The following is a 40,378-nucleotide window of genomic DNA, read 5'->3' as shown; positions in this document are numbered from 1 at the left end:
CAACCCGCGGATTACAAGTTCGCTAGTTCGGCACCCTTTCGGGCACACGGTGACTCTGTGCGACCGCTGCTCCCCCGCCGCCTTCCGCCGGGGACCATCGTCGATCCGCGGCCCGCAACGGCCGCCGCTCGGGCGTCCCTCCAGACGGCTGCGTGATGAGCCAGCAGTGGCGGCACACTGAGCCCGACCCCAAGACCGGTCTGCACCCGCTCGCTCCGTGGCCGGTGCACCCTGCCGCGCCGCTCGACGTCGACCTGGTCGCCGAACTGCTCTCCGAGCTTCGGGGCGAGGTCACCACCTGGACCGAGCTCGAGAGGGGGCACGTCGAGCGCGGGAACCGGGAGATGGCCGACTGGTGCGGTGCGCACGTCGAGGCCGCGCGCCACGGCCTGAGCGCCGCTGAGCGCCTCATCGCCCGTGCCAACCATCGCGCCACACTGCGAGCCCGGGCCGGTCGTCCACCACGTGCGGCGTGGACCGCGTGAGCGCCGGCGATGAGCTAGACGAGATCATGCGCGACCTGGATCGAACGACCGCCGAGTGGTCGGCCGCCGGCTACGGCTACGGCACCCCCGAGGACGACGCCCGCGAAGGTGTGTTCGCTCGCCTCAAGGAGTGGAACACCGCGCACGACGCCAAGGCCGGCCCGGGGCGAGCTCACCCCGACGCGAAGACGGGCGGGGACGGTCGATCATGACTCTGCGTGCCGTCGACGTCCCGCCTTCACCCGGATGGCTGTGACCATCCCTCCGATGTCACCTGACCGTGCCGTTCCGAGATTGCTCGGTCTTGCTGATGCGCATGGCCAGCGGATGGGGGACCTGACGGCGGAGCTGCTCGATGAATGGACGCTGTGGATGCGCGCCGCGGGCATGAGCGAGCGCACAGTGGACAACCGGCTCAGCTTGGTGCGCTTCTTCGGCCGGTACGCCGACGTCGACGCATGCACCGCAGAGTGGAAGTCGCTGGCCACCTTCCTCAGCCGTGAACTCGCCTCCGGGCAGCGAGTCTCCCCCGGCACCCGGCAGGTTAACTACGCCGACCTCGACGCGTGGTTCTCCTGGCTGCAGGCCATGAGCTACCGCAGCGACAACCCGCTCGACCGGCTGCACAAGCCGAAGGCCGTCAAGAGGTACCCGCGGCCGGTCACGACCAGCCAGCTTGAGCGGGTGCTCGCGACCGCCAACCGGCGTCGCACGCTGGCCATGGTGCTCCTGGGCGCCTATCAGGGGCTGCGGGTGCATGAGATCGCAAAGTTCCGCGGCGAGGACATCGAGGGCCAGTTCCTCCACGTCCTCGGGAAGGGCTCGAAGCCGGCCCGGCTCCCCCTGCATCCCGACGTCGCGGCCATCGCGCTGGACTTCCCGCGCTACGGCTATTGGTTCCCGTCGTACACGCTGGCCGGCCAACCGCTGACGGCGAAGAGCGTGTGCACGGTGATCAGCAAGCTGATGGACCGAGCCGAGGTTCGCGCGACTGCCCACCAGCTACGGCACTGGTACGGGACGGAGGTCCTGCGCGCGGCCGGCGGGAACCTGCGGATCGCACAGGAGCTGCTGCGCCACGACTCGCCGTCGACGACGGCCCTCTACACCTTCGTCGACGACGCGGAGGCACGGGCGGCGATCCTGGGTCTCCCCCGCGTCGCTGGTCAGGCTGCCATCCCCGACGTCGTCGACGTCGTCCGGCAGCTACGGATCGTCGCCTGATCTTCCGGATCCGGTCCGGTACGGTCTCGCACCATGCGCGCTCCCCTGCTCCTGGTCCTTATCGCCGCGACTCTCACGGCCTGCAGCGCCGGCGGAGGAGGAGGAGGAGGCGACGAGTCGGTCGTCTACACGCTGGAGTCCGACGCGCCCATGGTCTCGGCCACCTACGCGACCGCGGACAGCAACGGCATCGGGCAGCAACAGGAGCTCGGCGTCGCCCCGCCGTGGACGAAGACTGTGCAGGTGGAGGAGAGCCTGCTGTCCGGGAACGCCTTCGTGCTGACCGGCTCTATGGACCCGGTGCTGGACGCGAGCGGCCCGGACGGAACGACGATCACCTGCCGCATCGAGGTCGGCGGGGAGGTCGTCGCGGAGCAGACGTCGACCGGGCAGTACGCCACGGCGACCTGCACCGCCAGATGACCGCTCGCTGGGCGGTCAGCTGCCCGAGGCGGCGAGGACGGCGCCGGCCTCGGTCAGGAAGTGCGGCCGCTGCCCCGCCCGGCGGTCCTCCGTGCGCGCAACGAGGTTGCGGTCGTAGAGGTAGGTGAGCGCGCCGGAAGCTTTGCCTTCGGTCCAGCCGGCCCGCCCCGCGAGCTCGACGAGGGTCAACCCGTCGTCGGCGCGCCGGATCCACTCCGCGGCCTGCTCGTACACGTACCCGGCGGGTGCCGGCAGCTTGGCGTCCGCGCGCGGACGGAAGGCGATGACCCGGCCGGCCTCGCGCCGGTAGTTCTGCGCGGTGCCGACGGAGACGCCGAGGGTCTCGGCGATCGCGCGTACCGGCATGCCCGTGGGGCGCTCGGCCGTGGGCGCGCTCATGGAGGCGGCCAGCGCCACCTTCTCCTGCCGGGGCAGGTTGAGCCTGGCAAGCAGGTCGCCGAATCGGTGCACGACGTAGGTGTGCCACGTGTCGAAGCCGCGGAGCAGGTGGGCATCGAGGTCGCGCAGTCGACCGAGGTTGTCGATCGCGGACGAGAGGTCGTCGCGGGTGGCCACCTCGAGCTGGTCGACCAGCTCAAGGGACGGCAGGGGGCGGAGGGTCTCAGCGGGCACGGTGGGATTCCTATCGAGGGGTGGAGAGGCAGCGGTGGCAGTTGCGGGTGGCCCACCGCGCGAAGTGCCCGTGCGGGCATCGAGGCGCATGGACGGGGACCCGGGGCAAGCGCTCGGGGTCGACCGCGGCCGCGGCGTCCGTGACCGGCACCGGGGTCGGGATCGGGGGCACCGGCCGGGCCGCCGGCGCCGCGGCGTAGCGGACGAAACGGCTGCCCACCCGCACGTACAGATCGACGTCCGCGGTCGTCATGGCAGCAGGAGCTCGGCGAGCGTCGCGCCGCCCACGGCGACAAAGAGCGCCAGGGCGCCGATGACGCGATCGGAGGCGCGCTCGATGAGGGACGGCGGGCGGTTCACAGGATGATCCCGGCGGCGCGCATGGCGGCGGTGGCCGACTCGGCCTGCTCGGAGAGCAAGGCGACGGCCTCGCCGCGGGTGATCAGGACGACGACGTTGGGGTCGTCGGCGGCGACGCGGTCGAGGTAGTCGACGGAATGGATGGTGCCGGTGGCGTCCTGGACGACGCAGGCCGTAGATCGGCCGAGGACGAGTGCGGCGAGCTGCTCGGCGGTGATCGAAGGGGTACAGGTAGCGGTCGCGGTCATGTCCTATTTATCGGACAGACCACCCCACATCTGTCCTACTTATCGGACATCGTGACCGGACCGTGACCTAGAACTCAGACACTCCGGTGTCAGCGTTCGGCGAGACCGACCAGCTCTGATGCCGTCATCTCGAAGGCGGCCGCGACGGCTGCCACGTCGTCGACGTCGAACGGCCTCTCCCCGCCGAGCTTGTAGGCCATCACCGAGGGCACGAGCCCCGTGCGCCGGGCGAGCTCCCGTCCGGACCAGCCTCGCTCCTCGCACAGTCGCTTGATCTCAACGGCGAGCGCAGCGGCCAACTTCTCGGACACGGGAGGAGCGTAGCCGTGGCTGTCCAGCGTTCAGATCTGTACACCTGCCCCGGAACGACGAAGACGCCCCCCGCCAGCCCGGAGGCTGGTGGGGGGCGTCTCGTGGGCTGACCAGGCCTCGTGCTCCGCAACCGCACCGGCAAGCTATGCCTGGGGTGCGACAGCTTCCGCTCGTCCACACCGGACGCAGGGTGCGTCGGCTGCTAGGTCAGCAGCTGGAGGACGGCGTCGACGCCTTCGTGCACTGCCCAGGCGGTGGCCAGGGTCGCGGCGAGGCCGGCGACGGACAGTGAGACGACGAGAGGCGCATCCCGCCACCAGCCGGCGCGGCGGGCCGGGTTCGCCAGGGCACCCCAGCGGACACCGACCCACATCACCCAGCGGATGAGGAACGGCACCCCCGCCTCCCGCATGACGCGGCGGAACAGACCGTCGGTGTCCCGGGCGTTCACCGGCGGGGTGAGACCGTCGATCGCCCCTCGGCGCGCCGCCTGGTGCGCCTTGGCGAGCTCTACGCACAGCCAGTCGTGGAGGACCGCGGCGGCCTCGTATGCGCCCTGCGGCGGGATCAGCGCCCAGAACACCCGCGGCACCGAGGCCAGGTCGGTCGGGAAGTCCGCCGGCACGTGGATGACGTCGGAGTCCCCGACGTAGTCGGTGGGGCCGACGGTGGCGTACTGCCCAGCTCCGACGTAGCGCAGGACAGGGCCGGCGGCGAACGGCATCAGTCGGCGTCCTGAACGACAGCGTGCCGTGGCTCGTACTCCTCGGTGTTGCCCGTCTCGTAGACGCCGAGCCCGGCCAGGGCGCCCACGAGGAGGCTGGCCAGCATCACCCGCCACGTGATCGGCTGATCGGACAGCAGCAGCGCCGTGGGTGGGCTCAGGAAGGCCGCGAGGGCGGACAGTGTGGCCTTCCGGGCCGTCGTCAGCAGCGCGATCACGGGGCCTCCTCCGGGACGAACAGGGGCGCCAGGTCGAGGTACAGCGGCGGCGGCTCCGGGATGTCCAGCCCGGCTCTCTGCGCCTTCGGCACCCACTCGTTGTCCCAGGTGGTGTGCTTGCGGGCTTGGTTGTCCCGCAGCTGCTCGCGGCGGCGCATGTCGGACAGCTCGCGGCGCAGCCATTCGACGTCGTCCCGCAGCTGCTCCAGCTCGGCGGCGTCCCGCTCGAGCTCGGCGCCGTACCGTGCGCGCCACAGCGCCTGGTCGCGCTCGATTCGCCGCTCCTGCCGGCGGGTCCACCAGCGGGCGAGGGCACCCACCCAGGCGAAGCCGCCCTTGAGTTCGGCGAGTCGCTTGGACAGGAACAGGTAGAAGGCCATGGCGACGACGAGCCCGAAGACGATCGGGTTGTCCATCCGCTCGGCGATGAGCGGCCACAGGTCGGCGTCGCTCATGCGCGCTCGGGCGGCGTCTTGGTCTCGATGAGCTCCCGGCGGCGGAGGACGGCGAAGATGCTGACGCCGAGGGAGCCGTGGACGAGAGCGGCCCAGGCGAGGCCCACGGGGGTGCGGACGCCCGGGCCGATGCCGGTGACGAGGAACAGTCCGAAGGCGACGGAGGCGTAGCTCAGCGCCGCCATCAGGTGCCCGATGGCGATGACGGGCCCCCAGCGGCCGATGAACCCGATGGCGCCGGTGATGGCCGCTGCGATGAACAGCGCACCCCAGGCCGTGAGGGGGGCGGAGTCCTGGACGCGTGAGAGCAGCGACGACGCGTCGTCGTCGGGGCGGAGGTAGTCCAGGCCGCGGATGAGGCAGACCAGCAGGGCACCGATCTGCACGATGAGGAGCACCCCGAACGCTTGGCCGGGCTGCCAGGTGCCGCGGCGCAGCCGGATGGAACGCATGGGTCAGACGGGCGGGTCGCCGGCGGCGGTGCCGAGCTTGTCGCTCGCCTCCGACACGGCTGCGGCGAGCTTGGACACGGCTTCTGCCTTGGCGCGGTTGGAGTCGGCGAGCCCGGCCAGCTTTTCGACGAGCGGTGCGTTCGTCTTCGCCAGCGACTGCTCGACGATCCCTGCCAGCTCGCCGACGCTGGCTCCGCCGACCACGGCTGCGCCGGCATCGAGGGTGGCTTGCACGCGGGCGACCTGGTTCCGCAGGCCCTCCGCAGGATCGGTGACCGCCCACATGAGCAGGTCGGTCTGCGCGTCCTCGTCCTGGATGATGGTCAGCAGGGTGTCCGTGACCGGCTTGACCAGGGCGACGATGGCGTAGCGGGCCAGGGCGGCGTCCTGGGTGAGCGTCTCCTGCTGCTGCTGGCTGAGTGCCATGAAGGGGTCCTCCTCGGACGGTGGGGTGTAACCGGGGGCGGCCAGCAACTTGGCCTGGATTCGGGCGCAGAACGCCTCGTCGCGGTTGATCTCGAAGTGCATGGGGTCCTTGCGGCCGGTGTAGTCGCCGCCCCAGCGGATCGCGCCCTCATACAGCGTCAGGTGGTCCTTGAGCTTCGCGATCTCATCCTTCGTCAGGTACTTCGTCGGTTCGACACCGAGCGGCCACTTCGTGGCGTCGACGTCGAGCGCGGTGCCGGAGGCGTGGTTGGACAGCTCCGTGCCGCCACGGATCGGCCGCTCGGCGTAGCCCCAGTCGTCGAGGATGCCGGGGTCGATGTCGCGGATGTTCGCGTCGAACCAGTTGCCGAGGTGCTGCAACAGCCAGCCCGGGGCGCCCTTCCGCAGAGCGACCTTCGTCTTGCCGCCAATCAGGTACGTCTCGACCTGGCTGCGGTCGTTGGCCGAGAAGCCGTTCTGCGAGCTGACCATCAGCCGCCGCCCAGCTTCGAGGTGAGCCGGCGGACGGTGACCTCGGACATGCGGTCCAGCGCGTCCGGGTCGCCGTCGTCGTAGGTGATCGTCACCGTGCCCGGTCCGATCGGCGGGCCGAGCGAGTCGGCGGGACGGTCGGGGTCGTTGATGCCGGTGACGATGCGACCGTCGACCTCGTCGGTCGGGATGGCCTCGTAGGCGTTGGCGGGGAACTCTGCTCGAGCGTCGGTCATGCCGTGGCCGTCCAATCGAGAGACAGAAGGCTGTTCGTCAGGTAGGCGGAGGTGTCGGTGCGGATGAGGCCGACGACGATGTTCGCCGCGTCGTAATTGAGGACTTTCACCACGCCGATGCGCTGCAGCAGGTCCGACGCCTGCTGCGTGGTTGTCACCTGGATGGACGACGGGGTGACGCCGAGCCCGTGGGGGAACGTGTAGGCGCCGCCTGCGTCGGTGGTGGGCGCACCGACGGTGTAGAGGACGCGGCCGGTGGTCTCGTACTTCCACTTCGAGCCGCTGTAGTACTGCTCGTTGTCGCCGACGAGCGCCTTAGCACCGGCGTGCAGGTTGCCGGTGTAGTAGGTGTCGCGGGCGGCGTTGGACGCGAAGACGGGGACGTCGGAGCCCTCAGCCCACACTGTGCCGGTCCACCGCTGGACTAGGCCGCCGAGGTCGAGGCGTTTCACCGATAGGCCGAGGTACTTGTCGAGTGCGTCCCGCTCGGCCTTGGAGCTGACGGGGACGGGGGCGCCGGGGGCGACGGCGTATTTGAGCTCCGGCGTCACGTCCTGTGCCCGGATGTTGCCGCTGCTCTCAGCAGCGACGCGCACCGCGGTGGCAGCGATGGACATCCAGTGCGCGTTGGCCAGCGCGTTGGTCGGCCGGCCAGCGCCGGGCGTTCCCTTCAGGATCCGTACCTTGCCGGTCGCGGCCGCCGTGCCGGTGTCGATGACCTCGACGATGACCAGGTCGGTACGGGCCTGCGCGGAGGACGCGTCGATGTCGAGGTCGACCTGGTCCCAGCTGACCCGGTAGAAGCCGCCGGACACCGAGGTGGACGGGATGTCGGCGATTCCAGCGTTGACGCGCACCTTCATCACCGGGGTCGCCAGCGCCGCCACCAGCCCGGGGTTGCCTCCGGACGGCCGGACGCCGCCCCGCGAGGCGAGCGGCGTCGCCCCCCCGCCGCTGGAGAGGACGTGCAGCCGCAGCTCCTGAGCATTCTGGCTCTTCCCGTCGACGAACGACGGGGACCGGGTGGCCATCTCTGAGGCCATGGGGCTCCCTCCGACACGCGCCTTCGGCGCTTCCAAGTTGCGGTTCGGTCACGTACCGTTAGTGATCCACCGCGCGGAGGAGTCACCGAGATGAGCCGGATCAGTCAGGTCGTGCGTGCGCACACCGGGATCGCCATAGCCAGTGCTGTGCTGGTCCTAGGCGGCGCGGGCGCAGCGACGGCCGCCGTGGCGACGACGTCGACCGAGCGCCCGGCCGAGGAGGCGCCAGTCGCGCCCGCGGGCGACGTCGAGGACAGCCCCCAGGTGGAGGCTCCGGCCGCTACCGTCGAGGACGTGACGACGACGCCCGACGACGCGACTGCCCCGGCACCGGCTCCGGCACCGGCTCCTGCGCCGGTACCCGCGCAGGAGACCGTCCCGGCGCCTCAGGTGAACCCCGACGGTTCTCTGCCGGAGGGGTGGCTACCGCCGCAGAACCCCGGCGAGCCGCCATGGGCGCCCAACCCGGGTCTGCCCCCCTCGGAGAAGCTGCCCGGCGAGACGGGGTACGTCGCCCCGGCCGGTTAGGACTGCCGGCCCCACCAGCCCAGCGGCTCAACACGCAGCCCACCACCCGCGCTGGTGCGCCGTCCCTGGACCTTCACGTTCAGAGTGCTTGTGTGGACACCCGCCACAGGGCCGGGACCGACGAAGCGGGTCGCGATGGTGAAGCCCTCAGCAGTTACGGGGCCGAGGGGCACATCGTTGACGAGCACCTGCGTCTCTCCGGACGTGCCAGCCGTGTCCATGGTGGCCCGGTAGCCCACGATGAGCTTGGGCTGCTGCTTGTCCAGACTCGCGTCCCACAGCGTTTCCCACGCCGGTGACGTGGTGGACACGGACATGTCGACGTACCTGGCGCGCGCGAAGCCGCCGGCCAGCCAGGGCCGAGCCAGGCCCTGTCCGGAGTCGGTGTCGTCGGAGATCGTCACGTTTCCTGCGCGGTCGAACATCGCAAGGAACTGCTGGAACCCGCCCGACCCAGGCAGGGGGTCGTACATCGCCAGGGCGAGCGTCCCATCGGCCCGGTACAGCAGGTGCATCGGCTGGTAGGAGCCGTCGGGCAGGTCGAAGCCGTGGTTGTAGTCGTACAACCCGGAGTGGACCATCGTCGAGCCGTTCGGGTGCTCGACCCGCATCTTGCTGCCGGCGGTGACCACGAGGCCCTTGCCGCCGCTGATCGTGGTGAAGGCGGCCCGAAGAGACGTCTCCAGGTTCTCGATGCGTCGCTGCAGGTCCGCGATGCGGTTGTCCTCGCTGGGCGGTGGCAGCACGCGTGGCCTCCCTTCAGGGGTTGGTGACGACCAGGTCGACGGTGTCGACGCTGCTGGTGCTGGGATGGATGTCCCAGCCGATGACACGGAGCAGCACCTCGCGGAGCGGCCAGCGGGTGTCGCTCACGCGGGCGACGATGTGGTCGCCGAGCACGTAGGAGCCGAACGCGGGTTCGGCGTCCGCGCGGACTCGCAGTGTCCAGCCCTCGTTCACCCCGAGCCTGTCGGCCAGCTGAGCGGACGCCTTCGCGAACGCGTTCTCCAGCTGGGTCTCGTCGCCGGTGTGCGTGTACTCGAGCAGCGGCCCGCCGGTGTCGGTCTCCCGGGTGTCCAGCGCGGTGGCGATGATCTTCGACTCGCCTTCGCCGGCGCCGAGCACGTCGACGAGGTTGGCGGAGGTGTAGGCGTCCTCGTCGAGGACGAGGTCCTCGACGACCCCGGGATGTTCGAAGACCAGCTGCGTGTCGGCCGCGGACACGCCCAGGGTCGGGTAGCCGAACCTCCAGGTGGCGAACGGGGCGTTGGTCACCGGGTCGATCGCGTAGTCGAGGCGTTGCTCGAAGCCGCCCTGCACCGCGGCGAGCTCGGCGAGCAGCTCGCTGATCTTCTTGCGCGACAACGCTTGGTAGCCGTCGAGCTCGAGGCGGTCCCGCAGCACTCCGGACACGGCCGGGTCCAGCCGCAGCCACGGCACGTCGGCGGCCGGCCCCTTCGACAGCGGCTGCTCCAGGGCGTGGAGCAGTGGCCGGCCCAGGGCGTAGCGGATCAGGTCGCGGGCGATGCCGAGCTGGTCGACCTGGGAGAACTGCAGCGTGGCCCGCACGGTGCGGGCCGCCAGCAGGGAGTCGATGCGGTCGGCCTGCACCGTCATCACCGGGTTACCGGCGCGGTAGCCGGGGCGCGCCCACACGAGGAAGCAGCCCACCGGGCGGTTGTCGCGCATCGGCCAGATCACCGTCCGCCGCGGTGTGGTCACGAACTCGGCGTCGACCCCGCCGTCCTCGATGCCCCGGGAGAACATGGGGTCGGCCAGGTCGACGACGCCAGTCAGGCGGGGCACCGACAGAATGGAGTCGGGCACCGAGGTGACCTGTAGGGGCAAGGCCTGGCAGAGCTGGGTGCCCGTTCGCAGGTCGGTCACCAGGTATCGGAACGTCGAGTCGCTCACTGCCGCGGTCACCACCAAGCGGGGAAGAAGAGGACGCCCATGGTGGGGGTGCCGCTGCCGGTGGCCTCGCCGACCGCCTGCAGGTCGCTACTGATCCCCGGCGGCAGCTCGAACAGTTGCGTCACGGTCGACCCGGGCTCCGGACCCCTGTAGGCGGTGCCGTTCAGGATCGCAACCCCGCGGTCGGTGTCGATGACGAGCTCGTCGTCGTCGTCGAGCGTGAGGCCGTACCGGAGCACCTGGTTGGTGGTGGCGTTCAGCACGCCGGGCCGGACCTGGGGTCCCTTGAGCATGATCAGCACAGGGGCCGGCGCGGTTCCCGGGTTGGTGACCGTCTGGGCCCCGCCGGCCGCCCGCGCCGGCAGGAAGAGGGGCGGTGTCCACGGGGGAGCGACGCCCCCGCCGGGCTGCTGCAGCGGGGTCGGGGACGGCGACACCGGCTCCAGGGCGTACCGGCGTGGATCGGGTGCGGCCAGGGTCAGCTGCCACTCGAAGACCACCGGCGTCAGGTCGGTGACCCGGGGGTCGGAGTTCAGCTCGACCGCGGCCTGCCGGGACATGTGCCGTTCGTGGACGACGAGCTGCTCGAGGTCGGGTCCGGACAGCAGCGCGGTGAAGCGGTCCTTCGCCTCCTCCCGGGCGACCGGCGTGGGCGCCTCGGCCACGCCGGTGAGCGTGATCAGCCGCTCCTCCCCGTAGGGGCGGGAGCGGGTCGTCCCATGCCCCGAGGGGCGAGGCGATCGCCGTGACCGCGGGTTCAGCCCGGCCGACCAGCCCGTCTCCTTGTTCACCTTCCACAGCACGCCGGCCTCGTCGACGGCGTTCCCGGTCCAGCCGGGCAGCTCGTACACGACCTCGCCGACCAGAGGGGTGGCCATCACCGCTCCTTCGTCGCCCAGGTGCCCAGGTTCACGACCTCGGTGGCCAAGGACCGCACGGACTGCCCCTCGTAGGCGTGCACCTGGAGGACGGGGCCGTCGCCGCCGGCCGCGCCCTGGGAGGAGCCCGCGGCAGCGGCCGCCGCAGCTGCCCGCCCAGCCGTGGCGAAAGCGCCCGTGGCACCGATGTCGCCGGCAGCGACACCGGGGGTCGCCAGCATGAGAGGGACCGCGACCGCGGCCGCGGCCAGCGACATCGTCGCCCGCTTCACCAGGCTCGTCTGACCGAGCATGCCCTTGACCAGGCCCTGGCCGATGTTGCCGCCGTAGCCGGCGAACACCTTGCTGGGCGAGGAGATGCCCAGGGCCGCCTCGAACGGGCCGCGGATCCAGCCCGGCACGAGGTCCAGGAAGAAGCGGCCGATGTTGCGCAGCAGCGACCCGGCGCCGTCGAGGAGGCCCTGGATCATGTTCTTGCCGGCGTTCCACAGCAGGGAGCCGAGGTCGCCGAGCGCGCCGAGGACCTTGCCCGGCAGCTCCTTCACGAACGACACCGCCGAGTTGACCCCGTTGGAGAAGGCGCTCTTGATGGCGTCCCAGTGCTTGATGATCAGGCCGACGAGGGTCCAGTTGAGGAACAGGTTCCAGATCCATTCGGCCCCGGCCTTGACGGCGCCGACGATCCACTCCCAGGCCTTCTTCGTCCAGGCGACAACGGTGTCCCAGTTGGCGACGATCAGCGCGACCAGGGCGACGACCGCGGCGATCACCCAGCCGACCGGACCCATAGCCACCACCCAAGCGGCGGCCATCTGAGCGCCGGACACCAGCGCCCTGACACCCATCATCACCCAGCTGGCCACGACCCCGGCTGCAGTGGCCGCTGCGGATGCGACCATGACCGCGCCCCTGGCAACGAACCCCGCTGCCATCGCCACCAGCGATGCGACCGTGCGCACCTGCGCGGCTACCCAGGCCGCCGCAGTCGAGGCGGCCGCCGCGATCGAACCCAGCATGGTGGTGCGCTGCACTCCGGTGAGGACGCCCATCTGGAATGCGAGCGCACGCTGGGCAGAGGCGAGGGCGAAGTTCGACGCGACTTGCGCAGCCTGGATCGGCAGGGACGCCAGTGCAGCGATGTTGGCGGCGGTCTGGCCGGCCTTCCAGAGCAGGAACCCGGCGGCCAGCACGGGCAGCACCCAGGACAGCTGGTCGGCGTTGTCAGCCAGAAAGCCGACGACGTCGCCAGCCGCGCTGACCAGTGTGGCGACGTCGGGCAGCACCCCGCCCACGGACTTCAGCATCGACAGCACGCCACCGCCTGCGGAGGCGGCAGACCCGAACTCGCCGCCCAGGTCACTGAAGTCACCCGAGCGCACCGCCTCGAACACGGCGAGGGCGGCCTCCCGGATCCGGAACAGCACGTCGACGGCTCGGCTGTCCTCCGACAGCCCCGCCACGAGCCCGCCCTTGTAGTCGCCTTGGAACAGGATGCCGTAGGCGACCTGGCCCCAGCTGGCCACTGTCGCGATGCCGCTGGCCAGCCGCGGCATCATGTCGGCGACCCAGGATGTCGCCCCACCCAGACCGTTCTTGATCATCGGGATCAAGGGTTCGATGGCCTTGGCGAGGCCCATGTTGACCGTGTCCTTGAGCGTCGAGAACATGCCGTTCAGCGACTGGGACTGGGCGTCCATCAGGCCGGTGAACCGCTCAAGGCCCGCGCCCGACTCCAAGGCGCCCATCAGCTGGTCGAGCTCCTCGCGGCCGAGCTTGCCCTGCTGGGCGAGCTCGGCGACCTGCTCCACGCTCTTTCCGGTGGCGGCGGCCAGCAGGTCGAACACGGGCACGCCGGCGTCGCGGAGCTGGTTGAGGTCCTCTCCGGTGATCCGGCCGGCCGCGGACATCTGCTGCAGGGCGACGGTGGCCCTCTTCACGCCCTCAGCGCCGGTGCCCATCCCCGACGTCGCATTGCCCAGCGACGTCATGATCGGGATGACCTTGTCGGCGCTGATGCCCGCGGACACCAGGGAGGAGGCGGCGGTCTGCAGCTCGGGGAACTCGAACGGCGTCTTGGCCGCGAAGGCGGCCAGGTCCTGCAGGAAGGCGTCGGCTTTTTCCCCGGAGCCGAGCATCGTCGTGAAGGCGATATTGGCCTGCTCCATGCTGGCCGCGGTCTGCAGCCCGGCCTTCGCGCCCGCGACGCCCAGGCCTCCCAGGGCGACCGCGCCCGCGGCGACTCCGACGGCGAGGGTCTTGCCGATCGAGGCCAGCGCGCCGCCGAGACCGGAGGCGAGACGCGCGCCGAGGGAGCGGCCGCCGGCGTCGCCAGCGTCCCCGGCCGACTTCTCGGTCATGGACCGGAGCTCGTCGAGCTGCTTGCGGGCGGGCGCGAGGAGGACGTCGACGTCGATCGTGGTTCTGCCGAGGTTCTCCTCCACGCCCACACCCCCCTTACTAGGACCTCAGGCGCTCGGGGATCTCCGGCGCGCCTTCGCTGGCCCGGATCTGTGCGGCCCAATCGCGGTCGACCTGGGTGATCCGGCGGGCCCGGACCGGGAGCAGCCGGGACAGCGGCGGGACCTTCCGGGCCTTGTGCAGGGACGCGGTCAGCCACGCCTGGTGCACCGAGATGCGCTGCGCGGCCTCCGTGATGTCGCGGTGGGCCAGGAGCCGCTGGTTGACCTCGTGCGGGGTCAGGCGCCAGAACTCGGCGTGGCCGATCCCGGCTCGGAGCGCGGCGTGGAGGGCGTCGTCCCAGTTCCAGCGCCGCGCTTCGTAGGGTCCTCGCCGGCCTGCGCACGAACGACTGCGTCGGCGAGCTCGGCGCTGTCCACGCCGAGGGCGCTGCTGATCGCCGCGATGCCAGCCATCATGGCGTCCTTCCACGACGCCGAGCCGGACTTGCCGTCGCCCAGGAGTGCACCCACCTCCTCGAGTTCCAACGGGTCGCCCTCGTGCAGCAGCCCGGCCCACACCACCGCACGGATCACCCGCGGGTTGAGCCGTGACGCCGCCTCCATGACGGCCTCAATGTCCTCCAGGCCGGTCAGCGCGCAGGCCTCGATCATCGCGTTGCCGTCGAAGCGCAGCACCCGGCTCCTGCCGCCGATCCTGAGACGCTGCGCGGCGTGCGGATCCCGCTTGGCCTGGTGGTCCTGTGTCGGCGGGCGCTGGCCCGCCGAAGCGTTGGCCTTCTTCACCTTCGGAGGGGTCACGCCGCGGCCGTCCAGCCGCCGGTGACCTTGAAGGTGCCGCTGAACGTCGACTCACCCTGGTCCGGGTACTCCTGGTCCATCTGGGTGACGATGGCCGTGGCCTCCTCGTGGGCCACCCCCGCGCGGGACGTCTGCAGCATCACGAGGGTTCCGTTGCGGTTCGCGAGCTTCAGCGCATCGAAGCCGGCCTCCGCGGCGACGGGGATCAGCCCGTCGAGGGACACCTCCGACTCGTAGCGGCCGGCGCGCCCCTCCCACTCCCGGCCGTCCTTGGAGGAGAAGTCGATGGTGTCGCTGGACTCCGACAGCGACGCGTCACGCTGCGCGGCGACGGTGGTCCACACCGGCACGGTGGGTGTGCCGGTGTTGACCTTGACGAGGAAGTCGGTGCCGTTCATGCCGGTCATGGGTCGTCCTTTCGGGGAGTGACGATAGAAGGCGGTTGGCCCAGGGTCGGGCCGGTCAGCTCAGGCTGGGTCGAGCACAACCCGGACGGTCAGCAGCCGTCCGTAGGAGTCGTCGCCACCGGCGTTGCGCGGCCCGGTGACCGAGGTGAGCAGCGATGGCTGGCCGTCGACGACGATCGGCCGCCGGTGGAAGAGGACGCGCACCCGGTCAGCGATGTCACCGACCGCCTTGGACGACCCGGTGCGCGCGGTGTAGCAGCGGATGTCCTGATACAGCTCGCGGCCGCGCAGGTCCTTGGTGTCGAACGGGTTGGTCGCCAGCTCGCCCGGGGTGATCACGTACGGCAGCTCGGCATCGTCCGGGGGCGGGTCGACCGTGAACACCGCCGGCTGACCCGCGTAGATGGCCAGCAGCTCGCCGAGCTGCCCGTCGGCGACCATGCGGGCGTGCAGGGCAGTGGACAGGCTCACCGCTGCTTCTTCTCGGCCCGCTGACGGGCGGCGATCGCCGCGGCCGAGCGGCGCGCCGCATCACGCGTCGCGAACTCGTCCTGGAGCCGCCGGCCGTTCTCCCACCAGGTGACCGTGTACATCGTGACGCCAGAGCGTCGGCTGCTTCCGACGATGGGTGCACCGGCCACGTCAGCCCACCGCCATGCCGCGCACGATGTCCGCCTTCGACTCCAGCACGGCCGGGCGCACCGACGGCTGGGCTGCGATGCGGCTGGTGCCGTCCTCGATCAGTCCCATGTACCAGGCCTCCGGGGGGAAGCCGACGGTCAGCCGGACGATGTCGGGCAAGGAGGTCACCTTGCGGGTGGCGGTGTCCGCCGCATGGCCACCGCCGGGCAGATTCCCGCCGCCGCTCGAGCGGGGGGCCCGGGAGCGGATGCGGCCGGCGAGCATCTCCCCGACGTCGTCGGCGTTTCGACGGACCCGGGCCTCGATGGCGGCCATGACCTCGCCGGTGCGCCAGGTCGACCGGACGCGGGCCATGACGTCTCAGCCCCGGTCGTACTCGACGAGCCAGCGGTCGGCGCCGGCGGCCCACACACCGCCGCGGCGCACGACACGGCCGTCGACGACGTCGTAGCCGCTGGCCGGGACCTCCTCGTAGGTGGTCATGTCCGTGACGGTCACGTTCTCCGTGGCGGTCGCCGGCAGCGACAGGTGCTCCTTGCCGCCGTCGCGGCGCACGTGCCCGCGGGAGGGCGGATCGGCGGCCGCGGCCGCGGCTGCCTCGTCCTCCGCCGCGGCGGAGGAGATGCTGGCGCTGGTCTCGGTCGGGGTGTCGCCGGCCGGCGGCTCGGGGCTGTCCGCGGCGTCTTCGGCGAGGACCTCGTCGGTCGAGGCCTCCTCGGCCGGGGTCTCGGGGCTGGCCGAGACCTCCTCGGTCTCCTCGACCGCGGACTCCGTGCTGACCGGGACCTCCTCGGCCTCGGGCTGGGCGGACTCAGGGGTCTCCTCGGCCGCGGTGCCGTCGGTCGTGGCCGGTGCGGTGCTCTTGACCATGTCAGGTTCCTTTCTGGATCTCCGAGCAGGCGGCGGACAGGTAGCCCGGCGCCGAGGGGTGGGTGACGGCCTCGACCAGCAGCAGGTAGCCGTCGACGGCCACCTGGTCGCCGCGGCGGACGTCCTGGTCGGGGGCGAAGTAGACGACATGGGCGACGATCGCCTGCAGCTGCTCGGCGATCTCCGCATCCCGGTCGCCGACAGGGCGCCGGCGGCACGCGACGTCGGTGGCCGTCGGCGAGTACTGATCGGTCCAGCCGCCCTGCCCGTCCGAGACACGGGCCTTGCGGCTGAGGACGGCGCGGGAGCGGAAGCGCCGCTGAGCTGCGTCGCCCCTCACCATCGCGGGCGGAGGTCGCGGTAGGCAGGGTCGGGGTATTCGACCGGCGGTGGGAAGCATCCGAGAGGTCCGCCGACGCCGCGCCCGGCAGATGCGGAGGCGGCAGAGGTCAGGATCCGGTCCCGCCGGCCGCGGTCGTAGGTCGACGCCTCGTCCCCGAGCGATCCCGCAGCCAGCGACAGCGGGTTCTCGTACGCGATGCCGCTGAGCTCGAGCGCCCACGAGTACAGCGGGGTGCCCTTGGGGGCGGCCGGAAGCTCGAGCACGCCCATGGCGTCCTTGAGCCAACCGACCGCAACCTGCTCGGCGAGGACGGCGGAGGCTTCCTTCACCGGGTACTGCAGCCAGTTCGCCAGGTCGGCCGGGGCGATCACGGGGTCGGGCATGGAAGGCCTCCTTGCTCGCGCGGGACCGTGATGGTGGTCGGAGCGACCGGCTGGCCGCCCCGACCACCGACGGTCAGGAGGTGCTGTCCGGCGTCGACGTCGGCGACAGCGTCGACGCCGCGGCGTCGACGGTGGCCTCTGCCTGGGCCCGCGCCTCGGCCTCCGCCTGCGCCAGAGCTGCGGCGTCGGCCTCCGCCCGCTGCCCGAGGAAGGAGGCCATGTACTCGTCGTCCTTCAGCTGAGCAGCCGTGACCTCCTCGGCCAGGTCCTCGGTGATGAGGTTCTGGCGGACCCGGTAGGCCAGCCAGATCGGCTTGGTCGCCAGGTTCTTCGGCCGCTCGAGGGTGACGCCCTCGCCGGCGCTTCCGGTGGCCGGGTCGTCGGGGACGACGACCACGTCCGGGACGACGACGTCCTCCACCTCGAGGAGGTAGCCCTCGTCGGCCAGCCGGATGGCGTCCTCGGGCAGGATGCCCGCGGGCGCCGGCTGACCGGCGTAGACGTACTCGGACTTCCCCTCGCGGGTGCGGACCATGGTCAGGGGAGCGACGCCCAGGTACATGGGTCAGACCCCCGTGATCTTCACGGCCGCGCCGGGCTCCTGAACCATCGGGACGGCGATCTTGCGGGCCTGGATGCGCCAGCCGTCCCGCTTGTCGTCCCGGATGGTCTTGGACTCGACGTCGCCCGGCGTGCCGTCGTAGCCGCCGCCGATGTTCTCGTAGGCGATCGAACCCAGCTGAGTGGAGTCGGCCGCCAGCACGTCGACGCCGACCGGCATGTTCGTCGTCTTCCAGATCTCCAGGCCCGCGATGCGCACCATGTTGCCGGTGAGAAGGATGCCGTTCTCGCCCTCGCGCGGCGCGCGCTCGATCACCTTGGTGGCAGCGAGGAGGCGGGCCCACGGGACCGGCCTGGCGGCCAGCACGTTGACCGAGTAGCCCTGGTTGAGACCGTCCGGCTGCGCGCCGGCCAGCAGGATGTCCAGCAGCGGGTCGGCGCCGGCCACGTTCCAGGCTGCGCCCGCGGTCTGCGTCTGGGTGACCGCCGACCCGATGGCCGACAGCGCGAGCTGGTCGAACTGGAACGCGATGCGGTTCGCCAGCTTGATCAGCTTGCGCATCACCAGGTCCATGCGACTGCGGGCGACGAGCTCGTCGGAGATCTCGTCCGCCAGGCCCCACTTGTCGGTGGTGGCCACCGCCACGGTGCCGGGGGTGCTCGTGGTGAGCGGGTACTCCATCAGTGCGGCGACCCGCTCGGCCGGGAGATCGGAGAAGATCGACTCAGCGATCTCGAAGACGGCTGACCCGGAGCCGGTCAGGTCGACGCGGCCGGACAGCAGCTTGTCGCCGATCAGCCGCTGCTGCACCAGGGTGCGGAGCAGGCGGTAGATCAGGATCGGGTTGTTCATCAGCCGGTGGACGGTGATGACCTGGCCGTTGATCGTGGGCCCTGCAGGGGGGTATGTCATCGGGGGCTCCTCAGCGGCTCATGCGGACGGCGACGACGGACGAGGCGCCGGCGGCGGCCTCGAGGGTGATGCCGACGTACCGCTCGTAGGGGTCGGTGCCGGGGACCCAGGTGGTGATCTGGCCGGCGGCGGCGCACTTGACCAGCGCGCCCACGGCGAGCGCGCCGGCAGCGACGAGCCGCTGGACGCCGTCGGAGTAGACGCCGAGCGGCTGACCGGCGGCGGTGTCCTTCGACGCCACACCGATCCAGGTGATGGAGTCCGCGGCCGCCACCGCCGCGGCCGCGGTGACCAGCTGGCCGCCGATGATCGCGCCGGCCGCCAGGGTCGGCAGCGTGTACGCCTCACCCGGCTTGAACTTCGGCAGGTAGTCAGGCATGAAGGGCTCCCTTCTGGAGGCCGGCCTGGGCGGCCAGCTGGTCGAGCGCGTCGTCGGACTCGTCGGTGGCGGCGTCGGGGCCGCCGCCGGCGTGGCCGATCTCGCCGTTGACCGGGATCAGGCCAGGGGCGAGGGCGGCCAGGTTGGCCTCGGCGTTCGGGTCGGTGGCCAGCGCGCGCAGCCAGTCCTCGCGGCTCTTCTTCGAGGCGCTGATCCGGCCGGTGGTGACCGCGTCGGTGACGAGCCGTTCCCGGCGGTCGGCCATCTGCTGCTCGCGGGCCTCACGGCCGGCGGCGGCGTCGGCCTGCAGGCTCGCCAGCGCCTCCTTGTCGACGGTGACGATGTTCTCGGGCAGCTCGGCCGGCTTCTCGGCGCGCTTCTCGAGCGCGTCGATGGCAGCCAGGGCAGTGGCCTCGTCAGCGTCGTCGGCGATGCCGAGCCGCTGGCGGAGCCCCTCGGGCAGGTCGGGCATGAGAGCCCCTTCCTCTGGGTTGGACCCGCCAGCGGACGCGGCGGGGGACGGTGAGCCAGGCCCGCGGCCTGGCATGGGGGGTGCCGGCGCCTCGGCGCGGCTGGCGTGCGCGTAGAGCTCGCGGAGGGTGTCGGTGTGCCGCTCGGCGTCGCTGAGGGAGTCCCAGAGGTCCCAGTAGTCGAAGCTCGAGCTGCCGGGGACGATCTGCTCGCCGCTGGCGGTGCCCTTGTCGTCGTCGGTGGCGACCCGGTCCGCGAGCCCGGCGGTGACCGCTTCCTCGCCCGTGTACCAGGCCTCCGCGACCATGACGGCGCGCCACTCGGCGGCAGTGCCGCCGGCCTTCGCGGCGTAGGTACCGGCGATCGCGTTGCTGGTGCCGTCCAGCATCGCCGCGGCTTTGCGCATGGTGTCGGCGTCGCCCCAGGCGTACGCGGACGCGTCGTGGATCATCATGGCGCTGCCGACGCCCATGATCACCTCGTCGCCGGCCATCGCGATGACGCTGCAGGCGCTGGCCGCGATGCCGTCGACCCACACCGTGACGTCGGCGCGGTGCGCGCGCAGCACGTTGGCGATCGCCACACCCTCGAACGCGTCGCCACCGGGGGAGTTGAGATGCAGGTTGATGTGGTCGACGTCGAGGCCGGCGACGTCGCGGACGAAGTCCTCGGCCGTGACGCCACCCCAGCCGCCGATCCGGTCGTAGACGTAGACGTCCGCGGTCGACCGGGTGTCCGCGTCTTCGCCGGGCGGCTGCTCGCCGACGACCTCGTTGCGAGGCCGCTCGATGTGGAACCACTCCGAGCCGGGCCGCTGCAGATCGGCGGCCGGGCGGGGGCCTGGACGAGCTGGACGGATGTCGGCTAGGGGCCAGTGGGCGATACGGGTCACGCGTCCTCCTGCTCAGAGTTGAACGGCTGGCGCGGTGCCGCGGCCGGCAGGTCGAGCCGCTCGCGCACGTAGGCCTCGAGCGCTGGGTCGTTGCGGATCGCGCCGGCGTCGATGAGCACCTTCAGTGCCGAGGCGAGCGCGGCGCCGGTCTTGCCGACGGTGTCGACGACGATCCGGGGGGCACGCTCTTCGGGGCCCCAGTTCCAGTCGACGATGTCCTCGACGACGTGCTGGGTGCCGACGTCGGCGACGGATCCGGCCAGCCGGTCCAGCGACATGATCAGAACGTCGAAGAAGGTGGTTCCCAGCGCCCAGGATCCGGTCCCGGCGGCCTGGCCGAGGTTGAGGAGGTGAGCGAGGCCGGCCTTGGCGATCAGCTCGTCCTGGTAGCGGACGAACTTGTCGTGGTCGGGCAGGGTGCCGGTGACCCCGACCAGGCGCATGGCGCCCTTGTTGGGGAAGGCCCCGCCGGCACGGTTGCCCGCGCGCAGGTCGCTGGCCATCTTGCGGCCGGCGGAGAGGTCGGCCTCCCCGGGCGCTCCCTCGTAGAAGGGGATGCCCATGCCGTTGCGGTCGAGCATCTGCGACCAGCCGCGCAGCGCCCCGTCCTTGAGCAGCCAGTGCTTGTACATCGCCCGGAACATCGACTGTCCGCGCCAGTCGGCCTGGCGCCGGTGGGAGTACATGACCAGCCGGCTGACCGGGATCGGCGGAACGCCGACGCCGCTGAGAGCGCCCATCAGCGGTTGCTGCTCGATGGAAACCAGCCCCCCGTCGGGGGCGGTGTTGATGGCGGTGAGCGTCTTCGGCCACCGGGGTGCCAGCTTCCTCAGCCGCGCCATGCCGTTCTCGTCGATGCGTGCGACCTGCTCGAAGGGCATGTGCCCGTAGGCCACCTTCAGCAACGCCCACTCGAGGTGCTGCGCCCAGGAGAACCGGTCCCGGGTCCGGGGTCGGTCAGGCTGGGCGTCCGTGCCCTTGATAGGCAGGTTGACGTCGTCGGCGACCAGCTGGACGACCTCGTCGCGTGCCCCGTTGGGATCCAGGCGCCAGGAGGCGGCCATGACCGGTCCGGTGATCGCCTGGTAGACGCTGAGCACCTGGGCGTCCTTCAGCATCCGGTCGTAGACGCCGATCGACAGCGGCCACTGCAGCTCGGGGACCTGCTCGTCGGCGAGGTCCTGCCAGAACGTCCCGACGCCGGCGTTGCCGATCTCCCGCAGTGGGAGTGCGGTGGCCGGAGACCCGGGAGTGGTCTCGGCGGTCGGTGCGGTCGTCGTGTGCCGGCGCTGGCCCGCGACGGTCCGGATTCGCTGGGGGGAGGTCACCCGCACCTCCTCTCAGGTTCACCACTGCGCGCTGCCGGCATCGACCTGCTCGAGCACGCCGCCGAACCCACCGGTGCCTGCCGGTGTGTGGACGTCGTCGAGCGGCAGGGCTTTCGCCGGGGGCGGCTCGGGCGGGGATGCGGCGACGGTCAGCAGCCCGATGCGGGCCAGGGACAGGGACACCAGCGGTGCAGGCGGCGCGCCGCTGGCCCCGCGGTCGAAGAAGCGGAGGTCGCCGGTCGACCGCCACGTCGCCTGCTCGGCGGCCGCGTCGACGTCGGGCATCGGCTGCGCAGGAAACCGCAGCTGACCGCTGACGATGTCGCGGACCAGGCCTTCGTCGGCCCGCGAGCGGTCACCAGGGGTGAGCACCTGTGGTTCGAGGCCCTTGGCGCGGATGTCGGGGATCAGCGAGCTGGCCTTGCCCTTGCCGTCGATCACCAGGGTTGCCGGGTCGACCTTGTCCACGACCTGCAGCAGCCTGGCGACTGCGGCGGTCGCGGGCCCGGACCAGACGAGCTCGCCGTGCATCTTCCCGTCGGCCCGCCAGCCGACGGCGCACAGCGTGGCTATGTCCCGCGGCGACACCTCGAGGCCCAGAGCCACCGGGCCGACCGTGACCGCGGCTCCGAACACTGATGCCGGGTCGCGCCGGTCCTTCCAGACCTCGAAGTCGATGGCCGGGTCACCGTGCCCCTTCGGGTCCGGATCTGGCCAGTAGTCACCGGCGGCGAGGCCTTCGACGAGGAACTCACGCTCGCCGGACTCGACCAGGTCGTTCTGCAGCTGGCCCAGGTCGAAGAGGTAGCCGAGGCTCGGGTTGCCCAGCGGCCAGTACGTCTCCTCGGTGAGGCGGGGGTCGCCGAGCAGCTTGCGGCCCTGCTCCTCGGCCGCCTCCTGCAGCTCCTTGAGCGTGGGGACGGAGAACTCGACCCAGCCGACGCCGCGGGCGCCGGCCAGCGCCCGCTTCCGCAGCCGGGCGAGCACCAGGCTGTGCTTGTGCTTCTCCTCATCCGGCGGCGTCGACACGTAGATCGTCTGCGCGCGGCGTCCGGTCCGGCGCGCCGCGGTGCGCAGCGTGTAGCGCAGCACCGACAGCTCGGTGTCGGTGAGCTCGAGGGCCTCGTCAAGGATGAGCAGGTCGCCGAACAGGCCTCGCCCAGCGGTCGCCGACCGGGTGAAGAAGAAGATCTCCGACCCGTCCTTGAGGGTGATCGTGCGGATGTCGTTGCCGTAGGTGATGCCGCGCTCGTCGCCGTACTTCAGCCGGGCCTTCAGGTCCGGGTGCGACAGGAAGATGTCGGCGACCCGCTTGTGGGCGTCCCGAGCGGTCTTCGCGGTGTGCGCGGTCCAGATGATCCGCTTCTCGCCGAACTGGGGGAGCGTCACGCCTGCGATGACGCGCAGCTCGAGGACGCCGCCCTTCCCGTTCTGCCTCGAGACGATGAGGGCGAACGCAGCCGCGGCGAACTGGTCCTCGAAGGTGGTCGCGCACATGTCGAGGATCGAGCCCTCTTGCCAGGGCATGAGGTCGACGACGGCGCGGCCGAGACGGTCAGCCAGCCGAAGAGCGGCCTGCCCCAAACGGAAGGACGTTGCTGCCTCCGGGAGCACCCGGATCCGGGGTGCCTGCGGCGCCGCCGGGTGGCTCGTCGGCTGCATCGTCAACGGCGTCCCCCTTCGCGGGAGCCTTCGCCGCGAGCGCCTCTCGGAAGGCGACCATGGTCATGCGGAGCTCGCGGTTCAAGGTCGACTTCTCCCGGGCCGACTCCGTCCAGTCCTGCGTCTGGGCCATGTCGATCGCCTGCATGCCGATCGTGCCGAGCGGTCCCGCCAGGGTCGCGGACCAGCCGGCGGCCCGGAGCTCGGCCCGCACCCGGCGCTCGACCGGCCCTTGCCGCTTGGGTGCCATCAGGGCGCCCCGGCTTGGTGGTAACGCACTCTGGGAAAAAAAATCCTGACTGAAGGCCCGGGGGTCAGGAACGCAGACGCCCAGTTTTTTGGGGGATCGCAAGGGATCGGGCACCTAGGAGGACCTAGAACCAGTCGCGCGTCCACCATTGCGGGCGGCCTCCTATGAGGGACTGGCGCGTGCCGTCACCGCGTGAGCGGTTGCAGGTGGCGAGCAGCAGGCGGTCAGCCCTGCGTCCGCCCTGGGAGCGCGCGGTCGTGTGGTCAGCCTCAAGCGGCATGCCGTCCGGGTTCAGCGCCGCGACCCTGTACATGGGGAGGCCGCGGCCGTGCGGCCGGCACACACAGCGAGGCCCGCAGTCGTCGAGGTCGAGGCACGGGCACGGCGAGCCATCGACGAGACCGGCCATGAGCCGTTCCCGGTCCTGCTGGTGTGACCAGCCCAGGTTGCGCTCGGTCGTCGTCCTGCGAGGGGGCACCGCACCTCCCGCCTCGCGTGGTGGTGGTCCGCGCAAGCCTCAACCGAGCGCGGACCACGACCGGTCAGCGACGGATCACTTCGCCGCCCGGCGATGCCGAGACGATGAGGCGCAGTTCGCCGATCTGCTCGAGGGTCGCATCGGCGTCGACGTAGACGACGTCGGCGGCGACGCCGCGCAAGCCACCCCCGCGGATGGTGTGGAAGGTGATGCGCCCGCCGTAGGGGTGCTCGATCCGCTCCTCGCCGTGCGCGCGGCGAACCTTCTCCCCCGCCACCGCACGGGCCTCGCACTCGTCGAGGCAGCGCCGGGCGAGGGGGCCACTCTCAGCTACGACCACGACGCGCTTGCTGGCGCGCATGTCGGCCAGGACCCCGTCGACGACGTACCGATTCACCGGTGCCCACCTCTCGCTGAGCGCCGCCCGCCGAGCTCGCACCCCGAGACCGTCGAGCCGCTCACAGCTCCGACCGTCGCGAGGGCGGTCGACCAGGGCGGGTCGAGACGGATGGGTTGAGGAGGGGCGTGGGCGGACGGCGCGGCCCAGAGACGACCGAACGCCCCGGGGATGGAGCCTGTGGCTCAGACCGGGGCGTTCGGTAGGGACAGTTGTCCCGCTCGCACTTCATCCTGACACAACGTCACAACGGACGTACAGACAGCCTCATCTTCGCAGGTCAGGCGGGGTGTGCGACTCGCTCGTCGTGCAGCGCGGCCTTGATGTCGCCGGCGAACTCCTCCGGTGAAAGCTGAGCAGCTCGGACGGTGAGCCCATGCAGCTGCTCGACTGCCTCGTCGAGCTCCGGATCGGTTAGGTGGTCGACCGGCATCCGCAGCTGTCCAAGGTGGGCGCGCACGACGATGTGCAGCACCAGCCGGCAGCCGCGTTCGCCGACGCAGCCGGTCGTTGGCGGCTCCCAGTGGCCGACCGCGTTGAGGCTGCAGCGGCACTCGCTGGTGTCCCGGGCGAGCGCGGCGGCATACCCCTCGACAGCAGTGATGAACGGCTGCAGCTGCCTCAGGTCCGCCGCTCTCACGGGGTCGCGGTGGCTCGAGCAGCATCGACAGCGTGCATCGAGATGCCTGCCGGCAGATCGTCTGGGATGCCGAGATCGTCGGAGTAGAACATGACCTCCGAGCCAGCCTGCCGCTCGTGGGCGCTGTATGAGAGCCGGTACCGGATCGAGCGGGCAGCGCCGTACATCTGGATGATCTCGGGGGCCGCGTCGTAGGAGACGACCCACGGGTGTTCGAGGGCGAGCACCGCCGTGGCGACTGCCTGGTGGTCCTCGGCTGCATAGAAGTTGTCGTAGAGGCCCTCTCCCTTCACGAAGTAGGGAGGGTCGAGATAGAAGAAGACGTCGTCGGCGCTGGTCACCCCCTGCTCGAGTAGTGCGGCGGCGTCGAGGTGCGTCAACGTGATGCGGTCCCGGTGGCGGCCGATCTTCCGGATGCGCTTGACGAGCTCGGTCGTGTTGTAGCGAGCGTCTAGCTTCCAGGCGCCGGTCTGCTGCTGCCCGCCGATCACTCCGCCGGCGATGATGCCCGAGCGGTTCGTCCGGTTCAGGAAGAAGACAGCGAACGCAAGGTCCAGAGGATCAGCGGCGCCCGCTCGGTAGACGTCACGTTGTCGGCGCCACTCATCCATCGTGACCTGGGTCGTTTCGATGCGGCGGCAGAGCTCGCCGGTCTGGTGCAGGGCCGCGTGCCAGAAGGCGTGCACCCCGGCGTTCAGGTCGTTGATGTGGATATGGCCGACGTAGTCCTCGTACAGCAGGCTGAGCGCGACGCTGGCCCCACCCGCGTACGGCTCGACGTAGTCGATGCCCAGCAGGTCGTTCTCCATCAGGAGGACCTTGAAGTAGTTGGCGACCTTGCCTTTGCCGCCCGGGTACCGAAGCGGAGAGTGGTATCGGCCGGCGCTTCCGCCGGGCACTACGCCCAGACCTTTTCGAGGAAGGGCTGGAGCTCGTCCCATGCCGTCTGGAGCTCGGTCGGTCGCGGGTGCACGTATGGATTGTGGACGAAAGCGTGGAAGGTGGCCACCGACGCGGCGATGGTGTGTCGCCCGTCGGCGATGCGGGTGATCGCGCGCCGGAGGTCCTCAGGGATCTTGTTGGCGGCGTAGAGGTGTTCGGAGGTTGCCTTCAAGCGTGCGGCGAGGACGGTGTTGTGCCTCTTCGTCTCGTCCATCAGGCCGTGGTGGTCGATGTAGTGGTCGACGGAGAGCTCCACGAATACGCGCAGGAGCACGCTGGCAGCGTTCGGGAACGTCGTGACATCGAGGGTGCTCAGCTCGGTGAATACCGCATTGATCCGCGGAGGGGCCGGGTTGATCCGACAGTCCGACGGCACGAGGGTTACGCGCGCGGTCGCTGGCTTCGGACGGGCCTTCGGTGCACGGGGCTTCGCCGCGCGCGGCTTCGAGCCTGTCACCGGCAGTTCCTCGAAGGGCAAGGCGCCGGCGAGCTTCGTCGCGGGATCAGGCAGATCGTCGGCTGAGAACCGCTCGAGGTAGCCGAGCTGCTGCTCCTTGTCGAAGACGTCCCCCACCTTGATCGCCTGATTGCGGAGGTCCTCGACGATCCTGCGCAGGCCCCTCGCCACCTCCTGCTGCGGGAACTGGGCGAGCAGACGTCCCTTCTCCAGGGTCAGCCCAAGTCGCTCCCGGACAGCGGGAGTCTTGAGGATGCGTGTCACGGTCGTGACCGCGACCCGGCGGGCGCCCTCGGGGGGTGGGCCGTCGAGTTCGCGGAGGAAGTCAAGGGCCTGACCGCCGAGCGTGCGGTTGCGGCCGCCATGACGAGCGTCGTATCGGTCCTTCTCGTCGGAGTTCCACTCGACGAGGCCGACGCCCGAGTTCTGACCCGTGTGACGGATCTTGACCCAGTGCCGGGCGTCCTCTTCCGAGTCGAACAGGACGCAGGTCACGTTCTCGATCGGGTCACTGTGAAACCGCTCGGACAGCTTGGCCAACTGTCGGCGGTCAGGTTCGCTGAGCGCGCTCAGGACGATCGACGGGGTCTCGAGCGCTTTCAACGCCAGCGTTCGGCGATTGCCCTCGACCACCTTGTAGCGGCGACTCCTGCCGTCGGTGGCGACCACGGCAGGCAGTGCGAGCGGGTCGAGGCCGAAGTCGACGATGTCCTTGGCGAGCTCGATGAGCTTGTGACCCTGCTGCTTGGTCAGCTCAACCACGGTGTCCCGCTGGGATTCCTCGGGGTCTTCGAGTCGCGGGTTGCCTTCGTCGAGCAGCAGCTTGGACAAGGGCACCACTTCGATGGTGTGGCCCACCTGGTCTCCCCCCGTCGCAGAAGGAACGGAACGTAGCAGACTCGCAAGCCTTGATCCCGGGGTGCGATGGTCGCCAGTCCGCCTTACGGGGAGCAACGCCCCACGGCCTCACGGATAGCTTGTGACCTCGACGCCAGCCGTCCGCATAGCGGCGTTGACCTTCTCCTGCTGCCGCCGATGTGTGGCCAGAACCGCTCGCGACTTCTCGCCGTCCGCCAGCAGAGCTGCCTCGACGCGCTGGCGGCGGTCGGCGACCTCGGCGACGCGGGCGGTCACAGCCGGTCGCGGCACGACCCAGGTGTCGCCGACCTTCACCGCGTCCAGCTGTCCAGCGTTGACCAGCTGCAACGCTCGCTGCCGGGAGATCCCGAGCTCGTCGGCGGTCTGGGTCACCGACAGCAGTTCGGGGACCGGGGTTGCGTTGATGCGCTGATGGAAGTCGTCGGTGGGCAGCACCTCGAGCGCGTAGACCTGATGGCCGGTGGCCAGGACGATCGACATCGCGGTGATGGTGGCCTGCCGCAGGTCGGCGGCTGGCACGGTGAGGATGAGCTCGACGCGGCCGCCGTGGACGGCGCGGGCGACGACGCCGGAGTAGGGCTCGACGACGTCCATGAGGACGTCGACGGCGGCCTCGTCGAAGTCTCGCGAGTCGAGCTCGATCCGCGCGTTGTAGTCGGTCATCGGTGGGACCTCCCTGGTGTTCTGGGTGGGAGAGCGGGGAACATGGAGCCGGGTCCCGGGACCGGGGGCACTTCATCTGCCCCCGGCCCCGGTTCTCTCCGCTAGCTAGGCCAGCGGAACCCGGCGCGCCTCAGCGGCGCCAGGGCGTTATCCAGACCGCTACCGGCCTTGAAGCGGCTCGGGAGCGACGCGATCCAGTCCCCGTCACGGTTCACCACTTCCAGGCGACCGTTCTTGGTCTCGACCACGTCGAACCCTTGCTCACCGAGGGCCTTGACGATCTGGCGAACGACCTTGTCCATGTTCACCCCCTCTCCTCTTTCGTCCGACTCTTTGCCGGACAAGAGGAACACTACCCGTCGCCTTGCTATACAGCAAGTACCCGAACGGGTGAGCGTGTCGCGTGTTCGACCGACGTTCACCCCGCCTCCGAGCGACGGCGGTTGACCGTGTTCTCGATCGCGGCAGGCAGCCCTGGACCGAGCGCCACTGGGCCAGCAGACCCCGCCTTCGAGCGCTTCAGTAGCTCCCGCTGCCGTGCCACCCGCGCCTTCTTCGAGCGCTCGCGCTGGAGGCGTTCGGCCTTCGCCCGGCGGGCCGTCTCGGCGACCATGCTGGCGGTGAGCAGCGCGACGACGTCGCCCACCCGGTACAGGGCCTGCCCGCAGTCCTGGCAGCTGGCGTGCCGTCCGGTCTCCACCCACTCCGGGACCCGGTGGGCCGCGCAGGCCCGGCCGTAGTCGATCAGCTTCCCGCGGTGCCTCCACTGGTAGATGCGGTTGACCGAGAGCCGATGGTCGTCGTCGAGGCGGGTCAGAGACGCCGCGATGGTCGCCGCGGTGCCGAGTTCGTCATGGGCGCCGGCGAGCAGCCACGCGCGCCGGTCGGCGACGGACCAGGTGGTGTCGCACGCCGGGCAGGTGACGAAGGAGGCCTCTCGGTCGACGTACAGCGGCTCCTGGCAGGTGTGCTCCTCGGGGAGCTCGGCGCCGCACTGGCCGACGGCGATCTGGTCGGGCTGCCGGTCGATCACCTCGCGGACCCGGGCGACGGCGTTCTCGATGGCCAGCTTCAGCTGAGGCGCAGCCTCGTCGCCGCGGACGACGTCGACGTGCTGGGCTAGGTAGCCGGCCAGTGCGCCGACGTCGGCTCGCTCGAGCTCGCGCTGCAGCCGTCTCCACTGCTGCATCCGCTGGTCGATCGCGGCGGTCTCTGCCGCGCATGAGGGGCAGTCGGCCCCGACGGGGTCGCGGTGCGAACACACCGGTCTGGTCAGCTCGGCGACCGGCCGTCCTCGGCCGTGCAGCCAGAGCGCCCACGGCCTGAGCATGTTGGTGAGCACGGCCCGGAGCTCGGCGGCCCGCGGGTTGAAGGGGACCGGCTTCTCGGCGCCGCCGTCGGCGTTGCTGATCCGGGCCTGCCGTGCCGCGGTCGTCGTGAGGTCCTCGGCCAGGCCGCCGACCATCACTGCTGACGGGGTGTCCCACCGGGTGGTCGTGCCGCGGCCCGCCGACCCGAGCGCGTAGGACGGAAGCATCTGCTTGCCCGGGGCGAGCTCGACCAGGTCGTCGCGCAGCTGCCGCGCGCACGTCCGGCAGAGGTACCCGTCCCGGACGGTGGCGCCGCAGCCGCAGATGCTGGACGTGTTGCTCGAGTCGTTCAAGGACGGGTCCCCCGGTCGGAAGCGGTACGCGTCCCAGCTCGGAACATGCCCTGACGGCGCTCGCGGATGCGCTGCAGGCGGGAGCAGAGGACGGGGTCGGCCGCCTGGGCGGCCGAGTGGTCGATGAGCACGTTGAGACGCTGGTAGTAGCGGGTGGGCTCCAGTCCGAGCTGGTCGCGGATCTGGACCTCCTTGGCGCCGGCGTGCCGCCACCACTGCCGCTCGAAGCGCAGGATGGCGACGTCGACGTCGCCAAGCGCGGCCGCAGCCTCGCTCATCGGCGCCTTCTTCGCGATCGGCGCGGCTTGTCGGTCGGCGCCATCGCGACCACCACCACCGCCCCAGGGTTGACGCGCACGAAGTCGATCACCCGCGGGTCGTGGATGTCGATCTGCTCGAGCGCGCGCAAGCCCTCCTCGCCGTCCCAGATCGCCCACTGGATCGGGCCGGCCCGGAGGCGTCCCGTCTGCTGCACCACGAAGTCGTGCGACTCGCGCTGCGCTTCCTGCTGGTCCCCGGGCGTGCGCGCGACCGCCACCCCGAGCGCGACATCTCCGTCACCGGCATGACCGGACCAGACCTGCAGCTTGCCGCTCACCGCGGCCGCACCTGGTTGACCGCTGCCCATCCGGCACACAGCTCGGCCGGGCGCCCGTCGGCCTGCCATGCCCGGGCGCCCCGCACGTAGGGCCGGTAGTCCGAGCCGGTGATGTCCGGGACGACGGCGTCGCCGAGCGCCGGGTGCTTGTAGCTGGTGGCCCGCGGCATCCCGGTGTGGCACTGGAACTGCTGGTCGCGCGTGTAGTACGGCAGGTCTCCGGCGAGCTCGGTGCGCTCGCGGGAGCCGGCCCGGTAGGCGCAGTCCCCGCACATGCGCCGGCGGACCAGCTGCGGACCTTCCTGGACGTCGCGGGTCGGGACGACGTCGAGCAGCCCTTCCCAGCAGGTGCACTCCTCGCCGTCGGAGTGCAGCGACGCCTCGCAGCATGGGACGACGGGATCAGGGGCGGGCATGTTCGACGGGCCCGACAGCTGGTGGAGGCTGGCCGGGTCCGGCTGGCCGCAGACACGGATCGTGATAGTCATGGGGTCATCTCCGGGTGGTGGGGGCGCGGAAGCGGAAGGTCTGGCCCTCGAACTCGCGTTCGATGAGGGCCTGATGTCCGGCGTCGATGACCTCGCCGGCCGGCGTGGTGGCCGGGTCGGCGGCGGGGATGGTGTCGGTGGCTGGCTCGTCGACGTCCTGCCCGAACGCCTCGGTGAGCCAGCGCTCGATCGCGGTGATGCGCGCTCGCTCTGCGGCGAGTTCCCGGTCGTGGCGGCGGCGCTGTGCTGCGAGGGCCACGATCTGCTGCTGTCGGGTCTGCTGGTGCCGCTTCTCGCCGCGGCGCATCTCGTACCAGGTGAAGGCGAGCGCGAAGAAGTACAGGACGACGAGGGCGACGAAGCCGGCTTCCTGGTTGCTGCTGCTCACAGGTACCGCTCGACGGGATAGCAGGTGACGACGGTTCGGGACGGTGCGGTGCCCGGGGTCAGGGCGCGGTTGATCTGGCCGTTCGTGAGGTCGATGGGCCGCCATACGTGGACGGTGATGCCGGCGACGGCGAACGCGGCGATCCAGACCTTCTGGTCTCCGGAGAGGCGGCCGCGCGCGGCCTTCAGCTCGGCGATGACGATCTCGCCGGTGCGGGGGTGCAGCAGGAACAGGTCCGGCCAGCCGGGGTTGTTGCGGCGGCTGTCGTAGTCGTGGAAGAACAGCCAGCCGCGCAGCTCGGCCAGCTCGAGGATGGCGTCCTGCAGCTGCGCCTCGGACATCCGGTACTCAGCCATGGGCGGCCGGCCCGTTTTCGGCGTCGAGGAGCTGGCGAGCGTCCTGGAGCTGCTGGAAGAGGACGGCGTCGCCGCCGTTGTCCGGGTGCAGCCGCTTCGCGGCCCGGCGGTACAGCCCCAGCCGGGTGGTGGCGTCGACGAGCATCGCGCCTGTACCCGGGTCGATCGAGTCGGCCTGGTCGATGATGAACCGCGCGGCCTGTTCGACGGTCATCGCCGCGGGCATGGCGATCGCGCTTTCGCCGGCGGGCAGGGCCTTCCAGCCGGCGTACTGCTCGCCTCGCTTCGTGATCCCGTAGCGGTCGACCTTGCGCAGCGCCTCCAGCCCGAGGGCGATGGCCCGGACGTTGTGCTGCCAGTCCTGCTGCATCCCGTCGCGACGCCAGGAGGGCCGGACGTAGCGGTCGGTGGCGTACTGCAGAGGCCCGTGTCGGGAGTCGAACGCGACCCGGACGGCGGGAGAGGTGGCGCGTGCGTCGGCGCGCAGCATCCCGTCGACGCGGATCGCCCGCTCGGCGACGTCGACCTCGAGCACGACGTGCTCGGCGGCGAGCTCGGCCAGCTCCCGCTCGAGGAGGTCGATGGTGTCCGACCAGCCGGCCGTGAACGGGCTGTTCTCGTGCTGGCCGGTGAAGACCTGGCGGTCGCTGATCGGCCGGACGGTGTACCACGCCTCGGAGGTCACGCCGACTCGGCCCCTGCAGCGCTTACCGACGAGGCGCGGGTGGAACGGCTTGGTGCAGCGGTAGCAGCCGACGCCGGTGACCGTGATGGATTCGGCGTCGAGGATGACCGGCTCGTTGCCTGCGCCGTGCAGGGCGGCGGCGGCCTGCGGGGTGATGCGGTGGGCGACGGCGACGATCCAGACGTGCTCCTCGGCCTTTCTCGGCGTAGGCGACAGTCGGCGTCGAACCGGTCGCCGGCACGCTCCAGCCTGTCGCCGTCGACGTGCTGCGTGATGCCGAGGCCGGTGAGCCTCGGGCCGATGGGGCCGGCGGCGGTCATCCGGCCTGCCCTTCCTCGTAGGCGGCTGCCATCTCCAGGGCCACGGCGAACTCGGGTCGGTGCATGGACCAGGTGTGGCCGTCACCGCCGGTCCTGGCCGCTCGCTCGGCAGTGCGGGCGTTCATGGCCTCGATGCCGGCTGCGTCGTCGGCGGCCAGCTCCATGAGCCGGACGAGGGCGAAGCAGAACCGCACGGTCGGGTTAGATGCGTCTTCGCCGTCCATGTCCGCGCGCATCGCTGCGACCGCGGCCCGGATCCGCACGATCTGGTCTCCGGGCGCGGGCGCCGTCGTCGTCGGGTCTTCCGGCCGGCTCGTCACGAGAGCCGCCCGGCCGCGTAGTCGGCGGCCACGGAGCGCAGCGCGTCGGCCTGGGTCATGCCGGTGCGGATCCGCCGTCGGATGGCCTCCTGCGCGGCGCGGGTGCGCCGGCTCTGTGGGACGTTCTCGAGCCAGACGGCCCAGGCCTCCGCGGCGTCGGTGGCGATCGCCTTGATGCGGCGCAGCAGCCGGCGGGCGTGCACCTCGTCGTTGTCCCGCTCGAGCTCGCGGCGGGTCTGGTCGATGTCGGCCTGGGTCGGGGCACTGTCGAAGGTCGGCGGCGGCAGGTGCACCTCGATGCTGGGGTTGGCGGTGCTCAGCGCGCGGACGAGTGCATGCACAGCGGCGGGGTCCGCGGCCATCGCCGCGGGGGTGACCGTCACCGATGGGCAGGCCAGAGCGCGGATGTAGTCGGGGTTGTGGTCGATCAGGAGCCAGCGCGAGGGCCGGCGGGGCTGGGGGGCGGTGGCAGACCTCGCGTCGGCGAGGTCCGCGGCGATCACGGCCGGGTTGGCGTCTGTCGGCATGTCTGGCTCCTGGGTCATCGGGCGGATGCGCGCTGGGGGACGACGGACAGCTGCGGGCGGGGCATGGGTCCGACGACCAGGTCGGGATGGCAGTCCGGGCAGCGGCGGATCCCGAGGCCGGGGACCTCGACGGTGCGGTCGTAGGGGCTGCAGGCGCCGCAGTGGGCGATGGCGGCCCGGCGGGTCCGGAGGTCCTCGACGGCTGCGAGCTCGGCGGCCGCGGTGTCCGCCGGGGTGACCCGGCCGGTTCGGCGGGTGGTGCCGCAGCCGCGGCAGTTCGGGTGGGGCTGGCCGTCGGGATCGCAGTGCGCCCCCCGCTCGGCGGGGGGTTGGGGGGTGTTCTGAGGGTTAAGTCGCTTAGGAAGGGGTCCGGTAGCTGCCGGACCCTGTACTGGACCCTCTTCCGGACCCTCTATTGGACCCTCGACGTCGGATCGAGGGTCCGTCTGGCCGGACCCTGCGGTGTCGGGGAGAGGGTCCGCTGTGTCGGACCCTGCGGTGTCGAGGTCCTCGGTCTGCTCCTCGTCGGCGTTGTCGGTCGGCGGGGTGTAGCCGGGCACGGGGCCGTGGAGGGGGCAGCAGCCGCCGGGGAAGACGACGAACTCGGCCTGGCGGCCGATGCGGCCGGCGGCGTGCCGGACGAGGTAGCCCTCGTCGACGAGCTCGGCGATGACGGCGAGCGCGCGGGACCGCTTCAGCCCCGACCAATCCATGATCGCGTCGAGCCCGACGCGGCCGATCCTCGACAGCTTGTCCGCGTCGTCGGCGATGCACATCAGCACGAGCTTCTTGGCCGCCTGCATGTCGACGAGGTGGGCGGCCTGGTCCATGTAGTGGCCGGCCATCAGGCAGACCTCCGGTCGCGGGCTTCCCGGCCGTGGGCGATCCGGCAGGAGCGGCACGGCGGTGTGCCGTCGTAGCGGTGCTGGTAGTAGCCGCGGTCGCTGCCGTGCTCGCGCGGCCGGTAGTGGCGCCGGCGCGTCAGCTCGCGGCGTTGCTCTCGCTGCACGCACAGGGCGGACGCGCAGAGCAGAGCGATTGACGGGTCCTGGACGCCGGCGGCGAACAGGCGGACGACCTCCTGGGCCTCTGCGCGGCTGAGCGACGCGTGCGGCGGCGTGGGGGTCCTCACCGGACGTCCTTGGGCAGGGGCATCGCCGCGGACAGCAGCAGGCTCCCGGGACGGTTCATGGTCTTCACCCGGTCCGGGTGGGTGTCGGCCCAGACGCGGGACGCGGCGTCGTAGGGCTGCAGCCACCAGGAGCCCTTCTCGGGGTGCTTGTCGACGACCATCCACACACCGGGGGCGCCGTGGTGGTCGAGGGTCTTCGGGTCGCGCAGGACGCGGACGGCGGAGCCCGGGCGGGGCTTCCAGCCGGTGAGGGACATGGGCATCGGGGCGGCTCCGGGGTCTCGCGGTTGCTGGGTCGGGGAAGGACGACAGGGGGCGCGGGTCAGGCGGCCACCCGGGGGCGATCTCAGGGAGGGCCGGGGACCGGGACCGGCGGGGGGTTGTCCAGGAACCACTGGCCGGCCGCGTTCTCCACCTGATCCCGGCCCGGCCCGGTCTGCCCACCGCGGCGGTGCACGACCAGCGATCGACGGATCTCGCGGGGCAGGCGCTTCCAGCAGTCGTCGCAGGCGAAGTGGTGGTTGGGCACCATGCGGGCGCACGCACCCGGGCAGCGGTGATGCGTCGGCGTGGGACGCCGGTGCCGGCGAGGGCTGGTCATGTCTCCGGCTCAGCGGCGGTCAGCTTGAGCCGAAGCCCCACGGCGGCTGCGTAGCCGATGAGCGCCTCGACGGACATGCCGTCACCTCGCTCCATGTTCGTGACCTGGGTGCGGGTGACGCCGATGGCGTCGGCGACCTGCTGCTGGGTGAGGCCGCGATCCTCGCGCGCCTGGCGCAGCGTCTCGACGAGCTGAACGCGGGCGTCGGCTACGAGTCGGTCGGCGATGGTCCGTGCGGTGGCCAGGTGTGCCAGGGCGTCGGTGAGCTCGCTGCTCATCGCGGGTTGCCCAGGTCGGCGCGGGCCCGTTGCACGTCCTCAGTCAGCTGGTCACGGGAGGCCGGGTCGCTACCCGCGACTCCGTGCACGAGCAGCTGCAGAAACGGGCTCAGCGGTCGGTTGTCGGGGTGGCATGCCTGACAGGTCCGGTCGTCGCACTGGTCGTCGCTCATCGGTCGTTCACGGTGCCGAGGAAGCTCGTACGCCGGTCGGTGTCGGTCGCTTCGACGGTGGTGAGCAGGTACGGGTCCCAGCCCGGCCCGTGGTTGGGCGCGTAGGGCTTGTCGCCGCCGACCGTGAAGAACTCCATGCACTCGTGCCGCTCGACGTCGGCGAACCGTTCGAACAGCCAGCGGAGCCACGACTGGCGGTTGTAGGTGGCGGCCGGGACGGCGAAGAGGTGCCGGACCCGCATCGGCTGGTGCGGGGGGTAGGAGTTGACCGTGTCCGTGATGATCGACAGCGTCAGCCCGCGGGACTCGCCGGCGTGCGTCGAGGCAGGGTCGCGCACCTCGTCGGCGAGGTAGACGACCCACCCCTCCCGGTAGGTGCACTGCTCGACCAGCTGCTGCAGGTCGACGGGGAACGGCGCGGTCTGCGTCATGCTCGCTGGCTCGGTCATGCCGTCAGCAGCGCGGAGCAGAGACTGTCGATCGCGCGCGCGGCCCGCTCGGCCTTCGCCCGGATCCGGGGATCTCGATGGGCGAGGCCGCGGGCGAGCAGGTCCGGTCCCGGATCGAGCGGGGGGGGGGTCTGCAGGTGGCGGTTCGATCCCCACCTCCAGCAGGTCGGCAGGAACCTGCGCACCGTGCGTCGGGCAGGGCGCCGGGTACACGACGAGACCGAGGTCGCAGCAGGTGGGCACGGTCGCGGCTGCTGGAGCGGCCGGCGCCGCAGGAGTCGGAGACGGCGTTTTCTTCCGTGCGTCACGCTGGCGGCCGCCGGTGGCGGGGGGCTCGGCCGGTGCATCCGACGCGCCGGGCCCCCCACCCTTTCCGGAGGAGGAACGGGACGGGCTTACCTGCGGTGGCGCATCACTCACGCCCTGGGCGTCGGGCCCCGCGTACCCATGACCGGACCCCGAAGGGTCCGGTGCCGTACCTGCAGCGGCGGGAGCCGTAGCCTCCGTCGCTGTCCTTTCAGTGGGGGTCTTCGCGACGCCGTCCTCGAGCGTCCATCCGTCCGGCCGGGGGCCCTCGCGGCCACCCTCGACCCAGTCGACGTCGTCCTCGGTCCACCAGCCGGTGCGCTGGCCGATCTCGACCACCTGGTCGGCGGTCTTCGTCCGCAGTCGGTTCGCGATCGCGGCGTGGACGTTGACCGGGGCGGCGACGTCGGCGGCCGCCTGCTCGTCGGTGAGCCGGACGGTGGCACTGGTCATGACGGGAGGTCCTCTCCGCGGCGGGCAGCGCGCAGCTGCTCGGGTTCGGTGACATCGGGGGTGGCCGCCGCGGCGGCACGACGGGACTCGCGGACGGCGCGCTTGGCGTCCCGCTCGGCGACCAGTGGTGGGCAGGTCGCGAAGTGCGGGATGCCGCGGTGCTCGAAGCCGAGCAGCGGCCGCTCGGCGGTGATGACGCGGACGCACAGCCGGCGCAGATGGTTGCGCCAGACCGCGAGGTTCGCGGCCGCGTCGTCCCGGTCGGCCTCGTCGGGGTCGACCGGCATCTTCTTGTTCGCCTCGGTCCACGCCCAGCGGATCGGGAGACCGCAGCGCTCGCAGAAGTCGTCCTCGCTGGTGGGGTGCCACACCTTCCGGGGTCCGCCGTACGGGCGGGCGGTGTGACCGTGGCGGCCGCGGGTCATGACCATCGGCGGGTGGCGAGGGTCTGCGGCCACAGCTGGAAGCAGCAGGCCACGAGCAGCACCCCGGGCGGGCCCGCCTCGACGTAGGCGCCCAGCGCCGTCTCGACGTCGACGTCGGGGACGACGCCGGCCACCATGTTCGACGTGAGCAGCATCAGCGCCTGGTCGTCCTCGGTGGTGTAGCGGACGACGACAGGTCCCCGGCGGGTGAGCCCAGTCGCCCTCTCCAAGACGTTGCTCAGGTAGTGGCCGGCGGCCAGCAGGCGGTCGGGGGTCTCGACGACCGACAGCACGGTGGCGACGGGGAGCGGGCGTCCGCGGGCGGGGCGAGCCACCGCGCGCAGCGGGTAGGGGTGCGTCGTCTGCAGCTGGGGCCAGCCGGGCTGCACATCGGCGGTCACGGCCGGACCACCCTGTCGGCGATCTCCTCGGCGGTCAGTGCCTCGAGCTCGAGGACGACGGGGCGGTAGCGCTGGTCTGGGTTGATCGGCGCCACGGTGGCGTTGCGGAGCTCGATCGACTCCAGCACCCGGGCCCGGATCCAGACCAGGCGGCCGTCAGCGCACTCGAAGCTGACGAGCCCGGAAGCGTCGCCGATCCCCGCGACCGCGTGGGTCACCGCATCGTGCAGGGCCTCGCCTTCCGCGGGGGGTAGGAGCGGTGACCACCACACCCGCTGGGCGGAGCTCAGGTAGACCACGCGCGCCGCGCTGACGTCGGCCGGGGTCGGCGCCGTCACGGCTTGGCCTTCGCGGCGGCGTCGAGGATCCGCTTCTCGATGTCGGCCAGCGTGTAGCCCTGGGTGGTCAGGAACGTCAACCAGGTGGCCATCTCCCGCTGCCGGATGTCGAGCTTCCGGTGGACGTCCTTGGTGATGGTCAGCTCGATCGCCGCGGCGACGTGGGCGAGCAGCTGCAGCGGCAGCCGGGCATCGGTGACCCCCTCGCCGCTGGTCAGCGTCGGCTCGCCCTCGGCGCCGGTCTTCCACGGCGGCTGCAGGCCGAGCTCTGCGCGGATCTTGGCGGCGTCGTCGGGCTGGTAGGAGTCCAGCCAGCCGCGGAGGTCCCCGCGGAAGGTGGTGACTGCCTCGACGGCGAAGCGGAGGACGTCCTTCTCGCCGCGACGCCGCTCCAGGAGCACAGTGCGGATCCATTGCCGGCGGGTGGCGTTGGCCGCGGCCATCGCCTTGTTGTCCTCGATGAGCTGGCGGCGCTCGTCCGCGGCCGCCTTCTTGCCCTCGGCGGTCGTCGGCTTCGAGGGGCCGACCGCCCACGCGTCGACGTGGCCGTACTTCGCGAAGTCGGTGCACACCTCGCGCACCCGCGGCCCGTTCCAGTCCTCGACCACGCAGACCGCCGAGCCCGGGCAGGATGCGTGCGACTCGTCGGTCAGGCTCTTCCCGTCGTGCTCGAGCGCTCCGAGCGACCGGTTCTTCGCGCCCTGCATGTGGACCTTGTCGACGAGCGTTCGGCCGGCCGCCTGCAGCTCGGCCACCTTCGCCAGGTACAGCTCGCGGGCCTTCCGGTCCTGCTGGGCGCGCGTGGCGGCGTGGGCGAAGTTCCCGGCGCCGTGCTCGGCCGCCTCCACCAGCCGAGTGGTCGTCTCCGTGTCGTCGGCGTAGAGCGCGACGACGGCGGCCTGCTCGAGGTCCAGGCCGCCGGCGGCGACCGCGGCCGCGGTGGGCTCGTCGAGCCGGGCGACACCGGCGGCCAGCTTGATGCGCTTGGGGTCGAGGCCGGTGGACTTCGCGACCTTCGCGATGGTGACGCCGAGGTCGAGCATCTCCTGGACACCGCGGGCCACCTCGACGGAGGTGAGGTTCTGCCGGTGCACGTTCTCGGCGAGCATCGTGGCGACGTGCTCGGCGGCGCCGGCCCGGTCGTCGGCGGCGTGCACCATGTCGGCGCGGGCGATGGCCGGCACCAGCTCGAGCTCGGCGGCGATCGCCGCGGCGGTGCGGCGGTGGCCGGCGACGATCTGGTGGCCACCGTCGCCGAGCGGGACGACGGTCAGCGGCTCGATGACGCCCTTGGTGCGGATCGAGTCGGTCAGGCTGGTGATGTCGCCGATCTCCGAGCGCACGTTGAGCGGGTGCTGGGCCAGCGCGCGCGGGTCCAGCCACAGCAGCTGGTAGTCCTGCGTCGTCACCGGACGCCGTCCGCGCGCTTGTCGGCGAGGCGGATCCCCTTGCCGAGGAGGATCCCGACGCCGGCGGCGACGACCGTCCACGCGATCGAGCCGGCCACGATCAGCAGGGCGATCACCGGGCCACCGCCGGTGAGGGGGCCAGGGCGCGCAGCAGGATGCGGGGGATGCCGGCGGTGGCCGGCTCGATGTCGGGCACCGCCGGTCGGCCCGCGGCGATCGCCACAGGGACGCGCGTGGCCATCTGAGCGGCGACGCGACCGGGGTGGTCGCGGTGGTAGTCGGCGATCAGCCGCTGCGGGCGCAGGCCGTGCGCGCGCAGACGGTGGCTGGTGGTGTTGACGTGGCGCTTCATCTGGGAGACTCCTTCGAGTTGGAGCCCTCTCGCGCGGTGCTGACTGGCGGTGTGCGGGAGGGCTTCGGCGCGTGCGGTGGAAGCCCGGTGCTGGCCGAACGGGGGACGGCCAGCACCGGGGGATCAAGGGCCCTGGCTCGGCCTGGTGGTCATGCCACGCCCGCCGCCGGTCGGCGGGTGGCGCTGGTGGACGCGCCGGTGAGGTCGTCAACGGAGACCTGCAGAAACTCCGCCGCGACGGCGAGCTCGTCGGCGGAGAAGGGCACGAGTCCGCGGACGCGCTTGCTCACGCGGTGCTCGTCGACGCCCATGGCGGCGGCCAAATCGCGGCGGGTCCGGCGCTGGCGTCCGAGCTCGGCACGGACGTTTGCTGCCGCGGCTCGGGTAGCCATTTTGTCTGGGCTAGTCGAATTCGCTGGCATGGGCGGAAGTTAGCCCAGAAGTGTGACGGTCGTCCAGGCAGCCCTAGCTGCTGCGGCGTGTCGCGGTGCGCGTTCGGCGTGTCACGAACCGACTGCTAGGCAGGCCCAAGTCCTATGAGCTAGTTTTCGCCCTATGGGACTTCTTCAAGGGCGGCGCGCTATGCCGAGCCGCGCGCAACGGACGTACGCGGGCCAGGCCGCCGAGAACCTTCGCGTGCTGATCCGCAGCCACGGGATCACCAACCGCGAGCTGGCGGACGCCTGCGGGCGGAGTGAGTTCTGGGTCGGGAAGAGGATCAACGGTCACGTGCCGCTCGACCTGGACGACCTCGAGCTGCTCGCCAGGACGCTCGGGGTCGAGCCGGCCGAGCTGCTGCCACGCGAATGGGTGGCGCCATCCCCCGATCCGACGAACGGCGGTGACGCTGTGTGGGCCCCGCGAGGATCGAACTCGCAACCCGCGGATTA

Annotated in this window: 64 protein-coding genes; 6 read left to right on the top strand and 58 right to left on the bottom strand. The window is 71.3% G+C overall.

Annotated features, from left to right (window positions below; genetic code table 11):
* Positions 1–155: 155 nt before the first annotated feature.
* The 4 genes from E4P38_RS21235 (at position 156) to E4P38_RS21220 (ending at position 2,132) form a co-directional block, all read left to right on the top strand.
* The gene (locus E4P38_RS21235; protein WP_135133985.1) at positions 156–485 is read left to right on the top strand and encodes a hypothetical protein; all 330 of its coding nucleotides are present in this window, start codon (positions 156–158) and stop codon (positions 483–485) included.
* Positions 482–697 carry a hypothetical protein gene (locus tag E4P38_RS21230; RefSeq protein WP_135133984.1) on the top strand — a complete coding sequence of 72 codons (216 nt, stop codon included), beginning with the start codon at positions 482–484 and terminating at the stop codon, positions 695–697. Before E4P38_RS21235 ends, E4P38_RS21230 begins: the two co-directional genes overlap by 4 nt.
* Positions 698–812: 115 nt before the next feature.
* The gene (locus tag E4P38_RS21225) at positions 813–1,709 is read left to right on the top strand and encodes a tyrosine-type recombinase/integrase (RefSeq protein WP_167760661.1); all 897 of its coding nucleotides are present in this window, start codon (positions 813–815) and stop codon (positions 1,707–1,709) included.
* Positions 1,710–1,742: 33 nt separating this feature from the next.
* Positions 1,743–2,132: a hypothetical protein gene (locus E4P38_RS21220; RefSeq protein WP_135133982.1), complete on the top strand. Its 390-nt coding sequence runs from the start codon at positions 1,743–1,745 to the stop codon at positions 2,130–2,132.
* Positions 2,133–2,147: 15 nt separating this feature from the next.
* Here E4P38_RS21220 and E4P38_RS21215 read toward each other — a convergent pair whose 3' ends face one another.
* From E4P38_RS21215 to E4P38_RS21165, 11 genes are all read right to left on the bottom strand, one after another.
* Positions 2,148–2,765 carry a hypothetical protein gene (locus E4P38_RS21215; RefSeq protein WP_135133981.1) on the bottom strand — a complete coding sequence of 206 codons (618 nt, stop codon included), beginning with the start codon at positions 2,763–2,765 and terminating at the stop codon, positions 2,148–2,150.
* A gap of 10 nt (positions 2,766–2,775) precedes the next feature.
* Positions 2,776–3,018: a hypothetical protein gene (locus tag E4P38_RS21210; RefSeq protein WP_135133980.1), complete on the bottom strand. Its 243-nt coding sequence runs from the start codon at positions 3,016–3,018 to the stop codon at positions 2,776–2,778.
* Between the two features lie 103 nt (positions 3,019–3,121).
* Entirely contained in the window at positions 3,122–3,373 is a 252-nt protein-coding gene (locus E4P38_RS21205) for a hypothetical protein (RefSeq protein WP_135133979.1), read from the bottom strand.
* An 89-nt stretch (positions 3,374–3,462) separates the two neighbouring features.
* A complete protein-coding gene (locus E4P38_RS21200) occupies positions 3,463–3,684 on the bottom strand; it encodes a helix-turn-helix domain-containing protein (RefSeq protein WP_167760660.1) in 222 nt (73 codons plus the stop codon).
* Positions 3,685–3,887: 203 nt separating this feature from the next.
* Positions 3,888–4,409, bottom strand: coding sequence for a DUF1353 domain-containing protein (locus E4P38_RS21195; RefSeq protein ID WP_135133977.1), 522 nt, complete (start codon positions 4,407–4,409; stop codon positions 3,888–3,890).
* Positions 4,409–4,627 (bottom strand): hypothetical protein, encoded by a 219-nt coding sequence (locus E4P38_RS21190; RefSeq protein WP_135133976.1) that lies wholly within the window; start codon positions 4,625–4,627, stop codon positions 4,409–4,411. The genes E4P38_RS21195 and E4P38_RS21190 overlap by 1 nt, the downstream gene beginning before the upstream one ends.
* Entirely contained in the window at positions 4,624–5,082 is a 459-nt protein-coding gene (locus E4P38_RS21185; RefSeq protein WP_135133975.1) for a hypothetical protein, read from the bottom strand. The genes E4P38_RS21190 and E4P38_RS21185 overlap by 4 nt, the downstream gene beginning before the upstream one ends.
* Positions 5,079–5,534, bottom strand: a complete 456-nt coding sequence (locus E4P38_RS21180) for a hypothetical protein (protein WP_135133974.1) — start codon at positions 5,532–5,534, stop codon at positions 5,079–5,081. Before E4P38_RS21180 ends, E4P38_RS21185 begins: the two co-directional genes overlap by 4 nt.
* A 3-nt stretch (positions 5,535–5,537) precedes the next feature.
* Entirely contained in the window at positions 5,538–6,452 is a 915-nt protein-coding gene (locus tag E4P38_RS21175; RefSeq protein ID WP_135133973.1) for a M15 family metallopeptidase, read from the bottom strand.
* Positions 6,452–6,688 (bottom strand): hypothetical protein, encoded by a 237-nt coding sequence (locus E4P38_RS21170; RefSeq protein WP_135133972.1) that lies wholly within the window; start codon positions 6,686–6,688, stop codon positions 6,452–6,454. Before E4P38_RS21170 ends, E4P38_RS21175 begins: the two co-directional genes overlap by 1 nt.
* A complete protein-coding gene (locus tag E4P38_RS21165; protein ID WP_135133971.1) occupies positions 6,685–7,731 on the bottom strand; it encodes a hypothetical protein in 1,047 nt (348 codons plus the stop codon). The genes E4P38_RS21170 and E4P38_RS21165 overlap by 4 nt, the downstream gene beginning before the upstream one ends.
* Positions 7,732–7,821: 90 nt before the next feature.
* Here E4P38_RS21165 and E4P38_RS21160 point away from each other — a divergent pair, with 90 nt between their 5' ends.
* Positions 7,822–8,259 (top strand): hypothetical protein, encoded by a 438-nt coding sequence (locus tag E4P38_RS21160; protein WP_135133970.1) that lies wholly within the window; start codon positions 7,822–7,824, stop codon positions 8,257–8,259.
* On the opposite strand, the gene E4P38_RS21155 is transcribed toward E4P38_RS21160, so the two are convergent.
* The 47 genes from E4P38_RS21155 to E4P38_RS23075 all read right to left on the bottom strand — a co-directional run bounded on the left by E4P38_RS21155 (position 8,256) and on the right by E4P38_RS23075 (position 39,778).
* Complete coding sequence (locus E4P38_RS21155; protein WP_135133969.1) at positions 8,256–9,005, bottom strand: hypothetical protein; 750 nt, start codon at positions 9,003–9,005, stop codon at positions 8,256–8,258. The two genes, E4P38_RS21160 and E4P38_RS21155, sit on opposite strands and share 4 nt — an antisense overlap.
* Positions 9,006–9,018: 13 nt before the next feature.
* Positions 9,019–10,065 carry a hypothetical protein gene (locus E4P38_RS21150; protein WP_135133968.1) on the bottom strand — a complete coding sequence of 349 codons (1,047 nt, stop codon included), beginning with the start codon at positions 10,063–10,065 and terminating at the stop codon, positions 9,019–9,021.
* A 116-nt stretch (positions 10,066–10,181) separates the two neighbouring features.
* The gene (locus E4P38_RS21145; protein ID WP_135133967.1) at positions 10,182–11,051 is read right to left on the bottom strand and encodes a phage tail domain-containing protein; all 870 of its coding nucleotides are present in this window, start codon (positions 11,049–11,051) and stop codon (positions 10,182–10,184) included.
* Entirely contained in the window at positions 11,051–13,492 is a 2,442-nt protein-coding gene (locus E4P38_RS21140) for a tape measure protein (protein WP_135133966.1), read from the bottom strand. The genes E4P38_RS21145 and E4P38_RS21140 overlap by 1 nt, the downstream gene beginning before the upstream one ends.
* Before the next feature lie 16 nt (positions 13,493–13,508).
* Positions 13,509–13,679 carry a hypothetical protein gene (locus E4P38_RS23080; RefSeq protein WP_167760659.1) on the bottom strand — a complete coding sequence of 57 codons (171 nt, stop codon included), beginning with the start codon at positions 13,677–13,679 and terminating at the stop codon, positions 13,509–13,511.
* A 68-nt stretch (positions 13,680–13,747) separates the two neighbouring features.
* Positions 13,748–14,269 (bottom strand): hypothetical protein, encoded by a 522-nt coding sequence (locus E4P38_RS21135; protein ID WP_135133965.1) that lies wholly within the window; start codon positions 14,267–14,269, stop codon positions 13,748–13,750.
* On the bottom strand, positions 14,266–14,676 hold the full coding sequence (locus E4P38_RS21130; protein WP_135133964.1) for a phage tail tube protein: 411 nt from the start codon (positions 14,674–14,676) through the stop codon (positions 14,266–14,268). Before E4P38_RS21130 ends, E4P38_RS21135 begins: the two co-directional genes overlap by 4 nt.
* Positions 14,677–14,736: 60 nt before the next feature.
* Positions 14,737–15,147: a DUF3168 domain-containing protein gene (locus E4P38_RS21125; protein WP_135133963.1), complete on the bottom strand. Its 411-nt coding sequence runs from the start codon at positions 15,145–15,147 to the stop codon at positions 14,737–14,739.
* On the bottom strand, positions 15,144–15,269 hold the full coding sequence (locus tag E4P38_RS23950; protein WP_280791103.1) for a hypothetical protein: 126 nt from the start codon (positions 15,267–15,269) through the stop codon (positions 15,144–15,146). Before E4P38_RS23950 ends, E4P38_RS21125 begins: the two co-directional genes overlap by 4 nt.
* A 49-nt stretch (positions 15,270–15,318) precedes the next feature.
* Positions 15,319–15,672 (bottom strand): hypothetical protein, encoded by a 354-nt coding sequence (locus E4P38_RS21120; protein WP_135133962.1) that lies wholly within the window; start codon positions 15,670–15,672, stop codon positions 15,319–15,321.
* Between the two features lie 6 nt (positions 15,673–15,678).
* Entirely contained in the window at positions 15,679–16,188 is a 510-nt protein-coding gene (locus E4P38_RS21115) for a hypothetical protein (RefSeq protein WP_135133961.1), read from the bottom strand.
* A 1-nt stretch (position 16,189) separates the two neighbouring features.
* The gene (locus E4P38_RS21110) at positions 16,190–16,531 is read right to left on the bottom strand and encodes a head-tail adaptor protein (RefSeq protein WP_167760658.1); all 342 of its coding nucleotides are present in this window, start codon (positions 16,529–16,531) and stop codon (positions 16,190–16,192) included.
* Positions 16,525–16,914, bottom strand: a complete 390-nt coding sequence (locus tag E4P38_RS21105) for a hypothetical protein (protein ID WP_135133959.1) — start codon at positions 16,912–16,914, stop codon at positions 16,525–16,527. The genes E4P38_RS21110 and E4P38_RS21105 overlap by 7 nt, the downstream gene beginning before the upstream one ends.
* A gap of 73 nt (positions 16,915–16,987) precedes the next feature.
* A complete protein-coding gene (locus E4P38_RS21100; RefSeq protein WP_135133958.1) occupies positions 16,988–17,476 on the bottom strand; it encodes a hypothetical protein in 489 nt (162 codons plus the stop codon).
* Between the two features lie 3 nt (positions 17,477–17,479).
* Positions 17,480–18,388: a hypothetical protein gene (locus tag E4P38_RS21095; RefSeq protein ID WP_135133957.1), complete on the bottom strand. Its 909-nt coding sequence runs from the start codon at positions 18,386–18,388 to the stop codon at positions 17,480–17,482.
* Positions 18,389–18,398: 10 nt separating this feature from the next.
* The gene (locus tag E4P38_RS21090) at positions 18,399–18,767 is read right to left on the bottom strand and encodes a capsid cement protein (protein WP_135133956.1); all 369 of its coding nucleotides are present in this window, start codon (positions 18,765–18,767) and stop codon (positions 18,399–18,401) included.
* Positions 18,760–20,130 (bottom strand): head maturation protease, ClpP-related, encoded by a 1,371-nt coding sequence (locus E4P38_RS21085; protein WP_135133955.1) that lies wholly within the window; start codon positions 20,128–20,130, stop codon positions 18,760–18,762. The genes E4P38_RS21090 and E4P38_RS21085 overlap by 8 nt, the downstream gene beginning before the upstream one ends.
* Positions 20,127–21,458, bottom strand: coding sequence for a hypothetical protein (locus E4P38_RS21080; RefSeq protein ID WP_135133954.1), 1,332 nt, complete (start codon positions 21,456–21,458; stop codon positions 20,127–20,129). The genes E4P38_RS21085 and E4P38_RS21080 overlap by 4 nt, the downstream gene beginning before the upstream one ends.
* Positions 21,459–21,476: 18 nt before the next feature.
* Positions 21,477–22,985 (bottom strand): hypothetical protein, encoded by a 1,509-nt coding sequence (locus tag E4P38_RS21075; RefSeq protein ID WP_135133953.1) that lies wholly within the window; start codon positions 22,983–22,985, stop codon positions 21,477–21,479.
* A 28-nt stretch (positions 22,986–23,013) separates the two neighbouring features.
* Positions 23,014–23,484, bottom strand: a complete 471-nt coding sequence (locus tag E4P38_RS21070; protein WP_135133952.1) for a hypothetical protein — start codon at positions 23,482–23,484, stop codon at positions 23,014–23,016.
* A 428-nt stretch (positions 23,485–23,912) separates the two neighbouring features.
* Complete coding sequence (locus tag E4P38_RS21065; RefSeq protein ID WP_135133951.1) at positions 23,913–24,245, bottom strand: hypothetical protein; 333 nt, start codon at positions 24,243–24,245, stop codon at positions 23,913–23,915.
* A gap of 280 nt (positions 24,246–24,525) precedes the next feature.
* A complete protein-coding gene (locus E4P38_RS21060; protein WP_135133950.1) occupies positions 24,526–24,885 on the bottom strand; it encodes a hypothetical protein in 360 nt (119 codons plus the stop codon).
* Positions 24,882–25,826, bottom strand: a complete 945-nt coding sequence (locus tag E4P38_RS21055) for a DNA adenine methylase (protein WP_135133949.1) — start codon at positions 25,824–25,826, stop codon at positions 24,882–24,884. Before E4P38_RS21055 ends, E4P38_RS21060 begins: the two co-directional genes overlap by 4 nt.
* Positions 25,784–27,142 carry a hypothetical protein gene (locus E4P38_RS21050; protein WP_135133948.1) on the bottom strand — a complete coding sequence of 453 codons (1,359 nt, stop codon included), beginning with the start codon at positions 27,140–27,142 and terminating at the stop codon, positions 25,784–25,786. Before E4P38_RS21050 ends, E4P38_RS21055 begins: the two co-directional genes overlap by 43 nt.
* A 108-nt stretch (positions 27,143–27,250) precedes the next feature.
* A complete protein-coding gene (locus E4P38_RS21045) occupies positions 27,251–27,826 on the bottom strand; it encodes a helix-turn-helix domain-containing protein (protein ID WP_135133947.1) in 576 nt (191 codons plus the stop codon).
* Positions 27,827–27,927: 101 nt separating this feature from the next.
* Positions 27,928–28,134 (bottom strand): hypothetical protein, encoded by a 207-nt coding sequence (locus tag E4P38_RS21040; protein ID WP_135133946.1) that lies wholly within the window; start codon positions 28,132–28,134, stop codon positions 27,928–27,930.
* Between the two features lie 110 nt (positions 28,135–28,244).
* The gene (locus E4P38_RS21035) at positions 28,245–29,489 is read right to left on the bottom strand and encodes a hypothetical protein (RefSeq protein ID WP_135133945.1); all 1,245 of its coding nucleotides are present in this window, start codon (positions 29,487–29,489) and stop codon (positions 28,245–28,247) included.
* On the bottom strand, positions 29,486–29,767 hold the full coding sequence (locus tag E4P38_RS21030) for a DUF3263 domain-containing protein (RefSeq protein ID WP_135133944.1): 282 nt from the start codon (positions 29,765–29,767) through the stop codon (positions 29,486–29,488). Before E4P38_RS21030 ends, E4P38_RS21035 begins: the two co-directional genes overlap by 4 nt.
* A complete protein-coding gene (locus E4P38_RS21025) occupies positions 29,764–30,087 on the bottom strand; it encodes a hypothetical protein (RefSeq protein WP_135133943.1) in 324 nt (107 codons plus the stop codon). The genes E4P38_RS21030 and E4P38_RS21025 overlap by 4 nt, the downstream gene beginning before the upstream one ends.
* Complete coding sequence (locus tag E4P38_RS21020) at positions 30,084–30,575, bottom strand: hypothetical protein (protein ID WP_135133942.1); 492 nt, start codon at positions 30,573–30,575, stop codon at positions 30,084–30,086. Before E4P38_RS21020 ends, E4P38_RS21025 begins: the two co-directional genes overlap by 4 nt.
* 4 nt (positions 30,576–30,579) lie before the next feature.
* The gene (locus E4P38_RS21015) at positions 30,580–30,963 is read right to left on the bottom strand and encodes a hypothetical protein (RefSeq protein ID WP_135133941.1); all 384 of its coding nucleotides are present in this window, start codon (positions 30,961–30,963) and stop codon (positions 30,580–30,582) included.
* The gene (locus tag E4P38_RS21010) at positions 30,960–31,319 is read right to left on the bottom strand and encodes a VRR-NUC domain-containing protein (protein WP_135133940.1); all 360 of its coding nucleotides are present in this window, start codon (positions 31,317–31,319) and stop codon (positions 30,960–30,962) included. Before E4P38_RS21010 ends, E4P38_RS21015 begins: the two co-directional genes overlap by 4 nt.
* Positions 31,312–32,004 carry a J domain-containing protein gene (locus E4P38_RS21005; RefSeq protein WP_135133939.1) on the bottom strand — a complete coding sequence of 231 codons (693 nt, stop codon included), beginning with the start codon at positions 32,002–32,004 and terminating at the stop codon, positions 31,312–31,314. Before E4P38_RS21005 ends, E4P38_RS21010 begins: the two co-directional genes overlap by 8 nt.
* A gap of 316 nt (positions 32,005–32,320) precedes the next feature.
* A complete protein-coding gene (locus E4P38_RS21000) occupies positions 32,321–32,644 on the bottom strand; it encodes a hypothetical protein (RefSeq protein ID WP_135133938.1) in 324 nt (107 codons plus the stop codon).
* Positions 32,641–33,171, bottom strand: coding sequence for a hypothetical protein (locus E4P38_RS20995; RefSeq protein ID WP_135133937.1), 531 nt, complete (start codon positions 33,169–33,171; stop codon positions 32,641–32,643). Before E4P38_RS20995 ends, E4P38_RS21000 begins: the two co-directional genes overlap by 4 nt.
* Before the next feature lie 14 nt (positions 33,172–33,185).
* On the bottom strand, positions 33,186–34,016 hold the full coding sequence (locus tag E4P38_RS20990; RefSeq protein ID WP_135133936.1) for a hypothetical protein: 831 nt from the start codon (positions 34,014–34,016) through the stop codon (positions 33,186–33,188).
* Complete coding sequence (locus E4P38_RS20985) at positions 34,016–34,303, bottom strand: hypothetical protein (protein ID WP_135133935.1); 288 nt, start codon at positions 34,301–34,303, stop codon at positions 34,016–34,018. The genes E4P38_RS20990 and E4P38_RS20985 overlap by 1 nt, the downstream gene beginning before the upstream one ends.
* On the bottom strand, positions 34,300–34,566 hold the full coding sequence (locus E4P38_RS20980) for a hypothetical protein (protein ID WP_135133934.1): 267 nt from the start codon (positions 34,564–34,566) through the stop codon (positions 34,300–34,302). Before E4P38_RS20980 ends, E4P38_RS20985 begins: the two co-directional genes overlap by 4 nt.
* Positions 34,567–34,649: 83 nt before the next feature.
* Positions 34,650–34,904: a hypothetical protein gene (locus tag E4P38_RS20975; protein WP_135133933.1), complete on the bottom strand. Its 255-nt coding sequence runs from the start codon at positions 34,902–34,904 to the stop codon at positions 34,650–34,652.
* Entirely contained in the window at positions 34,901–35,182 is a 282-nt protein-coding gene (locus E4P38_RS20970; protein ID WP_135133932.1) for a helix-turn-helix transcriptional regulator, read from the bottom strand. Before E4P38_RS20970 ends, E4P38_RS20975 begins: the two co-directional genes overlap by 4 nt.
* A gap of 169 nt (positions 35,183–35,351) precedes the next feature.
* Positions 35,352–35,804: a hypothetical protein gene (locus E4P38_RS20965; protein ID WP_135133931.1), complete on the bottom strand. Its 453-nt coding sequence runs from the start codon at positions 35,802–35,804 to the stop codon at positions 35,352–35,354.
* 755 nt (positions 35,805–36,559) lie between these two features.
* Positions 36,560–37,021 carry a hypothetical protein gene (locus E4P38_RS20960; RefSeq protein WP_135133930.1) on the bottom strand — a complete coding sequence of 154 codons (462 nt, stop codon included), beginning with the start codon at positions 37,019–37,021 and terminating at the stop codon, positions 36,560–36,562.
* Positions 36,985–37,389 (bottom strand): hypothetical protein, encoded by a 405-nt coding sequence (locus E4P38_RS20955; RefSeq protein WP_135133929.1) that lies wholly within the window; start codon positions 37,387–37,389, stop codon positions 36,985–36,987. Before E4P38_RS20955 ends, E4P38_RS20960 begins: the two co-directional genes overlap by 37 nt.
* Entirely contained in the window at positions 37,386–37,727 is a 342-nt protein-coding gene (locus E4P38_RS20950; RefSeq protein WP_135133928.1) for a hypothetical protein, read from the bottom strand. The genes E4P38_RS20955 and E4P38_RS20950 overlap by 4 nt, the downstream gene beginning before the upstream one ends.
* The gene (locus tag E4P38_RS20945; RefSeq protein ID WP_167760656.1) at positions 37,724–39,136 is read right to left on the bottom strand and encodes a ParB/RepB/Spo0J family partition protein; all 1,413 of its coding nucleotides are present in this window, start codon (positions 39,134–39,136) and stop codon (positions 37,724–37,726) included. The genes E4P38_RS20950 and E4P38_RS20945 overlap by 4 nt, the downstream gene beginning before the upstream one ends.
* A gap of 112 nt (positions 39,137–39,248) precedes the next feature.
* Positions 39,249–39,488: a hypothetical protein gene (locus E4P38_RS20940; RefSeq protein ID WP_135133926.1), complete on the bottom strand. Its 240-nt coding sequence runs from the start codon at positions 39,486–39,488 to the stop codon at positions 39,249–39,251.
* A gap of 149 nt (positions 39,489–39,637) precedes the next feature.
* The gene (locus E4P38_RS23075; protein ID WP_167760655.1) at positions 39,638–39,778 is read right to left on the bottom strand and encodes a hypothetical protein; all 141 of its coding nucleotides are present in this window, start codon (positions 39,776–39,778) and stop codon (positions 39,638–39,640) included.
* Between the two features lie 346 nt (positions 39,779–40,124).
* On the opposite strand from E4P38_RS23075, the gene E4P38_RS20935 reads away from it, so the two are divergent.
* Positions 40,125–40,378: helix-turn-helix domain-containing protein (locus E4P38_RS20935; protein WP_167760654.1), on the top strand; the 254-nt coding region annotated here is incomplete at its 3' end.

It is taken from the genome of Blastococcus sp. CT_GayMR16 (assembly GCF_004570875.1).
GTDB lineage: Bacteria > Actinomycetota > Actinomycetes > Mycobacteriales > Geodermatophilaceae > Blastococcus_B.
This window is presented reverse-complemented; position numbering and strand designations above follow the sequence as displayed.

Excerpts from the sequence above, each read along its gene's own strand:
- E4P38_RS21235 (WP_135133985.1), top strand. The coding sequence starts at position 156 with ATGAGCCAGCAGTGGCGGCACACTGAGCCCGACCCCAAGACCGGTCTG.
- E4P38_RS21225 (WP_167760661.1), top strand. The coding sequence starts at position 813 with ATGGGGGACCTGACGGCGGAGCTGCTCGATGAATGGACGCTGTGGATG.
- E4P38_RS21220 (WP_135133982.1), top strand. The coding sequence starts at position 1,743 with ATGCGCGCTCCCCTGCTCCTGGTCCTTATCGCCGCGACTCTCACGGCC.
- E4P38_RS21210 (WP_135133980.1), bottom strand. The coding sequence starts at position 3,018 with ATGACGACCGCGGACGTCGATCTGTACGTGCGGGTGGGCAGCCGTTTC.
- E4P38_RS21205 (WP_135133979.1), bottom strand. The coding sequence starts at position 3,373 with ATGACCGCGACCGCTACCTGTACCCCTTCGATCACCGCCGAGCAGCTC.
- E4P38_RS21195 (WP_135133977.1), bottom strand. The coding sequence starts at position 4,409 with ATGCCGTTCGCCGCCGGCCCTGTCCTGCGCTACGTCGGAGCTGGGCAG.
- E4P38_RS21185 (WP_135133975.1), bottom strand. The coding sequence starts at position 5,082 with ATGAGCGACGCCGACCTGTGGCCGCTCATCGCCGAGCGGATGGACAAC.
- E4P38_RS21180 (WP_135133974.1), bottom strand. The coding sequence starts at position 5,534 with ATGCGTTCCATCCGGCTGCGCCGCGGCACCTGGCAGCCCGGCCAAGCG.
- E4P38_RS21175 (WP_135133973.1), bottom strand. The coding sequence starts at position 6,452 with ATGGTCAGCTCGCAGAACGGCTTCTCGGCCAACGACCGCAGCCAGGTC.
- E4P38_RS21170 (WP_135133972.1), bottom strand. The coding sequence starts at position 6,688 with ATGACCGACGCTCGAGCAGAGTTCCCCGCCAACGCCTACGAGGCCATC.
- E4P38_RS21165 (WP_135133971.1), bottom strand. The coding sequence starts at position 7,731 with ATGGCCTCAGAGATGGCCACCCGGTCCCCGTCGTTCGTCGACGGGAAG.
- E4P38_RS21160 (WP_135133970.1), top strand. The coding sequence starts at position 7,822 with ATGAGCCGGATCAGTCAGGTCGTGCGTGCGCACACCGGGATCGCCATA.
- E4P38_RS21145 (WP_135133967.1), bottom strand. The coding sequence starts at position 11,051 with ATGGCCACCCCTCTGGTCGGCGAGGTCGTGTACGAGCTGCCCGGCTGG.
- E4P38_RS21130 (WP_135133964.1), bottom strand. The coding sequence starts at position 14,676 with ATGACCGGCATGAACGGCACCGACTTCCTCGTCAAGGTCAACACCGGC.
- E4P38_RS23950 (WP_280791103.1), bottom strand. The coding sequence starts at position 15,269 with ATGTACACGGTCACCTGGTGGGAGAACGGCCGGCGGCTCCAGGACGAG.
- E4P38_RS21120 (WP_135133962.1), bottom strand. The coding sequence starts at position 15,672 with ATGGCCCGCGTCCGGTCGACCTGGCGCACCGGCGAGGTCATGGCCGCC.
- E4P38_RS21115 (WP_135133961.1), bottom strand. The coding sequence starts at position 16,188 with ATGGTCAAGAGCACCGCACCGGCCACGACCGACGGCACCGCGGCCGAG.
- E4P38_RS21110 (WP_167760658.1), bottom strand. The coding sequence starts at position 16,531 with ATGGTGAGGGGCGACGCAGCTCAGCGGCGCTTCCGCTCCCGCGCCGTC.
- E4P38_RS21105 (WP_135133959.1), bottom strand. The coding sequence starts at position 16,914 with ATGCCCGACCCCGTGATCGCCCCGGCCGACCTGGCGAACTGGCTGCAG.
- E4P38_RS21100 (WP_135133958.1), bottom strand. The coding sequence starts at position 17,476 with ATGTACCTGGGCGTCGCTCCCCTGACCATGGTCCGCACCCGCGAGGGG.
- E4P38_RS21095 (WP_135133957.1), bottom strand. The coding sequence starts at position 18,388 with ATGACATACCCCCCTGCAGGGCCCACGATCAACGGCCAGGTCATCACC.
- E4P38_RS21090 (WP_135133956.1), bottom strand. The coding sequence starts at position 18,767 with ATGCCTGACTACCTGCCGAAGTTCAAGCCGGGTGAGGCGTACACGCTG.
- E4P38_RS21075 (WP_135133953.1), bottom strand. The coding sequence starts at position 22,985 with ATGCCCTGGCAAGAGGGCTCGATCCTCGACATGTGCGCGACCACCTTC.
- E4P38_RS21055 (WP_135133949.1), bottom strand. The coding sequence starts at position 25,826 with ATGGGACGAGCTCCAGCCCTTCCTCGAAAAGGTCTGGGCGTAGTGCCC.
- E4P38_RS21045 (WP_135133947.1), bottom strand. The coding sequence starts at position 27,826 with ATGACCGACTACAACGCGCGGATCGAGCTCGACTCGCGAGACTTCGAC.
- E4P38_RS21030 (WP_135133944.1), bottom strand. The coding sequence starts at position 29,767 with ATGAGCGAGGCTGCGGCCGCGCTTGGCGACGTCGACGTCGCCATCCTG.
- E4P38_RS21020 (WP_135133942.1), bottom strand. The coding sequence starts at position 30,575 with ATGACTATCACGATCCGTGTCTGCGGCCAGCCGGACCCGGCCAGCCTC.
- E4P38_RS21010 (WP_135133940.1), bottom strand. The coding sequence starts at position 31,319 with ATGGCTGAGTACCGGATGTCCGAGGCGCAGCTGCAGGACGCCATCCTC.
- E4P38_RS20995 (WP_135133937.1), bottom strand. The coding sequence starts at position 33,171 with ATGCCGACAGACGCCAACCCGGCCGTGATCGCCGCGGACCTCGCCGAC.
- E4P38_RS20990 (WP_135133936.1), bottom strand. The coding sequence starts at position 34,016 with ATGGCCGGCCACTACATGGACCAGGCCGCCCACCTCGTCGACATGCAG.
- E4P38_RS20980 (WP_135133934.1), bottom strand. The coding sequence starts at position 34,566 with ATGCCCATGTCCCTCACCGGCTGGAAGCCCCGCCCGGGCTCCGCCGTC.
- E4P38_RS20975 (WP_135133933.1), bottom strand. The coding sequence starts at position 34,904 with ATGACCAGCCCTCGCCGGCACCGGCGTCCCACGCCGACGCATCACCGC.
- E4P38_RS20970 (WP_135133932.1), bottom strand. The coding sequence starts at position 35,182 with ATGAGCAGCGAGCTCACCGACGCCCTGGCACACCTGGCCACCGCACGG.
- E4P38_RS20965 (WP_135133931.1), bottom strand. The coding sequence starts at position 35,804 with ATGACCGAGCCAGCGAGCATGACGCAGACCGCGCCGTTCCCCGTCGAC.
- E4P38_RS20940 (WP_135133926.1), bottom strand. The coding sequence starts at position 39,488 with ATGAAGCGCCACGTCAACACCACCAGCCACCGTCTGCGCGCGCACGGC.